Here is a 55,555-nt window from a genome sequence, read left to right on the forward strand (position 1 = left end):
ACTACTTTTTACAGGTCGATTCTCATGGCAGCAACCCCACTTTAATGCCACCCGGTGAATATGTGGGCTACACCGGGCGAACGTCTAGCGAATGTCGGCGAATATCTAACCTCGGCATTCTGTTTTTTCGGCGTTGCCCCATATGTCCCATGGCTCAGAATCTCTATGGGACGCCTGAGGACCGCTTAATTCGGGGCTTTGCCCCATTGTCCTATCTATTTCTTCCTTTTCTCGCGTAAAAGAAGAAAATCTAAAAACACGCATGCGCGCGATAGCGCGTACAGGTATGCGCTCCGCTCATGCGGGCGAGCGGCGCTTCTGATGGGACAATGGGACACGCCAATAAATATAAGGCCTGCGCTCAGTCCCATAATGTAAAAATACAATGGGACAGTGCGGGACAATGGGACAGCAACAACCAAGGTCATTGGGATCACGCAGCCTTTCCCATCAGCATGCCGCCGATCAGCACATGCGCTTCGTGCAACCGGCGGTAGTAGGTTGGAGCACTGCACCCGCAATACAACATCTTCTGTGACAAGAAGCTGTCGTGGTTGCAGTAATGCTCCCGGACAAGAACCGACAGTTGCGCAGGCAGATGCTTGTTCACGATTAGTTCGATATCCGCTGACTCGTCCAGTAGCACCCGACTGCCACGAGTCCCCCGTATCAGCTCGCCTTTGCACTCCATCAGCATGGCGATCATGTTGCCGCCCCCCAGCTCCGAACCACCCTCGTGCGGGCTGTGCAGATCCTCAGCCCACAGTTTGAGCATTTCGTCGATTCGCTTAATCAAAGCAAGGCTCCTCGAACGCTTCCCGTTGCAACGCCGACGCAACGCCCCAGCCGACCGGTTTCTTATAAGCCCAAGGCCGCTGGCCGCTTTTGACCAACGGAGGCAAGCGCACCCGCCGCCAACCCAGCCGGTGCATGATTGCCCCGACCCGTATCTGCTCCGGCTTGCTCCAGTGCCCGTAGTCCAGTTTCAACGCGCTGGTTAAGACCTCGCTGCCGGTGGTGGTCTCACCGATCTGCGACTCCTCAAGCCATTTCAGAATTGGCCCCTCCCACTCGTCGACCACGAACCGCTCTTCCTGGGCCTCTGCGAACAGTGGAGATTCATCACGGTTGACCCACCAGACGTCGCCGGCCATGTAGCAATACATCGCCTCTGCCCATAACTGATCGCGGACCTCCCGCAACTGATCCAGATCGACTTTGGTACAAGCCACGGGCCAATAGCGCCGGTTGCCGGTGGCGTCCTTCAGATATTCATCCTGGTTCGTGGTGCCGACGAAAACACACTGACGTGGCACGTCCATCGTTCTGCGGCCGTAGCTCTCGCGGTAGGTGTCGGTCGACGCCGAGAAAAACTGCTTGGCTTTCGTCGACTCGGCCTTGTTGAAGCTGTCCAGCTCACCCAGCTCGACGATCCACTTGCCCCGGATCGCCTGGAAGCCGTCCTTGTCACCCAGGGCGAAAGGGGTATCCATGAACCACTCGCCGCCAAGCACCGACATCGCGGTCGACTTACCCGCGCCCTGGGCGCCTTCGAGGATCATCACGGAGTCGGCCTTGCAGCCGGGCTTCATGACGCGGCCGACCGCCGAGATCATCCAGCGTTTGCCGACCTTGGAGCTGTAGTCCGTCGGCGTTACACCCATAATGTCGGTCAACCAGGTGCTGAGACGTGGCACACGGTCCCATTCCAGTTTGTTCAGGTAGTCACGGACAGGGTGAAACTTGTGGTCATGGGCAACGACGCTGACCGCCTCAATCACGCTGCTGGCTTTTACGCGCAGGTTGTACTGCTGTGCGAGCCACTTCATCACCAGCATGTCGTCGATGTCAGCCCAGTCGCCGGTACCACCACCGTAAGGAGCCGCCCGCAGCTTCACGATCTTCGAACTGAACGAGCTGAAGCCGATCACGCCGGCCCAGCGCTCGTCGTTGCCGAGGATTAGTTCGACGTTCTGCATATGAGGGATCAGCATGCCGTTTTCGGTCCGGGCCAGTTGGTCCTTCCAGCCACCAGCTGCTGGTGGACGAACGACCGCAAGCACCTGGCGGCGGACAGCGTCCAGCCCCTCGGCGCAATGTAGGTCGTTGAAGTCGGTCCATTTGTCCTCGCGATCGCCGGAGAACACCGGAGGCACAACCTGGCCACCGACAACCGTGGCGGCGTTGGTGGCCTTCTCCTCGCCGGGGTTCCAGGGCTCGCCGTTGGGGCGCTTGGTCTTCCAGTCGTCATCGCGACAAATGATGATTGGGCGGCCTGGCCTGCGCTCACGCATAGCCTTGCAAACAGCCACTAGGTTACCCGCATCAAAGGCAATGGCGACTGTCAATGAAGTCGCCATGTAAAGTGAGGCGCCGGTCGCATAGCCCTCACACACCAGTATCGGCTCGCCGGGATCAGGATCTGGACCGATGAGGTGGAAGGCCCCCTCTTTCGCCATGCCCGCCGGCCAGTAAGTTTTATCCCGGCCTGTGCTTTCCTGCTTCTCGGGGTAGATCACCTGCAGACCGACAACCTGGTCACGGGCATTACACATAGGTACGAGAACCGCGCCTGACCGGGGGGCATAGCGAACCCGAAAACCCACAATCTGCTTGCGATCGAGGTACGCGCTGCGTCCTTTCTCCGGCATGCGATTGAACATGCCCGCAGCCCGGCGAGCAGCACTACGAGCCCGGTTTTCTGCAACCTCAGCAGCCCTACGCTTGGCATCCTCCTGCCGCGCACGCAGGACTTCCCGGTCCTCGGCGCTCATCTTGCCGGCCTTGACCTTGATCTTCTGCGTCTCACCCGAGCGCCAGTCACCAAAGCTGCCGAAGATCAGCGTCTCGCCCTTCTCCGTGCGATGCTCATGCACCACGTACCAGCCATTCTTTTCCGTGCCCTTGTCAGCACCAGACTTGCAGCGGGTCAGCTTGCCGAACACCAGAGGCAACTTGGGGTCCAGACCGTAGTCGGAAAACTGGTTCAGAACCTCATCGAGCATGGCGGGCCTCATTCAGCTCGTTAATGCCCTGGCAAGTCACGCAGAGGGTGCAGCCGCGAATAGCAAGGCGGCGAGCCTCCGGGATCGGGTCGTCGCAGCTTTCACAGAACATGAACGAGTGCACCGCAACAGCAGACGCATTTGCACGGCGAGAGGCAAGCGCGCGATCGAGGCGCTCCTGCACCAGGTCGTTGGCGAAATCAGCTTCATCAGCCACGGTCCGCACCTCGCGTGGTCTGATTGACGTAGCTGGCTCGGTTGAACATGCCCAAAAGCCCCTGAATACCGCGAAACACCAGCTTCCGAATCTCGGCCAGCTCGCCGTCGTCAACCTGACCGTCTCCAATGTGCTTGGCCCAGGTCTCGGACAAGTCAGCGACATGCCGGAAAAACGCCGCGATACCAGTTGTCAACGTTTCAGGCATATCGGAGGTGTAGGTTTCGGCAAGGTCCTGCCAGATGGTGTCCCCGACCAGGGCGTGCACCGCATCGAGAATGCGGTGGTCCTTGGTCAGTTCCAGGATCTCAGCGAACTCCTGAACATTGACCGTGTGACTCGGATGGGTCGGTGACAGCTTGTGCTGCAGAGTGGTGGCGTTTCGGCCGGTGGTAGCAGCAATTGCAGCAGCGCCGCCGGGGTAGTCCCTTGCGGCATGGTAGAGCGCGAGGTCGAGCGGCAGGACTTCCCGCTTCGCCCGATCAACGCTGTGCAGAGCAATACGGCTCATGGCATTAATCCTTGTAAGTTGCCAGTGCCACGCGACATGTAGTGGTGATACATTTGCCGCGTGGCTTGAAAGGGCCCAAAAGCCGGCCAGATCCGCAAGATCAAAACCGGCACCGTGCCGAGGCAAGCGATCCGTCGCTCACCCCTGGCGCAACAGTTGCCAATCTGTGGTGGAGAGGCAACAACCCAAGGCATCCGTGCCTTGGCATACGCGGTAAAGATCGGCGGCTTTTTGCATGTGGTGTGCATGCCGACCTTCATCGCGGCCCGACAACGCTGTGGTGGCGCGAGTCGGGGGAAACTGGGCGACCCTTGGGTCGCCTTTTTTCTAGGCAGCTTTCGAAGAAACAACTGCCGATGAACGCAAGTACTGCCAATCAATATCTGGCCGCAAATCCTCGCAGGTCACCTGAGCGTCAGTACCACGATCGATGGCGATAGCGAGCCCAGCGCTGGCCCGGCGATTGCCATAGGCCACTTGCTTCAGTTGTCCAGTGGATGTGGCGCAACTGGCCGCGAGCGCCTCAAGACGGGATGGATCTAAGCTTTTGATGTAGTCAAGAAAGTTCATAAACACCTCCAATTGCAGCCGAAGATTAGCAACTGCTAATTGGATTCGCAATAGCTGTTTGTAATTTACATTTTGCTAATTCAAAAGACATGATTCGCAGATGAATATCTATGAGAAACGCCTCACCATCCTCAGAGCCCTCATCGGTGAAAACTCCCTGAAGGAATTTGCGGCATGCCATGACGACATCGATCCCTCATACCTCTCACAGATTCTGAACGGCCATCGAACCCTGGGAGACCGAGCCGCGATCAACCTAGCTAAGAAGCTTCAGCTTCCGGTCGAATTGCTCACTACCGGAAACTACAGCACTCAAGACCAGGCACTGATTGCACGCAGGTGGCTTACCTTGGGCCTCAAACCCCCCGCCCTCCCTCACCCAGCCTTTTTTAATTCATCTATCAACGAGACCGCAGAACGGAGCGCGGAGGAACGCGAAAAGGCCAAGCATCAGCGCCCTGCCCCCGTACCTGTGGTAGGAAAAGCTATGCTCGGCACGGACGGCTATTTTGACGCATTGGATTACCCTGACGGGCATGGGGATGGCTACATAGACATTGTTAGCTCAGATCCATACGCATACGGCTTGAAGGTAGTGGGGAACAGCATGCACCCCCGGATCAAGAATGGGGAATTTGTGCTAATTGAGCCAAGTCACCCCTACCGCACAGGGGATGAGGTCCTGATCAAGACAACCGACGGCAGGGCCATGGTGAAGGAGTTCATCTACCTGCGAGACGGCCAGTACAGACTCGACAGCATTAGCGACGGCTATCCGCCAATCTTTATCGATGAGCATTCCGTCGAAAAAATTCACTACGTAGCAGCAATTTTGAAGCCGTCTAAGTACCTCGACCTATAAAATTAGCAAATGCTATTGCAAATAAATTTAGCTGTTGCTAATTTTGCCTCACCTCTCCACCACAGAGCCGAGGCAATACCATGCACACCACAGCTACCTTGCACGCCCACCCGGCGTGCAAACCCATCCGCGTATTCGAGGTTCGCTTTCTAGCCCGCGAGTACGGCTGCACCTTCATCGCTAGCAAACACAAGCGCCCGACTCGCTCGGCGCCTGCTCCGTTCGATCCCAACGACGGAGGCCGGGCAGCATGAAATTCAAACTGAACAACCGAACGCTGTCCCTGCTGAAAGCCCAGTCATGCCTGACCGAGACCTTCACTCATACGCTAAGGTCTGAGCCGAAACGCCAGGTGGTGTCATTCCGCCTCGCCGTTGAACACAACGAGGCCAACACCACCTTCAGCATCTTGCTCGGCAGCGAACACCACACGCTGACCCTGCCCAACAGCCCGAAGATGCACCTCAAGCTGGCCGACTTCATTGAAGAGATCGTCAACGGGCCGGCCGACACTGTAACGCCAGCCGAGCTGCCCCACTCTGAACGCGAGTACGGCAATTTTGAGATCGAACACAAGCAACAGGTGTTCGAACTGATCAGCCGTGGCGGATCGGCGAGCCTCGACCTCGGCTTCGCACTGCCGATCAACGTCGCCGTACACCGCAATCAGACCCGTACCGGCGTCACGACGATCATGAGCATCGGCAACTCGCGCCCACGCACCAAGTGCTTCACGGTGTGCGGTAGCGACATCGAGATCTACAAGCGCCTGATCCAATCCCTCGACCACCTCGCCGCCGCCGCTACGCCGGCCGCGCATGCAGCGTAAGGGGGCGACATGGACCGCGACCTCCAAAAAACAGCCAAGTACTTCAGCATCACCCGCCCAAAGCTCATCGCGCTGATGCGCGAGAAAGGCCTGCTGAACGAGAAGAACCTGCCGGCATTCCCCGTCCGCGACCGCGAGTACCTGCGAATCAAAGACGGCAGTTGGTTCCACCACGAACTCGGCACGCAGTACTGCCAGTCGACCCGAGTGCGGCGAGCCGGCATCCCGTGGCTGGCCAAGCAGCTTGGCCTCGACCTTCCTGCCATCCCGGCAGATCGCCGTGACGTGGCCTAGGGAATACGCCCGCCAGATCGTAGCCCTTCCGACACGCGAGCAGCGCAACGCCGCACTGCTCGACGTGCCGGAACATCTGCGCGAGCTGACAAAAAAGCACTGCCTCCTCTACTGGAATCACCCGAAAAGGAAGAAGGACCATGGACCACAACCTGATTGACCAGCAGATTTTGGCGCTACTGCGCACTCCCGTTGAGCAACGCACCGTCGAGAACCTGGCTGCAGCCCTGCATAGCATTGCCACAGCAGCCTCGCTTGTTGAAGCGCCGTTCACCGCCCCTCATGCCGACCTTCAGCGCCTGATCAACTTGCACCGCGAGCAGGTCAAGCTCAGTTACTACAGCGAGCTGCTGCTGCCAGTACTCGGATACACGAGCTACGACGTTTGCCTCTACGCAAACACGGGCGATTACGGCAGCAACGTAACCCTCTCGACCATCCTTAGCCCTAAAACCGATTTCTCAGCCTCGGCCAACGAACTTCCCACACTGTTCGGCAGCGGAAAAACAGCCCAAGACGCACTGCGTGACCTGCACCCCATTGCCAAGCGAGAACAGGCCGCATGAAGGAATCCAACCAATCCCCACTCCGGCTCATGCCGGCACCGGAGACGGCCACTGTCGAGTTGCTCTACCGCACCTTCGGCGACGTGCTGATCCCACTTGAAAAGCTGCGCGTGCAGTACTTCCGCAACCTGAACGAGCAGACCTTCGCGACCGAGATCCAGAACGGCCGCATTCAGTTGCCCGTCACCACCCTGGACAACAGCCGCAAGGCACCGAAGTTCGTGCACATCAAGCACGTCGCCGCACTGATCGACATTCGCGCCTACAAGGCCGACGAGGACCAGGCACAACAGAGAACCGAAGCACCCGAGCAAGACCTGTAACCCAACTGCGGCCACCACCCGCCAGCAAACCACCAGGAGTACACCACATGACAACTATGCAGATCTGCGCACTGATCATCGCCATCCTCTTCATCGGCCTGACCTACTGGGGCGGCTACCGAGGTGGCCTGTCCGACGGCCGTGCCGAGGGCCATCTTGAGGGTATCAAGGAAGGCAAGGCCATTCAGAGTTCGGACGACCACGGGACACTGATGGACTTGCAGTTGCTGCTCGATCAGGCCCGGGAGAACCACAACAAGCTGTACACCCACTACAAAAGGGCCTTGGCCGCGTCGAAGCTAGGTGAACCAGCCCGTCAAACTCTCCTGGATATTGCCGAAAAGCTGCGAATTGCGGCCGAAACATTCAGCGCATTCCGTACCGGCAAAAAGCTCGAACGTGACTCGCTAGCTCTCCGCGACCAAGCACTGGCCATGGCGGTGCTACTAGACCCACTTGCATCAGAACCGGTCTTGGCCGAAGCAGACAGCTCAGTCATCCAGCCCTCAGGGAAACTGATAGTAGAGCGCGCACCTACCGAAAAAATGTGTCGCAAAGATTCTCAAAAGGCACAGCAGTTCTTCCGAAACGCCACCTCGGAATTCGATCCCCAAAACCCAAAAGCATCCGGCGGTGACGTATGAGCCGATCCATTCCGATGCTTCGTTTGACACCACAAGCCGCCGGCCAACTGCAACAGCAGCACGATAAGGCCACCACCGAGCTGGCTAAGCTGCTCCGCCACAACAAGGAGTTCGACCGCCAACTCAGTGAGCTGATCGGTCCCGACGCCCTGCGCCGACTGCACAAGGCCACCGACAACGCCCTGCTGCTGGTCGACCTAAAGAAGGAGGCCGCGTGATGTCGCGAATCCTCACTCACACCGGCAAGAGCTTTGACGTCCTCGCGCCACAGGTCGACATGATCGATCCGCGAGACATCAGCCATGCGCTCGCACACCTGTGCCGCTGGAATGGCTACACCCGTGTGTTCTATAGCGTGGCCCAGCACAGTTGCATGGTCGCTGACCTGGTGCCGCCTGAGTTCAAGCTCGCTGCCCTGCTCCACGACGCCACCAAGGCCTACATTGGCGACCTGCCGCGCCCGATCAAGCGTGCAATGCCCGAGTACCAGCGCATGGAGCATGTGCTGTGGCTTCGCATCTGCCAGCGCTTCGACCTCCCGCTTGCCGTGACCACTGTCCTGCCCGATCCAATCAAACACGCCGACCAAGTAGCACTGGCAACCGAACATCGCGACCTGCTCCCACCGGACACGGCCATCAGCGATGCCTTGAGCAACATCGAGCCCCAGGTCGAGCGGATCCGCCCGTGGTCGGCCACCGAAGCCCGGCTCACGTTTCACCAGCGCCTGATGGATCAACTCGCTATCGAACACCGGAGGAAAGCGGCATGACGCACGCACAGGACACAATACAAGCACAGGCCGCTTTGCTCCGCAACGACAGCGGGATCGCCACGCCTGTAACAGACTGCGGCTGCGAAGCAGCCAGCATTATTGCCCCTTTCAGCGCCACTACCGAGGGTCTTGTACCCCACGAAAAGCTGCGCGAGGCAGCCACACCCAAAGCCTCGCTGATAGCTCTGGATCGCCCGCCCGCGCAGCCTGCCAAGGGGTATAAGCACCCTACATCAACAGCGGGAAGCCGGGCTGGAGGCCCACACTACTGCCCTGCCGACTTGACCAACGTACGACCCGAGGAATGGGAACAGATGCTGTCCAGGCGCGTCACCGACGTCATTTGCACAAGCAATGCCTTGCTGCAGCGGGAGGCCGCTCAATTGGAATTCCTCAAGCAGCGCCAGGCGGCAAAGGCTGCGTCTGACTTTCTTCTGGTTTCACACCCTGACGGAGACTCATGGGTGGTCAAGAACGGCGACAAGCACCATCAAATGGCTACGCGCCTCGACCATTTAAAGATTGAGCAACTCCATATCTTTCCCGACGACGACCAGGTCAACCGGCTGCGCGAGGAACTGTATCGAAAGTCCGAAGCAGTCGACATAGCCAAAGAGTTACTCCACGGGAGTACCGAGCAGTGCAAACACCTTCGCGCCAAACTGGACGAGCGTGATGAGCTGTTGCGCGATTGCTTTACCGCCATGATCAAAGGCGGCTATTCAAAGCCCCTTCGTGAACGGATAAAAAGCACCCTGTCCATTAACACAGAGAAGAGTGAGCAAGCCTCATCCACCAGGCACCAACAGTCCGACTGCCTTCAGGCCTCATCCTTGCGAGAAGCAATGGAGCGAGAGGCAGCGAGCGGCAGACCGTGCGCGCTGATAGTCGGCGATACACGCGTCCAGGTGACCTACCACGGACTCAAGTGGTATCACGACCTTCAAAAGACAGGCGAACGGAGCCAGTCGCTGGCAATCGAAGAGTTCGACCAGGTCCTGACCGAGGCCCTGAACATAGATGCGTCCGAGCGCGCCGCCCAGGCCAAGGCGGTGACACCATGACTACTGGAGCCATGTTTGCCCCCAAGGACGAGGCTAGTTTTATCTATCGGGAAAAGTACCGCTGCCAAGGCACCGTGCTTAGTACAAACCCTCAAGGCTTCGCGATCCTCAAGTGCACCAGCGGCTATGCCAAAGGCAGGACAATAGCCGTCAACTTCCCAGCCCTCACGAAACTTGAGCCTAAACCTGTGCCTGTGCCCGTGCCTGAACGCTCTCCCGCCGGCATCAACAGCCCACGGCAGAGTGACATCTTCGCCGGCGGGGCAAAGCGCCTGCAGATGACCGAGAGCATCGAACTCACGATTCAAAGCCTACGGGCCTATGGCGCTGACCATGAACACTGGGGTGTCGCGTGGTCTGGCGGGAAGGACAGCAGCGCCACGCTGACCCTGATCATCTACCTGATCGACACCGGCAAGATCCCTAAACCGAAGACTCTCACGGTTTTCTACGCCGACACCCGGCAGGAACTGCTGCCCCTGGCCAACGCGGCCGCCCAGATCATGGATGAGCTTCAGGAGCGCGGCATCCACGTCGAAGTCGTCACGGCCCCAATGGACAAGCGCTTCATGGTCTACATCCTAGGACGCGGCGTCCCGCCACCGAACAACAACACGCTGCGCTGGTGCACCCGCCAGATCAAGATAGACCCGATGATCGCTGCAGTTGAAAAGCGTATCGCCGAGTTGGATGGCAACTTCCTAATGATTACGGGCGTTCGCCAAGGCGAGAGCGCGATCCGTGACAAGCGCATTGAAATGAGTTGCGGAAAGGACGGCGCAGAATGTGGCCAGGGCTGGTACCAGAAGGTTTTGCCCGAGGCGAAAGGCATCAAGGGCCGGATCGCAACGCTGGCACCGCTGCTGCACTGGCGGGTTTGCCACGTCTGGGAATGGCTCAAGCACTGGGCGCCCTTGGCTGAATTCGGCGACTGGTCAACAGCGACCATCGCCGATGCATACGGCGGCGAAGAGGCGGAGGAGATCAACGCCAGGACGGGCTGCACGGGCTGCCCGCTGGCCAGCGAGGACAAGGCGCTCGACACGATCCTACTCAACCCAGCTTGGGCGTACATGGCTCCACTCAAGCGCATCAGGGTCCTGTGGCGAGAGCTGCGGGAGCCGAAAAACAGGCTGCGCAAGGCCGGGGCCGAGATCCTCAAGAGCGGAAACATCGCCTCGAACCCGCAGCGCATGGGGCCGATCCTTCTGGAATCGCGGTTGATGGCCCTGAACATCCTGATCGGCATACAGGCCGAGATCAACGAATCGGCCAAGCGCCTCGGGCGCCCCATGGTCGACATGATCAACCCCGAGGAAGAGGCCAGGATCCGCGAGTTGATCGCCGCTGAGACCTGGCCGCATGGCTGGGATGGTGAAGAACCAATCGCAACCACCCCGCTCGACAAGGTGTTTGCCGACGGCGCTGTGCAACCCTTGTTGTTTTGCTGAGCCCACCCCGAAAGCAATCGCACAGCAGTAAAAACTATTGAGCGCTACCAGCTACGACTGGCGGCACGGAGAGAGAAACATGGAAATTCAAAGCGAAACGCTCGCCGAGGAAGAGATCGCTGCAATCACCGGGTATCAACTGCCTGGAAAACAAATTGCCTGGCTTTCGAGCAACGGATGGCAGTACGTACTGACCGGTGCCAGACGCCCTGTGGTGGGTCGAGTATACGCCCGCCTGAAACTGGCCGGGGTCCGGCCCACCACCTCCAACGCCGTCGCGGAAACCTGGGCCCTCGACCTTTCGCGCGTGGGCTAGTAGATGCGTCCTAGAAAACCTCAAAACCGGGACCTTCCGCCGCGCATGCTGCGGAGGATCCGTAAACGCAAGAATGGCCCCGACTACGTCTGCTATTTCTATGCTGCAAAAGGTCCAGATGGCAAACGACTGGAGATCCCCTTGGGAACCGATCTGGATATCGCGAAAATCGAATGGGCAAAACTGGACCGCAAGGCCGTCCCGAGAGTCATGAAGCTGCTTGGACCAATATTCGATCGCTACGACAGGGATATCATTCCAACTAAAAAAGCCAGCACCCAACGCGAGAATCGCCTGTCATTGAAGCAATTGCGGGCCGCTTTTGCTGACGCCCCACCAGAGGCGGTTACCCCGCACGTCTGCGCACAGTACCGCGATGCGCGAACAGCGAAAGTCAGGGCCAACCGAGAGCTGGCCTTGCTCTCGCACATTTACAACATCGGCCGGGAGTGGGGAGTGATCACCTGCGACAACCCAGTTACAGGCGTTCGCAAGAACAAAGAAACCCCCAGAGAGTTTTATGCTACCGACGAAATATGGTCGGCTGTATATAAAAAGGGAGCTTCCGAACTGCGCGACGCAATGGACCTGGCCTACCTGAGCGCACAGCGCCCTGCTGATGTCCTATCGATGCGCGAAACGGACGCCACCTCCGATTATCTGCAGGTCAGCCAAGGGAAAACCACCAAGAAGCTGCGGATCAAGCTGACCAACACCAACGGGCCGAATCAGCTTGGCGCTTTGGTTGAGCGCCTGCGCCGGCAGCGCAAGGAACGCGGATCGAGAAATCCATATCTAATCGTGACTGAAGACGGTCGCAACGTCACAAAAGCCATGTTGCGCCTGCGATTTGACGAGGCACGCAGGCAGGCAGCTGCGGCTGCCCTAGAAGCGCTCGACCACCAGCTGGCCAACGACATCAAGTCATTCCAGTTCCGCGATATTCGACCCAAAGCAGCAAGCGAGATCGAGGACCTGGCCGTGGCCAGCAAGCTGCTTGGGCACTCAGACAAGCGCATTACAGAGACTGTTTACAGGCGCGTCGGGGAGATTGTTTCACCGACAAAATAGCCTTCAAAAACCCGATAGTTTCGGAACGCCTGTGAAAGTTGCGGAACGTTTCCTTGAATCCACCGTCAGAGCGAGCGACACCCAGAAACGAAAAAGCCCCGAAAAATCGGGGCTTTGACAGTGTGCAATATGGCGGAGGCGCAGAGATTCGAACTCTGGGACCTGTTACAGTCGGCAGTTTTCAAGACTGCTGCCTTAAACCACTCGGCCACACCTCCCATGCATTGCGGGCGCCATGATACCGGAATGAAACACACTGTCAAACTCTCGTGATAGCTTGTTACAGAGCCTCTGTTATGATCTTTGCGACTGAACATTTCAAAACCGAAGGAGAGTTTCGCCATGCGCGAACAGGATTACGCCGTTAACAACAGCGTGCAGGCTGAGCAGCTAGAGGTTAGCCGCGTCCTGCGCAACACTTACAGCCTTCTCGCCCTCACCCTGGCCTTCAGCGGTGTGATGGCTTTCGTCGCCCAGCAGATGAACGTGCGCTACCCGAACGTCTTCGTGGTACTGATCGGCTTCTATGGGCTGTTCTTCCTCACCAACAAGCTGCGCGATTCCGTCTGGGGCCTGGTGTCGACCTTCGCCCTCACCGGCTTCATGGGCTTCCTGCTCGGCCCGATCCTCAACCGCTACCTGGGCATGCAGGGCGGCGCCGAAGTCGTCAGCTCGGCTTTCGCCATGACCGCCCTGGTGTTCGGCGGCCTGTCGGCCTACGTGCTGGTGACCCGCAAGGACATGAGCTTCCTCAGCGGCTTCATCACCGCCGGCTTCTTCGTCCTGCTGGGTGCCACGCTGGCCAGCCTCTTCTTCAACATCAGCGGCCTGCAACTGGCGATCAGCGCCGGCTTCGTGCTGTTCTCGTCGGTGTGCATCCTGTTCCAGACCAGCGCCATCATCCATGGCGGCGAGCGTAACTACATCATGGCGACCATCAGCCTGTATGTATCGATCTACAACCTGTTCGTCAGCCTGTTGCAGATCTTCGGCATCATGAGCCGCGACGACTGATCACCTGCATGAGCAAAAAGCCCGCTTCGGCGGGCTTTTTGTTGACCGCGATTTAGCTTCTTGGGGAGTCTGGCCTTATCATGGCGACAGATTCGCTGACAGAGCCTTCCATGAAGTTTGCCATTGCGCTGTTTTCCCCGCCCCACGCGCCCTCTTCCCGACGGGCCCTGCTGTTCGCCCAGGCCCTGCTCGCCGGCGGCCATGACATCGTGCGGCTGTTCTTTTACCAGGATGGCGTGCACAGTGCCTCGGGCAACGTGGTCACCCCGCAGGACGAACAGGACCTGCCACGGGAATGGGCCAGTTTCGTCAGCGACAACCAGCTCGACGGCGTGGTCTGCATTGCCGCGGCCCTGCGCCGGGGCGTGCTGAATGACGAGGAAGCCCAGCGCTACGCGCGCTCGGCGGTGAACCTGGGCGCCGGCTGGGAACTCTCGGGCCTGGGGCAATTGCATGATGCGGTGCAGGCCGCCGACCGCCTGATCTGCTTCGGAGGGCCTTGAGATGTCCAAGTCTCTGTTGATTATCAGCCGCCAGGCACCGTGGTCCGGGCCGAGCGCCCGCGAAGCCCTGGATATCGTCCTGGCCGGCGGCGCCTTCGATCTGCCCGTGGGCCTGTTGTTCATGGATGACGGGGTGTTCCAGCTCATGCCGGGGCAGACGGCCAAGGCCGTGCAGCAGAAGGACCTGACGGCCAACCTGAAGGCATTGTCGCTGTTCGGCGTCGAGGACCTGTTTGCCTGCCGCGACAGCCTGGCCGATCGTGGCATCCTCGCCGACCAGGTGGCCAGCGCAGACCTGAACCTGCTGGCGACCGAAGAAATCGTCGCGCTCGTCAATCGTTATGACCAGGTGATCACGCTCTGATGTCGACCTTGCACGTATTGTCCCACTCCCCTTTCACCGACAGCCGCCTGGGCAGTTGCCTGCGCCTGCTGGGTGCCGAGGACGCCCTGCTGCTTTGCGGCGACGCGGTATACGCCCTGCAACCGCGCAGCCTACCGCTGGAAGCCCTGGAAGAGCGCGCCGCCACGCTGCGCCTGTTCGCCCTCGACGAGGACCTGCAGGCCCGCGGCCTGGAGTGCCCGAGCTGGGCCACACGCGTGGACTACCCGGGCTTCGTCGAATTGTCGGTCCGGCACGACAAGGTCAATACCTGGCTATGAATACCCTGACGGTGAACGGGCGGGACATCGCCCTGGACAAGGACGGTTACCTGGTTGAACTGAGTGACTGGTCGCCCGAGGTCGCCGGCGCCCTCGCCGCCCGTGAAAGCATCGAGCTGAGCCCCGAGCACTGGGAGATCCTCGAACTGCTGCGCGGGTTCTACCGGGAATTCGAGTTGTCACCGGCCACTCGCCCGCTGATCAAGTACACCGCCTCGAAACTGGGCGTGGAAAAGGGCAACAGCCTGCACCTCAACCGCCTGTTCAATGGCACTCCCGCCAAACTGGCCGCCAAGCTGGCGGGCCTGCCCAAGCCGACGAACTGTCTATGACCGAATACGTGCCGCTGATCACCGAAACACCCGAGGAACATCCTTTCGCCCCATTCGTACGCATCCTCGGCAAGGGCAAGCGTGGCGCCCGCGGCCTGAGCCGCGAGGAAGCCCGTGAGGCCATGGGTATGCTGCTCGACGGGAAAGTCGAAGAGACCCAGCTCGGCGCCTTCCTGATGCTGTTGCGGCACAAGGAGGAAAGCCCGGAGGAACTGGCCGGCTTCACCGAGGCCCTGCGCGAACGGCTCGATGCCCCATCCCTGCAGGTCGACCTGGACTGGCCGAGCTACGCCGGCAAGAAACGCCACCTGCCCTGGTACCTGCTGGCCGCCAAATGCCTGGCCCAGAACGGCGTGAAGATTCTGATGCACGGCGGCGGCGCCCACACCGCGGGCCGGCTGTACACCGAACAGTTGCTGGAAACCCTGCAGATTCCGCTGTGCCGCAACTGGCAGGCCGTCGGGCAGGCCCTGGCCGCCGGCAACATTGCCTTTGCGCCCCTGGTCGACTGGGCCCCCCAGCTGCAACGGATGATCGACCTGCGCAATACCCTCGGCCTGCGCTCGCCGATCCATTCGCTGGCCCGCGTCCTCAACCCGCTGGGGGCGCGCTGTGGCCTGCAGAGCATCTTCCACCCCGGCTACCAGGCCGTGCATCGCGAAGCCAGCCGCCTGCTGGGTGATACCGCCATCGTGATCAAGGGCGATGGCGGCGAGATCGAGGTCAATCCCGACAGCACCAGCCACCTGTACGGCACGGCCAACGGCGAAAACTGGGATGAGGAATGGCCGGCGTTATCCGAGCAGCGCCATGTGAAGCCGGCGTCGCTGGAACCCGAACACCTCAAGGCGATCTGGCGCGGCGAGGTCGAGGACAGTTACCCGCAACTGGCGCTGCTGTCGACCATGGCACTGGCCTTGCGCGGGCTCGGCCTGCCTCGTGAAGAGGCGTTCGAACAGGCCCGGATTTACTGGGCCGCACGAGACAAATCGATTTAATCGATCATTCAACCCCAGGTTTTGCGCTATTTATTCGAACGATTCTCTTTAGACTGGGCTCCAACGCATCACTGCCAAGGAGTTTTTCTAGATGGGTCTCTTGATCGAAGGCCGCTGGCACGACCAGTGGTATGAAAGCAGCAAAGACGGTGCCTTCCAGCGCGAGCAGGCGCAGCGTCGTCACTGGGTGACCGCCGATGGCCAGCCGGGCCCCAGCGGCGAAGGCGGCTTCGTCGCCGAGGCCGGTCGCTACCACCTGTATGTTTCCCTGGCCTGCCCCTGGGCCCACCGTACGCTGATCCTGCGCAAGCTCAAGGGCCTGGAAAGCCTGATCGACGTCTCGGTGGTCAGTTGGCTGATGCTGGAAAACGGCTGGACCTTCGACAAGAGCCATGGCTCCACGGGCGATCACCTCGATGGCCTGGCATTCATGCACCAGCGTTATACCGCCGACACCGCCGACTACACCGGCCGGGTGACTGTGCCGGTGCTGTGGGACAAGAAGCTCAAGCGCATCGTCAGCAACGAGTCGGCCGAAATCATCCGCATGTTCAACAGCGCGTTCAACGGGCTGACCGGCAACACCCTGGACTTCTACCCGCCAGCCTTGCGCCCGGTCGTCGATGAGTGGAACGAACGGATCTATCCGGCGGTGAACAACGGCGTCTACCGGGCCGGCTTCGCCACCTCGCAATCAGCTTATGAAACGGCTTTCGACGCGCTGTTCGTCGAGCTGGATCAGCTGGAGCGGCACCTGTCGCAACATCGCTACCTGGCCGGCGAGTACCTGACCGAGGCGGATGTACGGCTGTTCACCACGATGATTCGTTTCGACGCGGTGTATCACGGTCACTTCAAGTGCAACCTGCGGCGCATTGCCGACTATCCGAACCTGTCGAACTGGCTGCGGGAGATGTATCAGTGGCCGGGTGTGGCCGAGACGGTGGATTTCACCCATATCAAGGGGCATTACTACGCCAGCCACCGGACCATCAACCCGACAGGTGTCGTGCCCAAGGGGCCGGAGCAGGATTTCACTGGCAGCCATGACCGCGAGCGGTTGGTGGGGCGTGGGGTCTGGAAGAGCTGAGAGAGGTACTGCAGGAGCCGAAGACCCGCTCCTGCAGGTTTGTGTTGCTGGATCAGACCTGACCCTGGGCGCCTTCGAACCAGGCCAGTTTCTCGCGAAGCTGCACCACTTCGCCGACGATCACCAGGGTCGGCGCATGCACTTCATGCTCCGCCACCAGTTGCGGCAGGTTGGCCAGGGTGCCGGTGAACACCCGCTGGTTCGCCGTGGTGCCCTGCTGGATCAGTGCCGCCGGGGTGTCCGCCGAACGACCGTGCCGGATCAGTTGTTCGCAGATCACCGGCAAGCCGACCAGCCCCATGTAGAACACCACGGTCTGCGCCGGCGCCACCAGGTCGACCCACGGCAGGTCGGTGCTGCCATCCTTCAGGTGACCGGTGACGAAGCGCACGGACTGCGCATGGTCACGATGAGTCAGCGGAATCCCGGCGTAGGCCGAGCAACCGCTGGCCGCGGTGATACCCGGCACCACCTGGAATGGAATGCCCTGGGCCGCCAGTTCCTCGATCTCCTCACCACCTCGACCGAAAATGAACGGATCGCCGCCCTTCAGGCGCAGCACCCGCTTGCCCTGTTTGGCCAGCTCGACCAATTGCCGGTTGATCTGGTCCTGGGGCACGGCGTGATCGGCGCGGCGCTTGCCGACGTAGATACGGTCGGCATCCCGACGGCACAGTTCGAGGATCGCCGGCGCCACCAGGCGGTCGTAGAGCACCACGTCCGCCTGCTGCATCAGGCGCAGGGCACGGAAGGTCAGCAGGTCGGGGTCACCCGGACCTGCGCCCACCAGATACACCTCACCCGACGCATTCGGGGGCGTACCGTTGATCTTCTCCACCAGCAGCCGCTCGGCCTCGGCGCCCTGCCCGGCCAGTTGCCGGTCGGCGATCGGCCCCTGGAACACCTCTTCCCAGAAGGCGCGACGCTGCTGCACAGCCGGGAACAGTGCCTTGACCTGATGACGGAAACGCGCCGCCAACCCGGCCAACTGGCCATAGGTCGACGGAATCCAGGTTTCCATCTTGGCCCGGATCAACCGCGCCAGCACCGGTGCGTCACCGCCGCTGGACACCGCGATCACCAGCGGCGAGCGATCGACGATGGCCGGGAAGATCACGCTGCACAGGGCTGGCGCATCCACCACGTTGACCGGTACGCAACGCCGCCGGGCATCGGCGGAAACCTGGGCATTGAGCGCTTCGTCATCGGTGGCGGCGATGATCAGCACGCAACCATCCAGGTCGGATTCGACATAACCGCGCAACAGCATTTCGCCGCCGCTGCCGTCGATCAGCTCGCGCAGCTGGCTTTCAATCTCGGGAGCAACCACCCGCAACAGCGCACCGGCGTCGGCCAGCAGGCGAGACTTGCGCAAGGCAATCTCGCCGCCACCGACCACCAGGACACGGCTGCCGCGCAGGTTGTGAAACAGCGGCAGAAATTCCATTTAGCCGATGACCTCGATGCCGCCCATGTAGGGCTTGAGCACTTCCGGTACACGGATCGAACCGTCGGCCTGCTGGTAGTTCTCCAGCACCGCCACCAGGGTACGACCCACCGCCAGGCCGGAGCCGTTCAGGGTGTGGACCAGTTCCGGCTTGCCGGTTTCGGCGTTGCGGAAACGCGCCTGCATGCGGCGGGCCTGGAAGTCGCCACAGTTGGAGCACGAGGAAATCTCGCGGTACTTGTCCTGGCTCGGCACCCAGACTTCCAGGTCGTAGGTCTTCACGGCGCTGAAGCCCATATCGCCGGTGCACAGGGCCAGGACGCGATACGGCAATTGCAGCAGTTGCAGGACCTTCTCGGCGTTGGCAGTCAGGCCTTCCAGCGCTTCCATCGACTTCGACGGCTCGACCACCTGGACCATCTCGACCTTGTCGAACTGGTGCTGGCGGATCATGCCGCGGGTATCGCGACCCGAGGCACCGGCTTCACTGCGAAAGCACGGGGTGTGGGCGACGAATTTCAACGGCAGTTGCTTGGGATCGAGGATCTCGCCGGCGACGATGTTGGTCAGCGACACTTCGGCGGTCGGGATCAGGTACAGATCGGCTTCGCCGTCGCGCTTGATCTTGAACAGGTCTTCCTCGAACTTCGGCAACTGGCTGGTGCCCATCAGCGCCGGCGCCTGCACCAGGTAAGGTGTGTAGGCTTCTTCGTAACCGTGCTCGCTGGTGTGCAGGTTGATCATGAACTGCGCCAGGGCGCGGTGCAGGCGGGCAATCGGGCCGCGCAGCAGGGCGAAACGGGCGCCGGACAGCTTGGCGGCGGTTTCGAAGTCCAGCCAGCCGAACTTCTCGCCCAGGGCGACGTGGTCCTGGATCGGGAAGTCGAAGGCGGTCGGCGTACCCCAGCGGCGCACTTCGACGTTGCCGTCCTCGTCGGCACCCACCGGTACCGATTCGTGGGGCAGGTTAGGGATACCCAGCAGGATCTGGTCCAGCTCGGACTGGATGGCGTCCAGCGCGGCCTTGCCTTCCGTCAGCTCGGTGCCCATGTTTTCGACGCTGGCCATCAGCGGCGCGATGTCTTCGCCGCGCTGCTTGGCCTGGCCGATACTCTTGGAAACCGCATTGCGCTCGGCCTGCAATTGTTCGGTGCGGGTCTGCACCACCTTGCGCTGGCTTTCCAGCTCTTCGATGCGGGCGACATCGAGGCTGAAGCCACGGGAGGCCAGACGATCCGCTACGTCCTGGAGGTTGCTACGTAACAGTTTGGAATCGAGCATGTCGGTTTCTCGTTATTCAGAGTTTGGTCAAGGACAGGCCAGCCCAGGTTGCGAGCAGCCCGCCGAATACGCTCAGGGCCGCATAGCCCAGGGCCACCAGCCCCTGCCCGCTTTCCAGCAGGCGAATCGTATCCAGTGAAAAGGATGAAAAGGTGGTCAGGCCGCCAACGAACCCCACGATCAGGCCGGCGCGGATTTCCACCGGGACCTCGGGGCGCAGCAAAAACAGGCCGTAGAGCACGCCAATCACCAGGCAGCCCACGATATTAACGGCCAACGTCGCGGTATAGAAGTGCCTGGGCCAATTGGCATTGATCAGATTGCCTGCGGCAAAACGTACCAGGGTGCCGATGATGCCGGCGACGGACACCGCGATTACGGTGCGGATCACGGTTTTCTCCGTTGTCTCGGGCTCTGCCGATCCAGCGCGGCGAGGTGGTTGAGCTTCTCGCCGATCTTAAGCTCCAGCCCGCGCGGAACCGGCTGGTAGAAGGCCTGCGGCTGCAGTTCCTCGGGGAAATAGTCCTCGCCGGCGGCGTAGGCGTCGGGCTCGTCGTGGGCATAGCGATACTCCTCGCCATAGCCCAACTGCTTCATCAGCTTGGTCGGGGCGTTGCGCAGGTGCAGCGGAACTTCCAATGAGCCATGTTCGGCCGCACTGACCATGGCGGCCTTGAAGCCCATGTACACCGCGTTGCTCTTCGGCGCGCAGGCCAGGTAGGTGATGGCCTGGGCCACCGCCAGCTCGCCCTCGGGGCTGCCGAGGCGCTCCTGCACGTCCCAGGCCGCCAGGCACAGGCTCAGGGCCCGGGGGTCGGCGTTGCCGATGTCCTCGCTGGCCATGCGCACCACCCGCCGCGCCAGGTACAGCGGATCGCAGCCGCCGTCGAGCATGCGCGCGAACCAGTACAGCGCGGCATCCGGGTTGGAACCGCGAATCGACTTGTGCAGCGCGGAAATCTGGTCGTAGAAGGCTTCGCCGCCCTTGTCGAAACGCCGACGGGTATCGCCCAGCAGGCTCTGCAGCAGGTCGACGCCGATCTCGCCACCGTCTTCGGCCAGGTCCGAGGCGTTCTCCAGCAGGTTGAGCAGACGCCGTCCATCCCCATCCGCCGCCGCCAGCAGCATCTGGAAACCCTCGTCGCCCAGGCTCAACCGGCGCTTGCCCAGGCCGCGCTCTTCAGTGAGGGCACGCCGCACCAGCTTGCGCAGGGCCGCCTCGTCGAGGCTCTTGAGCACATAGACCCGCGCCCGAGACAGCAGGGCGTTGTTCAATTCGAATGAGGGGTTCTCGGTAGTGGCGCCGATAAAGATCAGCGTGCCGTCCTCGACATAGGGCAGGAACGCATCCTGCTGGGACTTGTTGAAGCGATGGACTTCGTCGACGAACAGGATCGTGCGCCGACCGTATTGCCCGGCCTGCTGCTTGGCGACTTCCACCGCCTGCCGGATCTCCTTGACCCCGGCGAGCACCGCCGACACGGTTTCGAAGTGCGCGTCCGAGACTTCCGCCAGCAGCCGCGCCAGGGTGGTCTTGCCGACCCCGGGCGGGCCCCAGAAGATCATTGAATGCAGTGCGCCCTGCTCCAGGGCTTCGCGCAACGGCTTGCCCCGGGCCAGCAGGTGCTCCTGGCCGACGTACTCATCCAGGTTGGTCGCCCGCAGACGGGCGGCCAGTGGCTGGGCGATCGGGGCACGGCTGAACAGATCCATGGGCTGCGTTTGAAACCTCTTATTCCTGGATGACGTCAGCACCCTTGGGGATGTCGAACTTGAAGCGGGCCGCATCGATCGGCTCGTTGGCCTTGACCCCGGTGAACAGCAGATTGGTGCGCTGGCCGACGCTGTCGATCAGTTGCATGTCGTTGACCAGGCCGTTGCGGAACGACAGGCGCAGGCTGTCGAACAGGGTGTCCTTGGTTTTCGGCTTGAGCACGAAGTCGATCACGCCACCGGCTTCCTTGGCAGTGATATCGAAGCTCTCGCTGATCTTCGACACGTCACCGGACAGCAGCAGCGCCGGGGTCTGGGTCAGGCGCAGGTCGAGCTTCTTGATGGTCACCTGCTCCAGGTCCGGGTCCCACAGGGTGACCTTCTGGCCATCGGAGATCATGGTCTGCTCCTGCGGCGCATCGGTGTGCCAGTAGAACAGCCCCGGGCGCTTGAGGGACATCTCGCCAGCGGTTTCCTGCAACTGGGTTCCGCTGCCATCCAGGGTCAGTTGCGAGAAACGCGCGGTGAGGGTCTGGGATTTTTCGAGCAACTGCGTCAGGCGCGCCACATCCTTCTGGTCGGCATGGGCCGACAAGGTGGTCAACGCCAGAACCGGCAACAACAGCATGCGAATGACACGCATGGGAGTCCTCATGGAATTCGTTTGAAGGATATGCCGCATGATCGCATGCGGCACGGAATCAGTCGCGCATCGGCCCGGGCGCAATCACTTCGCGCGAACCGTTGGTATTCATGGCCGTCACCACGCCGGCCATCTCCATGGCCTCGATCATCCGGGCGGCCCGGTTGTAACCGATCTTCAGCTTGCGCTGCACTGCGGAAATCGAAGCCCGGCGGCTTTCCAGGACAAACTGTACCGCTTCGTCATAGAGCGCGTCGGTTTCGGCATCCTCTTCGCCGCCACCGCCACCGCCGCCCTCGAAGCCGCTGCCGGCCTCTTCGACGCCGTTGAGGATGTCGTCGTTGTACTCCGGGGCGCCACGCAGTTTCCACGCCTCCACCACGCGGTGCACTTCATCGTCGGAAACGAAGGCGCCGTGAACACGGATCGGCAGGCTGGTACCCGGCGGCATGTAGAGCATGTCACCATGGCCCAGCAACTGCTCGGCACCGCCCTGGTCGATGATGGTCCGCGAGTCGATCTTGCTGGACACCTGGAACGCCATGCGGGTCGGGATGTTGGCCTTGATCAGGCCGGTGATCACGTCCACCGACGGCCGCTGGGTCGCCAGGATCAGGTGGATGCCGGCCGCCCGCGCCTTCTGGGCGATACGGGCAATCAGTTCCTCGACCTTCTTGCCGACGATCATCATCATGTCGGCGAATTCGTCGACCACCACCACGATGGTCGGCAACTTGGTCAGCAGCGGCGCTTCGTCGTGGATGCTTTCGCGGTTGTACAGCGGGTCCGGAATCGGTTCGCCGCGTTCCTGGGCTTCCTTGATCTTGGCGTTGAAGCCCGACAGGTTGCGCACGCCCATCTTCGCCATCAGCTTGTAGCGCCGTTCCATCTCGGCGACGCTCCAGCGCAGGGCGTTGGCGGCGTCCTTCATGTCGGTGACCACCGGGCACAGCAGGTGCGGAATGCCTTCGTAGATCGACAGTTCGAGCATCTTCGGGTCGATCATGATCAGCTTGGCGTCTTCCGGGCCGGACTTGAACAGGATCGACAGGATCATCGCGTTGACCCCTACCGACTTACCGGAACCGGTGGTACCGGCCACCAGCAGGTGCGGCATCTTCGCCAGGTCAGTGATCACCGGCTTGCCGCCGATGTCGTGGCCCAGGGCCAGGGTGACCGGCGACTTGGCGTCGTCGTATTCCGGGGTCGACAGCACCTCGCGGAAACGCACGATCTGCCGATCCTCGTTGGGAATCTCGATACCCACCGTGGTCTTGCCGGGGATGACTTCCACCACCCGCACGCTGGTCACCGCCAGCGAGCGCGCCAGGTCCTTGGCCAGGTTGGCGATACGGCTGACCTTCACCCCGGCCGCCGGCTGGATTTCGTAACGGGTAATGACCGGGCCCGGATGGATCGAGTCCACCGACACTTCGACGCCGAACTCCTTGAGCTTGATTTCCAGCAGGTGGCCGACGGCAGCCAGGGATTCGGGAGAATGGTTGAGCTGCTTTTTCGCCGCCTCGTCGAGAATGGAGATCGGCGGCAGGGTGCCTTCGACTGCGCTGTCGACGAACAGCGGCGCCTGCTTCTCCTTTTCCACCCGCTTGCTCGGCTGTGGCGGCTTGGCCGGTGCCGGCATGATCACCGGCGGGATCTGCTTCTCGCGCTCGGACATGTGCTTGCTCAGCGCCTGTTCGCGCTCGATCAGGCGTTCCTTGGCCTTGGCCTGCTCGCGCTTGTCGGGAACGGCCGGAGCCACCACTTCGTGGACGCGGTCGTCCACCTCACGCAGTTGCGCCACCAGTTGCTTGCGCTCGGTACGGGCCGCCCACCAGCGGTTCAATGCCCCCTGGAACAGCTCGAACAGGTCGAGGGTGATCTTGCCGGTGACATCCATCACCTTGAACCACGACAGGTCGGTAAACACCGTGAGGCCGAACAGGAACAGGGCGATGAACAACAAGGTGCTGCCCTGGATATTCAGGGCGTTGCGCGCCAGGTCACCCAGGCTCTCGCCCAGGGCACCGCCGGCACCGGCTGGCAGGCCGGTCGGCGAATGGAAATGGATATGCGCCAGGGCCGCGCCCGACAGCACCAGGAATACCAGGCCGATCAGGCGCCAGGAGAACAGCCAGCCACTCCACTGCCAGGGTTCGTGACGCTGGCGAAAGATCTGGTAGGTCTTGATCGCCAACAACAATGGAAATACGTAGGCGAAGTAACCCAGCACCATGAACAGGATATCGGCGCTGTAGGAGCCGGCAGGGCCGCCGAAGTTCTGCACGTCATCGATCTTGCTGTTATGACTCCAGCCCGGATCGTCCTTGCCGTAAGTCAGCAAGGCCATCATCAGGAACAGGCACAAGGCGCCGATGGCAATCAGCGCGCCTTCCTTGAGGCGATAATGCAGTTGCTGGCGCCAGAGTGGCACCACTGCTTTAGGCGGTGTTGCGGTGGATTTCTTCAAAACGCGTCTTTTCCTGCGCCCGAGGCGCGCCCAGCTGTTGATTGACGACAAAATACTGCCCACTCGGGGCCAGTAACAGTTATCCGGCAAAACCGCGGCTATTTTAAATATCAGCCCCTTATTATCGGTATTTGCCACTCCGGAAACTATCATCCTTACATGATGAACATTGTACGGGTTTGCGCGCCCGATGCCACGCCGCTGCCTCCTGGGTGTAGCATAGCCAACAGCGCTGTTCATGCCGCTCAATTTGAGCATGCATTCTCTTTTGTGACAAAGGCTTATGAGGTGTTTTTATGAACGAAGCCAAGCATTCGCGCCTGATCATTCTCGGCTCCGGGCCCGCCGGTTACAGCGCCGCCGTCTATGCCGCCCGTGCCAACCTCAAGCCTGTCGTCATCACCGGCCTGCAAGCCGGCGGTCAGTTGACCACCACCACCGAAGTCGACAACTGGCCAGGCGATGTCGAGGGCCTGACCGGGCCGGTCCTGATGGAACGCATGCAGAAACACGCCGAACGCTTCGACACCCAGATTGTCTACGACCACATTCATACCGCGGAGTTGCAACAGCGGCCGTTCATTCTCAAGGGTGACAACGGTACCTACAGTTGCGATGCACTGATCATCGCCACCGGCGCCTCCGCCCAGTACCTGGGCCTGCCCTCCGAAGAGGCGTTTGCCGGCAAGGGTGTTTCGGCCTGTGCCACCTGCGATGGCTTTTTCTATCGCAACCAGGTGGTTGCGGTGGTCGGCGGCGGCAATACGGCGGTCGAGGAAGCCCTGTACCTGGCCAATATCGCCAGGGAGGTACACCTGGTGCACCGTCGCGACAAACTGCGCGCGGAGAAGATTCTCCAGGACAAGCTCTTCGAAAAGGCTGCCAACGGCAATATCCGCCTGCATTGGAACCAGCATCTGGACGAAGTGCTCGGCGATGCCAGCGGCGTCACCGGCGCCCGCCTGCGCGACAGCAGCACCGGCGAAACCCGGGAGTTGCCGCTGGCCGGCGTGTTCATCGCCATCGGCCACAAGCCCAACACCGATCTGTTCCAAGGGCAATTGCCGATGCGCGATGGCTACCTGCTGGTGCAGGGCGGCAGCGAGGGCAATGCCACGGCAACGCAGATCCCCGGCGTGTTCGCTGCCGGCGATGTGGCCGACCACGTCTATCGCCAGGCCATCACCTCGGCGGGCGCAGGCTGCATGGCGGCGCTGGATGCCGAGAAGTACCTGGACGACAACTGACACCGAAAGGCACCGCGATCCTTGCAGGAGCGTGGCTTGCCCGCGAAGCCTTAGGCAATCTTGAGGGCGCTTTCGCGGGCAAGCCCTGTTCCCACAAGGACTGCGATGCCTGCAACAGTGTGTTTACCCGCCCTCCCCTCTTCCTTTTCAAGCCAAGAACGCCATGCTGACCTGGTTACAACGCGACAACCTGAACTTCCCACCGCTGGCCAAGGCCATGCGCGAACCCAATGGCCTGCTGGCAGCCGGCGGCGATCTGTCCGCCGAACGGCTGGTCCAGGCCTACCGCCATGGCTGCTTCCCTTGGTTTTCCGAAGGCCAGCCGATCCTCTGGTGGTCGCCGGACCCGCGCACCGTGCTGTTTCCTGACGAACTGCACGTTTCCCGCAGCCTGGCCAAGCTGTTGCGCCAGCGGCGCTACCAGGTCACCTTCGATCGCGACTTCGCCGCAGTCATCCGCGCCTGCGCGGCACCCCGCGCCTACGCCGACGGCACCTGGATCACCGAAGCGATGCAGAACGCCTACCTGCAACTGCACGAACGCGGGTTTGCCCATTCGGTCGAGGTCTGGGACCAGGGTGAGCTGGTCGGCGGCCTCTATGGCCTGGCGATGGGCCAGCTGTTTTTCGGCGAGTCCATGTTCAGCCGTGCCGACAATGCCTCCAAAGTCGGCTTCGCCACCCTGGTCAGCCACCTCAAGGAGGCGGGTTTCGTGCTGATCGACTGCCAGATGCCGACCCACCATCTGCACAGCTTCGGCGCCCGGGCGATTGCACGTAGCGAATTCGCCCGTTATCTGCAGGAACACCTCGACCAACCCAACAGCGCGTCCTGGCAAGCGCCGCTGTAGAGCCGGCAAACCGGAAAATCACACGACAATCAAGTAACCTTCATACAGCGCCTAGGCGTGTTTTCCCAGGCTGGCTTACACTTGATTCAATGCAATTCAAAGCTTAATCCCGAGGGTTGATCATGACCGAGCTGGCGCGTTTGAAGTTTTATGCCACTCAACCCCACTCTTGCAGCTATCTGCCCGAGGAGCAGGCGACTACGCTGTTCCTCGATCCTAGCCAGCCCATGGACGTGCATGTCTACGCAGACCTGTCAGAAATGGGTTTCCGTCGTAGCGGCGACCACCTCTACCGGCCCCACTGCCAGAACTGCAACGCCTGCGTACCGGCACGCATTCCTGCGGCGCAGTTCCTGCCCAACCGCCAGCAGAAACGCATTCTCAAGCGCAACATGGACCTGGAAGTACGTGCCGCCAAGCCGCAGTTCAGCGAAGAGTACTTCGACCTGTACCGCCGCTACATCGAGCAACGCCATGCCGATGGCGACATGTACCCGCCCAGCCGGGACCAGTTCTCGACCTTCCTGGTGCGCGACCTGCCCTTCTCCCGGTTCTACGAGTTTCGCCTGCAGGGGCGGCTGGTCGGCGTGGCGGTGACCGACCTGCTGCCCAACGGCCTGTCGGCGGTGTACACTTTCTACGAACCGGAGGAAGAACGTCGCAGCCTGGGGCGCTACGCCATTCTCTGGCAGATCGGCGAAACCCTGCGCCTGGGCCTGGATGCGGTCTATCTCGGGTACTGGATCAAGAACTGCAAGAAGATGAACTACAAGACCCAGTACCGGCCAATCGAACTGCTGATCAATCAGCGCTGGGTCACACTCAACTGAGTACATCCCCGGCCAAAGCCCCTTCCATTCCAGTGGTAAAGCCCGCTGGAATCGGCCGGTTATTTTCGCTCGAAAGCACTAACCTCTTGGCGTGCAGGTGCTTTTTCGGGCACAATGCACGCCGCTTTTGCCTGGCGCAGTTGCACCGGGCCATTCACTGGACACCGAGGGCTTTACTGCATGTCGAAAGAAGACAGCTTCGAAATGGAAGGCACTGTCGTCGACACCCTGCCAAACACCATGTTTCGCGTGGAATTGGAAAATGGGCACGTCGTAACCGCGCATATCTCCGGCAAGATGCGCAAGAACTACATTCGTATTCTTACCGGTGACAAAGTGCGCGTCGAGCTGACGCCCTACGACTTGAGCAAAGGGCGCATCACCTACCGCGCTCGTTAATCAGGTCGATACAAGACGCCCGGCATTGCCGGGCGTTTTTGTTTGCGCGGGTTGGGATAGTGGCCAGCCTTTGAAGGCAATGTCGATGCCACTGACGTCTTCGCGGGCAAGCCCGGCTCCTACAGGAATGTGTCGTACGCGAGCGCGGGCACGACGATGAACCGTAGGAGCCGGGCTTGCCCGCGAAAAGGCCGGCGCAAGCAACACCCGATACAAACAAAAACGCCCGGCTAAGCCGGGCGTTTTTGCATGACAGCCTTGCATCAAGCCATTTCAGCGGTGGTCTCGAAGTCGAAGGTCAGCTCGCCATCCTTGATGTCGATGTGCACCACACCGCCATGCTCGGACAACTCGCCAAACAGGATCTCCTCGGCCAACGGACGCTTGATCTTGTCCTGGATCAGGCGCGCCATCGGACGTGCCCCCATGGCCGAATCGTAACCGCCCTCGGCCAGCCAGCTGCGGGCCGCATCGGTGACTTCCAGCTGTACGCGCTTGTCTTCCAGCTGCGCCTGCAGTTCGGTAAGGAACTTGTCCACCACGCTCTTGATGACCTCGTGACTGAGGCGACCAAACTGGATGATGGTGTCCAGACGGTTGCGGAACTCCGGCGTGAAGCTCTTCTTGATCACTTCCATGGCATCGGACGAATGATCCTGGTGAGTGAAGCCGATCGACGCCCGGGCCGCGGTTTCGGCACCGGCGTTGGTGGTCATGATCAGGATCACGTTGCGGAAGTCGGCCTTGCGCCCGTTGTTATCGGTCAGGGTACCGTGGTCCATGACCTGCAGCAGCAGGTTGAAGACTTCCGGGTGAGCCTTCTCGATCTCGTCGAGCAGCAGCACGCAATGCGGCTGCTTGGTGATGGCCTCGGTCAGCAGGCCACCCTGGTCGAAACCGACATAACCCGGAGGCGCACCGATCAGGCGCGACACGGTATGACGCTCCATGTACTCGGACATGTCGAAACGCACCAGCTCGATGCCCATCGCCTTGGCCAGCTGCCGTGCCGCCTCGGTCTTGCCGACGCCGGTAGGGCCGGCGAACAGGAACGAACCGACCGGCTTGTCCGGCGACTTCAGCCCGGCACGGGACAGCTTGATGGCGGTCGACAGCGAGTCGATGGCCGCATCCTGGCCGAACACGGTGAGCTTGAGGTCGCGCTCGAGGTTGCGCAGCAGTTCCTTATCGGAACTGGTGACGTGCTTCGGCGGAATCCGCGCGATTTTCGCGACGATATCCTCGACCTGCGGCACATCGATGCGCTTGACGCGCTTGTCCGCCGGCTGCAGACGCTGGAAGGCGCCCGCCTCGTCGATGACGTCGATGGCCTTGTCCGGCATATGCCGGTCATTGATGTAGCGCGATGCCAGCTCGGCCGCCGCACGCAGCGCCTCTTCGCTGTATTCGATATTGTGGTGCTGCTCGAAACGCCCTTTCAGGCCGCGCAGGATACCGATGGTGTCCTCGACCGAGGGCTCGGTCACATCGACCTTCTGGAAACGCCGTGCCAGCGCACGGTCCTTCTCGAAGATGCCGCGGAATTCCTGGAAGGTGGTCGAGCCGATGCAACGGATATCACCCGAGGACAGCAGCGGCTTGAGCAGGTTCGAGGCATCCATGACGCCGCCGGAAGCGGCACCGGCACCGATGATGGTGTGGATTTCGTCGATGAACAGGATCGCCTGCGGACGCTTTTTCAGCTCGCCGAGCAGCGCCTTGAAGCGCTTCTCGAAGTCGCCGCGGTACTTGGTACCGGCCAGCAGGGCGCCCAGGTCGAGGGAGTAGACCACACTGCTCGCCAGCAGGTCGGGCACCTGGTTGTCGACGATGCGCTTGGCCAGGCCTTCGGCGATCGCGGTCTTGCCGACGCCCGCCTCACCGACCAGCAACGGGTTGTTCTTGCGCCGCCGGGCGAGGATCTGCGCCACGCGCTCGACCTCGTGCTCGCGCCCGACCAGTGGATCGATACGCCCCTGGCGCGCCAGCTCGTTGAGGTTGCTGGCATACGCATCCAGTGGGTTGCCTGAAGATGAAGACTCACCGCCCTCTTCGTCCTGCATATCCTGCTCGCTTTCGGAGTGATCGCCATGCCCTGGCACCTTGGAGATGCCATGGGCGATGTAGTTGACGACATCGATACGCGCAACGCTTTGCTGCTTGAGCAGGAACACCGCCTGGCTTTCCTGCTCGCTGAAGATCGCGACGAGCACGTTGGCACCCGTCACCTCACGCTTACCGGAGCTCTGCACATGGAACACGGCCCGCTGCAGGACACGCTGGAAACCCAGGGTCGGCTGGGTCTCGCGATCTTCGTCATGCACGGGGATCAACGGCGTGGTGGAGTCGATGAACTCCTGCAGGTCGTGCTTGAGTTTGTCGAGGTTCGCACCGCAGGCCCGTAGGACGGTAGCGGCTGCCTCGTTATCCAAAAGGGCCAGCAAAAGGTGCTCGACCGTCATGAATTCATGACGCTTCGAACGAGCCTCCTTGAAGGCAAGATTGAGGGTGACTTCGAGCTCGCGGTTTAACATAGTTCACCTCATACCCAACTGGTCGGCGTTAACCGTCCTTCTCGATTTCACAGAGTAGCGGATGCTGGCTTTCCCTGGCGTACTGGTTGACCTGCATGGCCTTTGTCTCGGCGATGTCGCGGGTAAACACTCCACATACTGCCCGTCCTTCCGTGTGAACCGCCAGCATGACCTTGGTGGCCAGCTCGCGATTCAAGTTAAAAAACACCTCGAGCACTTCGACGACGAAATCCATCGGTGTGTAGTCATCATTGAACAACACCACCTTGTACATCGGTGGCGCCTGCAACGCAGGTTTCGCCTCCTGCATGGCAACGCCCGAGCCGTCGTCGTGGAAATCCGGGCGATCCTGATTGAATGTTAGTCGAATCTGGCTGATTGCATGCATGGAAAGAAAGGTTCGTCAGTTGAGCAAATACAGTGATGGGGACAATCCGGCCCATTTCAAGACTGACCGAATGGTCACCTTGACTATCGGCAAATCGGTGTTACAACCAATAGAGACCAGATTGGGTAATAAAGGTCCATATCGTCAACCATTTTTCTGGTTCACGCAGTGAAGGATGAACTGGATGATACTCCAGTGATGGGGTCGTTTGCAGAGGGATATGAGCATGCCGAGCGGTAAGGTCAAGTGGTTCAACAACGCCAAGGGCTATGGTTTCGTCCTGGAAGAAGGCAAGGATGAAGACTTGTTTGCCCACTATTCAGCCATCCAGATGGACGGCTACAAAACCCTCAAGGCTGGCCAGGCCGTAAGCTTTGAGATCATCCAGGGCCCCAAAGGTCTGCATGCGGTCAACATACAGAGCGCTGCCGTAGTGACCCCAACCGATGACAAAGCATTGGTTTCCAAGAGCAAGGCGAACAACGTCAGCGCCTGAGTCATCTCACAGAAACATCCAGCTATAAAAAAAGCCCGATTCAAGGATTTGAACCGGGCTTTTTTTATCGCCAATCCGTCTTACATGTGCGCGATCAGCGCGTCACCGAAACCGGACGACGAAACGAGCTTGGCCCCCTCCATCAGACGCTCGAAGTCATAGGTCACGGTCTTGGCCCCGATGGCGCCATTGGTACCCTTAATGATCAGGTCGGCAGCCTCGGTCCAGCCCAGGTGACGCAGCATCATTTCCGCCGAGAGGATCAGCGAGCCGGGGTTGACCTGGTCCTTGCCGGCATACTTCGGCGCTGTACCATGGGTGGCCTCGAACATGGCCACGGTGTCGGACAGGTTGGCACCCGGCGCAATGCCGATACCGCCCACCTCGGCCGCCAGGGCGTCGGACAGGTAGTCACCGTTCAGGTTGAGGGTCGCGATCACGTCATATTCGGCCGGACGCAGCAGGATCTGCTGGAGCATGGCATCGGCGATGGCATCCTTGACCACCACGTTGCGCCCGGTCTTGGGGTTCTTGAACTGCATCCACGGGCCACCGTCGAGCAGGGTCGCGCCGAACTCCTCTGCCGCCACCTCATAGGCCCATTCCTTGAAGGCACCTTCGGTGAACTTCATGATGTTGCCCTTGTGGACGATGGTCAGCGACTTGCGATCGTTGTCGACCACATATTGCAGGGCCTTGCGCGCCAGGCGCTTGGTGCCTTCCTTCGACACCGGCTTGACGCCGATACCGCAGTCCTGGTCGAAACGGATCTTGGTCACGCCCATTTCTTCCTTGAGGAACTTGATGACCTTGTTCGCTTCCGGCGAACCGGCCTTCCACTCGATCCCGGCATAGATGTCCTCGGAGTTCTCGCGGAAGATCGTCATGTCGACATCGCCGGGCTTTTTCACCGGGCTCGGCACGCCCTCGAACCAGCGCACCGGGCGCAGGCAGACATACAGGTCGAGTTGCTGGCGCAGGGCCACGTTGAGCGAACGGATACCGCCACCCACCGGCGTGGTCAGCGGCCCCTTGATGGAAACCACATAGTCCTTGACCGCGTCCAGGGTTTCCTGGGGCAGCCAGGTGTCCTGGTCATAGACCTGGGTGGCCTTTTCGCCGGCATAGACTTCCATCCATGAGATCTTGCGCTTGCCACCGTAAGCCTTTTCGACAGCCGCATCGACGACCTTGATCATCACCGGGCTGATGTCGACGCCAATACCGTCACCTTCGATGAAAGGGATGATCGGGTGATCAGGAACATTGAGAGAGTGGTCTGCGTTGACGGTGATTTTGTCACCGACGGCTGGAACCTGAATCTTCTTGTATCCCATGTTGTACTCCATCTATGGATTGAACATCTGGCTGCGTTCGAGCGTACCCCAGTTAAATGTAGACGGAAACCTCGCCCCCACCCATTTCCCCTGAAAAGCGGCAAGTTCGCGGCGTACAAGCTTGAAATCAAAGGGAAAAGCGCCAATCTCCAGCACCAGACACTCATCGGCGGGGCAACTGCGGGTGCGACCTTTAGACCAATGGACGAAAAGAGTTGGGCATGAACGCTCGGCGTTTTGCCAGCAACCTATGTATACTCGCGCCGCTGACCACAGGGTCACGATGGCCGACGCCTCTGTTACAGGAAATGTAGCCAGGAACTGCCGCCCAGAGCCGGGCTGTTACCGCAGCCCGACCGCTTGACGCTCGACTGATGCACCCAACATCACCGCGAAGAAACTTCGATTTTCGACTCATGGACGACTTTGAACGAACGCGCTTATCCGGCGCACCTCGAGTTAGTTTCTGCGCATGCTTTAGCAAAGAAGAGAGTTAATCCGAATATGCCCACCCGCTCGAAGATCATCTACACCTTTACCGACGAAGCTCCCGCCCTCGCCACCTATTCACTGTTGCCTATCGTAGAGGCCTTCACCGCTTCGGCTGATATCGCCGTGGAAACCCGCGACATCTCCCTGGCCGGACGCATTCTCGCCAGCTTCCCCGAGCAGCTGGGCGCCAAAGCAGTGCCGGACCACCTCGCCGAACTCGGCGAACTGGCCATCACCCCTGAAGCCAACATCATCAAGCTGCCGAACATCAGCGCCTCGGTACCGCAGCTGCAGGCCGCGATCAAGGAATTGCAGGCCCAGGGCTTCAACGTTCCGGACTACCCGGAAACCGTGACCAACGATGCCGAGAAAGACGCTCGCGCCCGTTACGACAAGGTCAAGGGCAGCGCCGTGAACCCGGTTCTGCGCGAAGGCAACTCCGACCGCCGCGCACCGCTGTCGGTCAAGAACTACGCCCGCAAGCACCCGCACAAGATGGGCGCCTGGGCTGCCGACTCCAAGTCCCACGTTGCCCACATGAACAGCGGTGACTTCTACGGCAGCGAGAAGGCTGCACTGATCGAAGCCGCAGGCAGCGTCAAGATCGAGCTGATCGCCCAGGACGGCAGCACCAGCGTCCTGAAAGAGAAGACCAGCGTCCAGGCCGGCGAGATCCTCGACTGCGCCGTGATGAGCAAGAACGCCCTGCGCAGCTTCATCGCCGCTGAAATCGAAGCCGCCAAGAACGAAGGCGTGCTGCTGTCGGTTCACCTGAAGGCGACCATGATGAAGGTCTCCGACCCGATCATGTTCGGCCAGATCGTTGCCGAGTACTACAAGGACGCCCTGGCCAAGAACGCCGAAGTCCTGGAGCAGATCGGCTTCAACCTGAACAACGGTATCGGCGACCTGTACGCCCGTATCAAGACCCTGCCAGCCGAGCAGCAGGCCCAGATCGAAGCGGACATCCAGGCGGTCTACGCCGTTCGCCCAGCCCTGGCCATGGTCAACTCCGACAAGGGCATCACCAACCTGCACGTGCCGAGCGACGTCATCGTCGACGCCTCGATGCCAGCCATGATCCGTGACTCCGGCAAGATGTGGGGCACCGACGGCCAGTTGCACGACACCAAGGCCGTGATCCCGGATCGCTGCTACGCCACCATCTACCAGGCGGTGATCGAGGACTGCAAGGCCAACGGCGCCTTCGACCCGACCACCATGGGCAGCGTGCCGAACGTCGGCCTGATGGCGAAGAAAGCCGAAGAATACGGCTCCCACGACAAGACCTTCCAGATCAAGGCCAACGGCGTGGTCCGCGTGACCGACAGCACCGGTCGCACCCTGCTGGAACAGAACGTCGAAGCCGGCGACATCTTCCGCATGTGCCAGACCAAAGACGCGCCGATCCAGGACTGGGTCAAACTGGCCGTCAACCGTGCCCGCGCCAGCAGCACCCCGGCGATCTTCTGGCTCGACCCGCTGCGTGCCCACGACGGCGTGGTGATCGAGAAGGTCCAGGCCTACCTGAAAGACCACGACACCACTGGCCTGGACATCCAGATCATGTCGCCGGTCGACGCGATGAAGGCCACCCTGGCCCGCACCCGCGCCGGCAAGGACACCATCTCGGTGACCGGCAACGTGCTGCGTGACTACCTGACCGACCTGTTCCCGATCATGGAGCTGGGCACCAGCGCCAAGATGCTGTCGATCGTCCCGCTGATGAATGGCGGCGGCCTGTTCGAAACCGGCGCCGGCGGTTCGGCGCCGAAGCACGTGCAGCAACTGCTGGAAGAAAACTTCCTGCGCTGGGACTCCCTGGGTGAGTTCCTGGCCCTGGCCGCTTCCCTGGAGCACCTGGGCGTGAACTACAACAACCCGAAAGCGCTGGTGCTGTCCAAGACCCTGGACCAGGCCACCGGCCAGTTCCTCGACAACAACAAGTCGCCATCGCGTAAAGTCGGCAACATCGACAACCGCGGCAGCCACTTCTACCTGGCGCTGTACTGGGCTCAGGCCCTGGCTGCCCAGACCGAGGACGCTGCCCTGCAGGCCCAGTTCGCGCCTCTGGCGAAAACCCTGAGCGAGAACGAGGCAAAAATCGTTGCCGAGCTCAACGCCGTACAGGGCAAGCCAGTCGACATCGGCGGTTACTACCACGCCAGCGCCGAGCTGATCAGCCAGGCCATGCGCCCGAGCGCCACCCTGAACGCGGCGATCGCGGCACTGGTGTAAGCTCTCCGGCAAGACCACAAGCCCCGGCCCCGTGCCGGGGTTTGTGTTTACCGCCCTGTAGGAGCGTGGCTTGCCCGCGAAGGCGGTCTCAAGGCCGCTAAAAGCTTCGCGGGCAAGCCACGCTCCTACAGGGGGCCGCGCAGCCCTTGTAGATAGGCGAGAAGGAACCGATCTTATGGAATGGCAACCCCACATCACCGTCGCCACCGTCATCGAGGACCAGGGCCGTTTCCTGTTCGTCGAAGAACGGCAGGACGACCAGGTCGTCTTCAATCAGCCGGCCGGCCACCTCGATCCGAACGAAAGCCTGATCGAAGCCGCCCTGCGCGAAACCCTGGAGGAAACCGGCTGGGACGTCGAGCTCAGCGGCGTGATCGGCCTCTATCTGTACACCGCGCCGAGCAACGGCGTGACCTACCAGCGCGTATGCTTCGCCGGCAAACCACTGCGCCAGCGGCCCGACTATCAGTTGGACCACGGCATCATCGGTCCGCGCTGGCTGACTCGCGACGAGTTGCTGGCCCTGCGCCCGCAGTGGCGCAGCGAGCTGATCATCCGTTGTGTCGACGATTATCTCGCCGGCCCATTGCACAGTCTCGAACTGATCCGCCCTTCCCTTTAGCCTTGAAGGCCAGGGCCTGTTAGAATCGCGTCCTTTTTCGAAGACACTCATTGAATCCCTATGCGTGATCCTGCTGCCACCGCCCCAGAAAACCTGCGCGTCATCGTCGGCATGTCCGGCGGCGTGGACTCTTCCGTTTCCGCCGTACTGCTCATGGAGCAGGGTTACCAGGTGGAAGGCCTGTTCATGAAGAACTGGGAGGAGGACGACGGTACGGAGTACTGCACCGCCATGGACGATCTGGCGGACGCCCAGGCCGTGTGCGACAAGATCGGCATCAAGCTGCACACCGCCAACTTTGCCGCCGAATACTGGGACAACGTGTTCGAACATTTCCTGGCCGAGTACAAGGCCGGGCGTACGCCGAACCCGGACATCCTCTGCAACCGCGAAATCAAGTTCAAGGCGTTCCTCGACTACGCCCTGAGCCTGGGCGCCGACCTGATCGCCACCGGCCACTACGTGCGCCGCCGCGATATCGACGGCCGCACCGAGCTGCTCAAGGGCCTGGACCCGAACAAGGACCAGAGCTACTTCCTGCACGCCGTCGGCGGCGAACAGATCGCCAAGACCCTGTTCCCGGTCGGCGAGCTGGAAAAACCGGCGGTGCGCGCCATCGCCGAAAAACACGGCCTGGCCACCGCGAAGAAAAAGGACTCCACCGGTATCTGCTTCATCGGCGAACGGCGCTTCAGCGACTTCCTCAAGCAGTACCTGCCGGCCCAACCCGGCGAGATCAAGACCACCGACGGTGAAGTGATCGGCCGCCACCACGGCCTGATGTACCACACCATCGGCCAGCGCCAGGGCCTGGGCATCGGCGGCCTGAAGGACGCAGGCGACGAGCCGTGGTACGTGCTGCGCAAGGACCTGGAACACAACGAACTGATCGTCGGCCAGGGCAACGAACACCCGTGGCTGTTCTCCGGCGCCCTGCTCGCCTCGGAAATCTACTGGGTCAACCCGATCGACCTGAGCAGCCCGCGCAAGCTGACGGCGAAAGTCCGCTATCGCCAGGGCGACCAGCATTGCACCCTGCAAAAGACTGCCGACGGCTATCGTGCGGTGTTCGACGAACCTCAGCGCGCGGTCACTCCCGGCCAGTCCGTGGTGTTCTACGATGGCGAAGTCTGCCTCGGCGGCGGCGTCATCGAAGTGGCCGAACCGTCGGCTGACGGAGCACGCCCATGAGCCCGATCCAGGAGCAGTTGACCGCCCTGGGCGGCGTGTTTCTCGCGGCGGTGCTGGTGGACCGGATCGCCAAGACCGGCCAGTCCAGCGAAGCCGGCGTCAGTTGCATGCTCGGCAGCCTGCTGATTCGCGACCCCAAGGACACCCTGGAGGTCTACGGCGGCGACGACATCAACCTGCGCGACGGCTATCGCGCCCTGATCGGCGCCCTCGAACGCGACCCGAGCGCCCTGCAACGCGAGCCGCTGCGCTACGCCCTGTCGATGCTCGGCCTGGAGCGCCAGCTGGCCAAGCGCGAGGACATGCTGGAAACCATCGGCAAGCGTCTGCCGCAGATCCAGTCCCAGGTCGAACACTTCGGCCCGGCCCACGAAAACGTGGTGGCGGCCTGCGGCGCACTGTACCAGGACACCCTCAGCACACTGCGCCAACGCATCCAGGTGCATGGCGACATGCGCAACCTGCAACAGCCGAGCAATGCCTCGAAAATCCGTGCCCTGCTGCTGGCCGGTATCCGTTCGGCCCGCCTCTGGCGCCAACTGGGCGGCCATCGCTGGCAGCTGGTGATCAGCCGCCGCAAGCTGCTCAAGGAACTCTATCCGTTGATGCGTAGCGCCTGAGGCCATCGACGGAGCTTAAAAGCGCGATACGCCGGTCAGTTCGCAACGGACCGGCGGATTTTTTCATGTATGATACGCGCCCCATTTCGTTGCCTGACTGTCCGAGAACACCCCATGCAGCTCTCTTCGCTCACTGCGGTTTCCCCTGTTGACGGCCGCTACGCCGGCAAAACCCAGGCCCTGCGCCCTATTTTCAGTGAGTACGGCCTGATCCGTGCCCGCGCCCTGGTGGAAGTCCGCTGGCTCCAGCGCCTGGCCGCCCACCCGGCCATCACCGAAGTCCCGGCGTTCTCCGCCGAAGCCAACGCCGTGCTCAACACCCTGGCCGAAAACTTCGCCCTGGAGCACGCCGAGCGCGTCAAAGAGATCGAGCGCACCACCAACCACGACGTCAAGGCCATCGAGTACCTGCTCAAGGAGCAGGCCGCCAAGCTGCCTGAACTGGCCGCCGTCAGCGAATTCATCCACTTCGCCTGCACCAGCGAGGACATCAACAACCTGTCCCACGCCCTGATGCTGCGCGAAGGCCGCGACGACGTGCTGCTGCCGCTGATGCGCCAGATCGCCGAAGCCATCCGTGAGCTGGCCCGCCGCTTCGCCGCCGTGCCGATGCTGTCGCGCACCCACGGCCAGCCCGCTTCGCCGACCACCCTGGGCAAGGAACTGGCGAACGTCGTCTACCGCCTGGAGCGCCAGATCGCCCAGGTGGCCGCCGTGCCACTGCTGGGCAAGATCAACGGCGCCGTGGGCAACTACAACGCCCACCTGTCGGCCTACCCACAAGTCGACTGGGAAGCCAACGCCCGCGCCTTCATCGAGGACGAACTGGGCCTGGTGTTCAACCCCTACACCACACAGATCGAACCGCACGACTACATCGCCGAGCTGTTCGACGCGATCGCCCGCTTCAACACCATCCTGATCGACTTCGACCGCGACATCTGGGGCTACATCTCCCTGGGTTACTTCAAGCAGAAGACCATCGCCGGCGAAATCGGCTCCTCGACCATGCCGCACAAGGTCAACCCGATCGACTTCGAAAACTCCGAAGGCAACCTGGGTATCGCTAACGCACTGTTCCAGCACCTGGCCAGCAAGCTGCCGATCTCCCGCTGGCAGCGGGACCTGACCGACTCCACCGTACTGCGCAACCTCGGTGTCGGCTTTGCCCACAGCGTGATCGCCTACGAAGCCAGCCTCAAGGGCATCGGCAAGCTGGAGATCAACGAGCAGAAGATCGCCGCCGACCTGGACGCCTGCTGGGAAGTCCTGGCCGAGCCGATCCAGACCGTGATGCGTCGCTACAACATCGAAAACCCGTACGAAAAGCTGAAAGAACTGACCCGTGGCAAAGGCATCAGCCCTGAAGCCCTGCAGACTTTCATCGACGGCCTCGACATGCCTGCCGACGCCAAGGCCGAGCTGAAACAACTGACCCCGGCCAACTACATCGGCAACGCCGTGGCCCAGGCCCAGCGTATCTGATCGTACGGCACCCGCTCTGAACGCCCGGCTGAGCCGGGCGTTTTTATTCCAGTCTGAAAAATACGATTTTTCAATAGGTTACACATGAATCCTGATACTCCTCTGCAACTTCTGGGCGGGCTCACCGCCCGGGAATTCCTGCGCGACTACTGGCAAAAGAAACCGCTGCTGATCCGCCAGGCGATTCCCGACTTCGAAAGCCCGATCGACGCTGACGAACTGGCCGGCCTGGCCCTGGAAGAAGAAGTCGAATCGCGCGTGATCATCGAGCATGGCGAACGTCCGTGGGAACTGCGCCGCGGTCCGTTTTCCGAGGACGCCTTCAGCCAGTTGCCGGAACGTGAGTGGACCCTGCTGGTGCAGGCGGTCGACCAGTTCGTCCCGGAAGTCGCCGAGCTGCTGGAGCATTTCCGCTTCCTGCCGAGCTGGCGGATCGACGATGTGATGATCAGCTTCGCCACCCCGGGTGGCAGCGTCGGCCCGCACTTCGACAACTACGACGTGTTCCTGCTGCAGGGCAAGGGCAAGCGCCACTGGAAGATCGGCCAGATGTGCGATTCCGAAAGCACCCTGCTGGAGCACGCCGACCTGCGCATCCTCGCCGACTTCGAGGAAACCGAGGGTTGGGTGCTGGAACCGGGCGACATGCTCTATCTGCCACCACGCCTGGCCCACTGCGGCGTCGCCGTGGACGACTGCATGACCTACTCGGTGGGTTTCCGCGCCCCAAGCGCCGCTGAAGTGCTGACCCACTTCACCGACTTCCTCAGCCAGTTCCTGCCGGACGAAGAGCGCTACACCGATGCCGACGCCCAGCCGGCGGTCGACCCGCACCAGATTCAGCACGACGCCCTCGACCGCCTCAAGAGCCTGCTGGCCGAGCACATGAGCGACGAGCGCCTGCTGCTGACCTGGTTCGGCCAGTTCATGACCGAGCCACGCTACCCGGAACTGGTGGTCGGCCCGGAACTGGAAGAAGAAGACCTGCTCGCCGGCCTGGAGCACGGTGCCATACTGATTCGTAACCCGAGTGCACGCCTGGCCTGGTCGGAAGTCGACGACGACCTGCTGCTGTTCGCCAGCGGCCAGAGCCGTTACCTGCCAGGCAAGCTGCGCGAGCTGCTGAAGATGATCTGTGCAGCCGAAGCCCTGCACATCGACAACCTCGGCCCATGGCTGGCGGACGAGGATGGACGCAGCCTGCTGTGCGAGCTGGTCAAACAAGGAAGCGTGGGATTTGCCGATGAATAGAATTCACGTACGTGTCGCGGACTGGCAAAAGGATAACGCCGAGATTCGGCGCATTCGTGAGTCGGTGTTCATTGCCGAACAAGCTGTACCCCCGGAGCTGGAGTGGGACGCGGAGGACGCCGCAGCGGTGCATTTCCTCGCCTACGAAGGCGACTTCCCGATCGGCACCGCCCGCCTGCTCCCAGACGGGCAGATCGGCCGCGTCTCGGTGCTGCGCGACTGGCGCGGCCTGAAGGTCGGCGACGCGCTGCTGCAGGCAGTGATCGGCGAAGCGGAGAAGCGTGGCCTCAAGCAGCAGATGCTCAGCGCCCAGGTGCAGGCCACGGCGTTCTACGAACGCCATGGCTTCAGCATCGTCAGCGAGGAGTTTCTCGAAGCCGGGATCCCCCACGTCGACATGGTTCGCGGCGCGGCCTGACGCCCCGCAGTTGCGGAACCGGTAAAAACGCCCCGTCATCGGGGCGTTTTGCTGTGCGCCATTCAATTTGCCGCCTGCCGCGCCGAGAAACTGTCAAACTCAATGCATCACACTCATGTGCATTGCCCAGTCAAACGCGGAGATAACGGACATGTCCCTACGCACCCTCTTCACCGGCCTGCTGCTGGCCTGCACCTTCAGCGCCCAGGCGGCCACCGAGCTGATCCCCCTGAACTACCGCACCAGCAGTGACCTGCTGCCGGTCGCACAGAACTTCCTCGGCCAGGACGGCAAGGTCAGCGCCTACCAGAACCAGCTGATCGTCAACGCCGAACCGCGCAAGATCGGCGAACTGCGCGAATTCATCGGGCAACTGGACAAACCGGCCCGGCGCCTGCTGATCAGCGTCGACACCAGTGAAAACAACGACCAGGGCACCCAGGGCTACTCGATCAACGGCCAGGGCCAGACCCGCATCATCAGCCGCAGCACCGACAGCCGCGACGGTGGCATCCAGCAGATCCAGGCCAGCGAAGGCACCCCGGCACTGATCCAGGTCGGCCAGAGCGTGCCGCTGACCAGCAGCACCGGCCAACTCGACATCTACGGCCGCCCGCAAACCCAGACCCAGTATCGCAACGTCACCCAGGGGTTCTACGTCACCGCCAGCGTCACCGGAAACATCGTTCACCTGGCCATCAGTACCAATCGTGACCGGATGAGCCAGGAGCGTCAGGATGTAGTGAACGTACAAAGTACCGACACAACGGTCAGCGGACCGCTCGGCGAATGGATCACCCTGGCCGGCGTCAACGGCCAGAGCCAGGCCGACCGCCAGGCTCTAACCCGCAGCTACTCTACCTCGAACCGTAACGACATGACTTTGCGGGTGAAAGTCGACAGCCTGGACTGAAGCACCGAAAACTGACTGTCCAGTCGTATTAGACCAAAGATGTAGTGCTTTGAAAAAAGCACTACAAAACGTTTGACGCGCCCAGAAACCGAAGGCATGATGGCCTCGCTCCCGCTAATCAGGGGCCCTGGCAAGGGCCTTCGGATCGCCGCTCTAACTCACCCACCTGAGCCGATTCGTGTCTGTACCGCCCACAAGGCGCGTTTGACGAGATTGCGACTGGAACGAAGTTGTCCCGAGGGACGGAAGCGTAATCAGGTAGAACGGCAATACCCGCAAAGCCAGCATGAGGCCCACGACGCCCCGCTGCGCCCCAAGGATCGCCCTCGCCCGCTCGTCTCCCCCTTGAGCCCATCGTTCACCCGTCGCATTTCCCGCCAGACCCGACTCGACCGCCTGAGCTTCTGGTCGGCGCGCAGCCTCTGCTCAAGCCTTTTCAGGTGCGGGCACGCGGTGGAGCAAGGAACTTTCCACAAAAGATCGACTTTTGATAGAAGACGCGACGAGGTTTATGTCCATGGCACTGACACGCGAACAGCAAATTGCAGCCCTTGAAAAAGACTGGGCTGAAAACCCGCGCTGGAAAGGCGTGACTCGCACCTACACCGCCGCTGACGTGGTTCGTCTGCGTGGCTCGATCCAGCCTGAGCACACCCTGGCCCGCCTGGGTGCCGAGAAGCTCTGGAAGCTGGTCACCCAGGGTGCCAAGCCATCCTTCCGTCCGGATAAGGATTTCGTCAACTGCATGGGTGCCCTGACCGGCGGCCAGGCCGTGCAACAGGTCAAGGCCGGTATCCAGGCGATCTACCTGTCGGGCTGGCAAGTGGCTGCGGACAACAACTCCGCCGAATCCATGTACCCCGACCAGTCGCTGTACCCGGTCGACTCGGTACCGACCGTGGTCAAGCGCATCAACAACTCGTTCCGCCGTGCCGACCAGATCCAGTGGAAATCCGGCAAGAACCCGGGTGACGAAGGCTACATCGACTACTTCGCCCCGATCGTGGCCGACGCCGAAGCCGGTTTCGGCGGCGTACTGAACGCCTACGAGCTGATGAAGAGCATGATCGAGGCGGGCGCCGCCGGCGTGCACTTCGAAGACCAGCTGGCTTCGGTGAAAAAATGCGGCCACATGGGTGGCAAGGTGCTGGTACCGACCCAGGAAGCCGTACAGAAGCTGGTCGCTGCGCGCCTGGCAGCCGACGTCGCCGGCGTACCGACCATCATCCTGGCCCGTACCGACGCGAACGCCGCTGACCTGCTGACCTCCGACTGCGACCCTTACGACCAGCCGTTCGTCACCGGTACCCGCACCCAGGAAGGTTTCTACAAGGTCCGCGCCGGCCTCGACCAGGCCATCGCCCGCGGCCTGGCCTACGCACCGTATGCCGACCTGATCTGGTGCGAAACCGCCAAGCCGGACCTGGACGAAGCGCGCCGCTTCGCCGAAGCGATCAAGAAGGAATACCCGGACCAGATCCTGTCCTACAACTGCTCGCCTTCCTTCAACTGGAAGAAGAACCTGGACGACGCGACCATCGCCAAGTTCCAGCGCGAGCTGTCGGCCATGGGCTACAAGCACCAGTTCATCACCCTGGCCGGCATCCACAACATGTGGCACGGCATGTTCAACCTGGCGCACGACTACGCCCGCAACGACATGACCGCCTACGTGAAGCTGCAGGAGCAGGAATTCGCCGATGCCGCCAAGGGCTACACCTTCGTGGCGCACCAGCAGGAAGTCGGCACCGGCTACTTCGACGACATGACCACCGTGATCCAGGGCGGCACCTCCTCGGTGACCGCGCTGACCGGCTCGACCGAAGAAGAGCAGTTCCACTGAGTCGACCGAGCAAGCGGCCATTCCAGACCGTGTAAGACCTAACTGGAATGCCTGACAGACTGATGCCCCGACTGGTTCGGGGCATTTTTTTGCCTGGATCCTGCGCAGGGCCGGCGCCCCCCCCTTCGCGGGCAAGCCCGGCTCCTACAGAAGCAGGATCGGCGCACACAAACCTGCAGGAGCAGGGCCTGCCCGCGAAGGGGCCGGCCCGACCGCCACAACGCCCAAACATTGACCTGGCGCAGCCTTCGACCACGACAAATCGATTAAAACGTCCCCCCTTCCCGCAACTTTCAACTAGTCTCCCTATATGGCAACTAGAAACAGCCGCACTCACGAGAGCTGTTACAGCCAAAGATAAATAATATTGATTATCATTTAGAAATAGCTTTATTCGTTGCAGCCTGGATAAAACATAATTAACAAAAACCCGGCTAATGCCCGCAGTACAGGCCCTGCAGGCCTTCCAGAGGTCCCTATGTCCTTATTCCACTAAATAATTTCGCTATAGAAAATTTACTTGCCAGGTGTTTACCCATAAAATCACCCGGATTGATGGCGCTGCGACATATCGTCACTGCCTTGTTACTTTTTCAAGCTCAGAGAACCTTGCTCTCTGTTAAGGATTACCCGCATGACCGAAGCGACCGGACTCATGGCCCACAACTGGGGCTTTGCCATTTTCCTGCTCGGCGTCGTCGGCCTCTGTGCCTTCATGCTCGGTCTTTCCAGCCTCCTCGGGTCAAAAGCCTGGGGACGCAGCAAGAACGAACCGTTCGAATCCGGCATGCTGCCCACCGGCAGCGCCCGCCTGCGGCTCTCCGCCAAATTCTATCTGGTCGCGATGCTGTTCGTGATCTTCGATATCGAAGCCCTCTTTCTCTTTGCATGGTCTGTGTCGGTACGCGAAAGCGGCTGGACCGGATTCGTCGAAGCACTCGTTTTCATAGCAATTCTGTTGGCAGGTCTTGTTTACCTTTACCGAGTGGGGGCGCTGGATTGGGCTCCACAAGCTCGTCATAAGAGGCAAGCGAAGCTGAAACAATGAGGCTTTGGCAATGCAATACAATCTCACCAGAATCGACCCGGACGCTCCTAACGAGCAATATCCGATCGGCCAACGGGAAACCGTTGCCGATCCGTTAGAGGATCAAGTCCACAAGAACATTTTCATGGGCAAGCTGGAAGACGTGCTGAGTGGCGCGGTCAACTGGGGGCGCAAGAACTCCCTGTGGCCGTACAACTTCGGTCTGTCCTGCTGCTACGTGGAGATGACCACCGCCTTCACGGCACCCCACGACATCGCACGCTTCGGCGCCGAAGTTATCCGGGCATCACCGCGCCAGGCCGACTTCATGGTTGTGGCCGGCACCTGCTTCGTCAAGATGGCGCCGATCATCCAGCGCCTGTACGAACAGATGCTCGAACCGAAATGGGTGATTTCCATGGGTTCGTGTGCCAACTCCGGCGGCATGTACGACATCTACTCCGTCGTTCAGGGGGTGGACAAGTTCCTGCCCGTGGACGTCTACGTGCCAGGCTGCCCGCCCCGCCCCGAGGCTTTCCTGCAAGGCTTGATGCTCTTGCAAGAGTCGATTGGCCAGGAGCGTCGCCCACTTTCCTGGGTCGTCGGTGATCAAGGCATTTACCGTGCCGAGATGCCGTCGCAAAAGGAACAGCGCCGCGAACAGCGTATCCAGGTGACCAACCTGCGCAGCCCCGACGAAGTCTGATCCAGTTCTGCTTCTTCCAAAGAAACGTGTACCTGGCTTCATTCTTTACGTTGACCGATAGCGATAAAAAACCATGACTACAGGCAGTGCTCTGTACATCCCGCCTTACAAGGCTGACGACCAGGATGTGGTCGTCGAACTGAACAACCGTTTTGGCGCCGAGGCCTTCACCGCCCAGGCCACCCGCACCGGCATGCCGGTGCTGTGGGTGAGCCGCGCCCAACTCGTCGAAGTCCTGACCTTCCTGCGCAACCTGCCCAAGCCGTACGTCATGCTCTATGACCTGCACGGCGTGGACGAGCGTCTGCGCACCAAGCGCCAGGGCCTGCCGGCCGCCGATTTCAGCGTCTTCTATCATCTGCTCTCGATCGAGCGTAATAGTGACGTAATGATCAAGGTCGCCCTGTCCGAAAGCGACCTCAGCCTGCCCAGCGTCACCAGCATCTGGCCGAACGCCAACTGGAACGAACGCGAAGTCTGGGACATGTTCGGCATCGACTTCAAAGGCCACCCGCACCTGTCGCGCATCATGATGCCGCCGACCTGGGAAGGCCACCCGCTGCGCAAGGACTACCCTGCCCGCGCCACCGAGTTCGATCCCTACAGCCTGACCCTGGCCAAGCAACAACTGGAAGAGGAAGCCGCGCGCTTCAATCCGGAAGACTGGGGCATGAAGCGGTCCGGCCCGAACGAGGACTACATGTTCCTCAACCTCGGCCCGAACCACCCTTCGGCCCACGGTGCCTTCCGTATCGTCCTGCAACTGGACGGTGAAGAGATCGTCGACTGCGTACCGGACATCGGCTACCACCACCGTGGTGCCGAGAAGATGGCCGAGCGTCAGTCCTGGCACAGCTTCATCCCCTACACCGACCGTATCGACTACCTCGGCGGGGTGATGAACAACCTGCCGTACGTGCTCTCGGTGGAAAAACTGGCCGGCATCAAGGTGCCGGACCGGGTCGACACCATCCGCATCATGATGGCCGAGTTCTTCCGGATCACCAGCCACCTGCTGTTCCTGGGTACCTACATCCAGGACGTCGGTGCGATGACTCCGGTGTTCTTCACCTTCACCGACCGCCAGCGCGCCTACAAGGTGATCGAGGCCATCACCGGCTTCCGTCTGCACCCGGCCTGGTACCGCATCGGTGGCGTCGCCCACGACCTGCCTCGGGGCTGGGACAAGCTGGTCAAGGAGTTCGTCGAATGGCTGCCCAAGCGCCTGGACGAGTACACCAAGGCCGCCCTGCAGAACAGTATTCTCAAGGGTCGTACCATCGGCGTGGCCCAGTACAACACCAAGGAAGCCCTGGAGTGGGGCGTCACCGGTGCCGGCCTGCGTTCCACCGGTTGCGATTTCGACCTGCGCAAGGCGCGTCCGTACTCCGGCTACCAGAACTTCGACTTCGAAGTACCGCTGGCGGCCAACGGTGATGCCTACGACCGCTGCATGGTCCGCGTCGAGGAGATGCGCCAGAGCGTGCGGATCATCGACCAGTGCCTGCGCAACATGCCGGAAGGCCCGTACAAGGCGGATCACCCGCTGACCACGCCGCCGCCGAAAGAGCGCACGCTGCAGCACATCGAAACCCTGATCACGCACTTCCTGCAGGTTTCGTGGGGCCCGGTCATGCCGGCCAACGAATCCTTCCAGATGATCGAGGCGACCAAGGGCATCAACAGTTATTACCTGACGAGCGATGGCGGCACCATGAGCTACCGCACCCGGATTCGTACGCCAAGCTATCCGCACCTGCAGCAGATCCCATCGGTGATCCGCGGCAGCATGGTCGCGGACCTGATCGCGTACCTGGGTAGTATCGACTTCGTTATGGCCGACGTGGACCGCTAAGCATGAACAGCACGCTCATCCAGACAGACCGTTTCGCCCTCAGCGAAACCGAGCGCTCGGCCATCGAGCACGAGATGCATCACTACGAGGACCCGCGCGCGGCGTCCATCGAAGCCCTGAAGATCGTCCAGAAGGAACGTGGCTGGGTGCCTGACGGCGCGGTCTACGCCATCGGCGAGATCCTCGGCATTCCGGCCAGCGACGTCGAAGGTGTCGCGACCTTCTACAGCCAGATCTTCCGCCAGCCGGTCGGTCGCCACGTCATTCGCGTCTGCGACAGCATGGTCTGCTATATCGGCGGCCACGAGTCGGTGGTCAGCGAAATCCAGAACAAGCTGGGCATCGGCCTCGGCCAGACCACCGCCGACGGCCGCTTCACCCTGCTGCCGGTGTGCTGCCTGGGCAACTGCGACAAGGCCCCGGCCCTGATGATCGACGACGACACCTTCGGCGACGTGACCGCCGCCGGCGTCGACAAACTGCTGGAGGGCTACGTATGACCCTGACTTCCTTCGGCCCTGCCAACCGCATCGCGCGCACGGCAGAAACCCACCCGCTGACCTGGCGCCTGCGTGACGATGCCGAGCCGGTATGGCTCGACGAGTACCAGGCCAAGAACGGCTACGCCGCCGCGCGCAAGGCCTTCGCCGACATGGCCGCCGACGATATCGTCCAGACCGTGAAGGATTCCGGCCTCAAGGGCCGCGGCGGTGCGGGCTTCCCCACCGGGGTCAAGTGGGGCCTGATGCCCAAAGACGAATCCATGAACATCCGCTACCTGCTGTGCAACGCGGATGAAATGGAGCCCAACACCTGGAAGGACCGCATGCTGATGGAGCAACTGCCCCATCAACTGATCGAAGGCATGCTGATCAGCGCCCGTGCGCTGAAGACCTACCGTGGCTACATCTTCCTGCGCGGCGAGTACGTCACCGCCGCCCGGCACCTCAACCGTGCCGTGGAAGAAGCCAAGGCTGCGGGCCTGCTGGGCAAGAACATCCTCGGCAGCGGCTTCGACTTCGAGCTGTTCGTCCACACCGGTGCCGGGCGCTACATCTGCGGTGAAGAAACCGCACTGATCAACTCCCTCGAAGGCCGCCGTGCCAACCCGCGCTCCAAGCCGCCCTTCCCTGCCGCCGTTGGCGTCTGGGGCAAGCCGACCTGCGTGAACAACGTCGAGACGCTGTGCAACGTGCCGGCGATCATCGGCAACGGCGTCGACTGGTACAAGTCCCTCGCCCGCGAAGGCAGCGAGGACCACGGCACCAAGCTGATGGGCTTCTCCGGCAAGGTGAAGAACCCGGGCCTGTGGGAATTGCCGTTCGGCGTGACCGCCCGCGAGCTGTTCGAAGACTACGCCGGCGGCATGCGCGACGGCTTCAAGCTCAAGTGCTGGCAGCCTGGCGGCGCCGGTACCGGCTTCCTGCTGCCCGAGCATCTGGATGCCCAGATGTACGCCGGCGGCATCGCCAAGGTCGGCACCCGGATGGGTACCGGCCTGGCCATGGCGGTCGACGACAGCATCAACATGGTTTCGCTGCTGCGCAACATGGAAGAGTTCTTCGCCCGTGAGTCGTGCGGTTTCTGTACCCCTTGCCGCGATGGCCTGCCGTGGAGCGTCAAGCTGCTGCGCGCCCTGGAGAAAGGCCAGGGCCAGGCCGGCGACATCGAGACCCTGCTGGGTCTGGTCGGCTTCCTCGGCCCGGGCAAGACCTTCTGTGCCCACGCACCGGGCGCCGTGGAGCCATTGGGCAGCGCAATCAAGTATTTCCGTCCGGAGTTCGAGGCCGGCATCGCCCCCGCTGGGGCTGCCGTCCCGCCTTTGGCACGGCCGATCGTAGTCGGCGCATAACACGTATCGAAGGGGGGCGGTGCATGCCGCCCTCTTCCTCGTCTGCAGCCGCGCCTAGACGCGCCAGGCGAGTATAGGATTCCATTAGCCACGCCCGCAGACGCGGGCCAACGAAGAACTTTGAACCATGGCCACTATCCACGTAGACGGCAAGGCACTCGAAGTCAACGGGGCAGACAACCTGTTACAGGCATGTCTGTCGCTGGGCCTCGACATTCCTTATTTCTGCTGGCACCCCGCTCTTGGCAGCGTCGGTGCCTGTCGCCAGTGCGCGGTCAAGCAGTACAACGACGAGAACGACACCCGTGGTCGTATCGTCATGTCCTGCATGACCCCGGCTACCGACAACACCTGGATTTCCATCGACGACGAAGAGTCCAAGGCGTTCCGCGCCAGCGTCGTCGAATGGCTGATGACCAACCACCCGCACGACTGCCCGGTCTGCGAGGAAGGCGGTCACTGCCACCTGCAAGACATGACCGTGATGACCGGCCACAACGAGCGCCGTTATCGCTTCACCAAGCGCACCCACCAGAACCAGGAACTCGGTCCGTTCATCGCCCACGAGATGAACCGCTGCATCGCCTGCTACCGCTGCGTGCGCTTCTACAAGGACTACGCCGGCGGTACCGACCTGGGCGTATTCGGCGCCCACGACAACGTGTACTTCGGTCGCGTCGAAGACGGCACCCTGGAAAGCGAGTTCTCCGGCAACCTCACCGAGGTCTGCCCGACCGGTGTGTTCACCGACAAGACCCACTCCGAGCGCTACAACCGCAAGTGGGACATGCAGTTCGCCCCGAGCATCTGCCATGGCTGCTCCAGCGGTTGCAACATCAGCCCCGGTGAGCGCTACGGCGAACTGCGGCGCATCGAAAACCGTTTCAACGGTTCGGTGAACCAGTACTTCCTGTGCGACCGTGGCCGCTTCGGTTACGGCTACGTCAACCGCGCCGACCGTCCACGCCAGCCACTGCTGGCCGACGGCACCAGGCTGAGCCTGGACAACGCCCTGGACAAGGCCGCCGACCTGCTGCGCGGTCGCAACATCGTCGGTATCGGTTCGCCGCGTGCCAGCCTGGAAAGCAACTACGCGCTGCAGGAACTGGTCGGTGCCGAGCACTTCTACTCGGGTATCGAAGCGTCCGAGCTGGAGCGCATCCGCCTGGTGCTGCAAGTCCTCAAGGACAGCCCGCTGCCCGTGCCGAACCTGCGTGACATCGAAGACCACGACGCCGTGTTCGTCCTCGGTGAAGACCTGACCCAGACCGCCGCCCGCCTGGCCCTGGCCCTGCGCCAGTCGGTCAAGGGCAAGGCCGAGGACATGGCCGACGCGATGCGCGTACAGCCGTGGCTCAACGCCGCGGTGAAAAACATCGGCCAGAACGCGCTGAACCCGCTGTTCATCGCCAGCCTCGCGGAAACCAAGCTCGACGACGTCGCCGAGGAGTGCGTGCACGCCGCACCGGATGACCTGGCCCGCCTCGGCTTCGCCGTGGCCCACGCCCTGGACGCCAGCGCACCGGCCGTCGAAGGCCTGGACAGCGAAGCCCGCGAACTGGCCCAGCGTATCGCCGACGCCCTGCTCGCGGCCAAGCGCCCACTGATCATCGCCGGTACCTCCCTGGGTTCCAAGGCACTGATCGAAGCCGCGGCGAACATCGCCAAGGCCCTGAAGCTGCGCGAGAAGGCAGGCTCCATCAGCCTGGTCGTGCCTGAGGCCAACAGCCTCGGCCTGGCCATGTTCGGTGGCGAGTCCGTCGATGCCGCCCTGGACGCGGTGATTTCCGGCCGTGCCGATGCCATCGTGGTGCTGGAGAACGACCTGTTCACCCGTACCGACGCCGCCAAGGTCGACGCCGCCCTCAAGGCCGCCAAGGTGGTGATCGTTGCCGACCACCAGAAGACCGCCACCACCGACCGCGCCCACCTGGTGCTGCCGGCGGCGACCTTCGCCGAAGGCGACGGCACCCTGGTCAGCCAGGAAGGCCGCGCCCAGCGCTTCTTCCAGGTCTTCGACCCGCAATACATGGACGCCAGCATCCTGGTTCACGAAGGCTGGCGCTGGCTGCACGCCCTGCGTGCGACCCTGCTGAACAAGCCGGTGGACTGGACCCAGCTGGACCACGTCACCGCCGCCTGCGCCGCCAGCGCGCCGCAACTGGCCGCTATCGTCGACGCCGCACCGTCGGCTGCGTTCCGCATCAAGGGGCTGAAACTGGCCCGCGAACCGCTGCGCTACTCCGGTCGTACCGCCATGCGCGCCAACATCAGCGTGCACGAGCCACGCACCCCGCAGGATCAGGACACCGCGTTCGCCTTCTCCATGGAAGGCTACTCGGGCTCCGCCGAACCGCGCCAGCAGGTGCCGTTCGCCTGGTCGCCGGGCTGGAACTCGCCACAGGCCTGGAACAAGTTCCAGGACGAAGTCGGCGGCCACATTCGTGCCGGTGACCCGGGCATCCGCCTGATCGAAAGCCGTGGCGACAACCTGGGCTGGTTCACCAGCGTACCGGCTGCCTTCTCGCCATCGCGCGGCACCTGGCAGGCGGTACCGTTCTATCATCTGTTCGGCAGCGAGGAGAACTCCTCGAAGGCCGCGCCGGTGCAGGAGCGCATCCCGGCCGCCTACGTCGCACTGGCCAAGTCCGAAGCGGACCGCCTGGGCGTCAACGACGGTGCCCTGCTGAGCCTCAACGTGGCCGGCACCACCCTGCGTCTGCCGCTGCGCGTCAATGAACAACTGGGCGCTGGCCTGGTAGCCCTGCCGGCTGGCCTGGCCGGTATCCCGCCGGCGATTTTCGGCAAATCCGTTGACGGTCTGCAGGAGGCGGCTCAATGACCTGGTTCACCCCTGAAGTGATTGACGTGATCCTCACGGTCATCAAGGCCATCGTGGTCCTGCTGGCCGTGGTGGTCTGCGGCGCACTGCTGAGCTTCGTCGAACGTCGCCTGCTGGGCTGGTGGCAGGACCGCTACGGTCCGAACCGCGTCGGCCCGTTCGGCATGTTCCAGATCGCCGCCGACATGCTGAAGATGTTCTTCAAGGAAGACTGGACCCCACCGTTCGCCGACAAGGTGATCTTCACCCTGGCACCGGTGGTCGCCATGAGCGCCCTGCTGATCGCCTTCGCGATCATCCCGATCACCCCGACCTGGGGTGTGGCGGACCTGAACATCGGCCTGCTGTTCTTCTTCGCCATGGCCGGCCTGTCGGTGTACGCCGTACTGTTCGCCGGCTGGTCGAGCAGCAACAAGTACGCCCTGCTCGGCAGTCTGCGGGCCTCGGCCCAGACCGTTTCGTACGAAGTGTTCATGGGCCTGTCGCTGATGGGCATCGTGGTCCAGGTCGGCTCGTTCAACATGCGCGACATCGTTGAATACCAGGCCCAGCACCTGTGGTTCATCATCCCGCAGATCTTCGGTTTCCTGACCTTCTTCATCGCCGGCGTGGCCGTGACTCACCGTCACCCCTTCGACCAGCCGGAAGCGGAACAGGAACTGGCCGACGGCTACCATATTGAATACGCCGGCATGAAATGGGGCATGTTCTTCGTTGGCGAGTACATCGGCATCATCCTGATCTCGGCACTGCTGGTCACCCTGTTCTTCGGTGGCTGGCACGGTCCGTTCGGCATCCTGCCGCAACTGTCGTTCGTCTGGTTCGCCCTGAAGACCGCGTTTTTCATCATGATGTTCATCCTGCTGCGCGCCTCGATCCCGCGCCCACGGTATGACCAGGTGATGGACTTCAGCTGGAAATTCTGCCTGCCACTGACCCTGATCAATATGCTGGTGACCGCTGCGCTCGTGTTGTTGAACACGCCCGCCGGCGCGGTTCAGTGAGGATTTGACCCATGTTCAAATATATTGGTGACATCGTTAAGGGTACCGGTACCCAGCTGCGAAGCCTGGTGATGATTTTCGGCCATGGCTTTCGCAAGCGCGACACCCTGCAATACCCGGAAGAGCCGGTCTACCTGCCACCGCGCTACCGCGGCCGCATCGTCCTGACCCGCGACCCCGATGGCGAAGAGCGCTGCGTGGCGTGCAACCTGTGTGCCGTGGCCTGCCCGGTCGGTTGCATCTCGCTGCAGAAGGCCGAGACCGACGACGGTCGTTGGTACCCGGAGTTCTTCCGCATCAACTTCTCGCGCTGCATTTTCTGTGGTCTCTGCGAGGAAGCCTGCCCGACCACCGCGATCCAGCTGACGCCGGATTTCGAAATGGCCGAGTTCAAACGTCAGGATCTGGTTTACGAAAAGGAAGATCTGCTGATCTCCGGCCCCGGCAAGAACCCTGACTACAACTTCTATCGTGTTGCAGGTATGGCCGTTGCCGGCAAGCCGAAAGGCGCCGCCCAGAACGAAGCCGAACCGATCAACGTGAAGAGCTTGCTGCCTTAAGGAAGAACGATGGAATTCGCTTTCTATTTCGCATCGGGTATCGCAGTGGTGTCCACGCTTCGCGTGATCACCAACACCAACCCCGTGCACGCCCTGCTCTACCTGATCATTTCGCTGATCGCCGTGGCGATGACCTTCTTCAGCCTCGGCGCCCCGTTCGCCGGCGCCCTGGAAGTGATCGCCTACGCCGGCGCCATCATGGTGCTGTTCGTCTTCGTGGTGATGATGCTCAACCTCGGGCCCGCCTCGGTGCTGCAGGAACGCACCTGGCTCAAGCCCGGGATCTGGATCGGGCCGGTGATCCTCGCCGCCCTGCTGCTGGCCGAACTGCTGTACGTGCTGTTCAGCCACAGCAGCGGTGTCGGCATCGGTCAAACCACCGTAGGCGCCAAGGCCGTGGGCATCAGCCTGTTCGGTCCATACCTGCTGGTCGTCGAACTGGCCTCGATGCTGCTGCTCGCCGCAGCCATCACGGCTTTCCACCTGGGCCGCAACGAGGCGAAGGAGTAATACGATGCCTGCTATCCCTCTGGAACATGGTCTGGCCGTCGCCGGCATCCTGTTCTGCCTCGGCCTGGTCGGCCTGATGGTCCGCCGCAACATTCTCTTCGTGCTGATGAGCCTGGAAGTGATGATGAACGCCGCCGCATTGGCCTTCATCGTCGCGGGCGCACGCTGGGCGCAACCGGATGGACAGATCATGTTCATCCTGGTGATCAGCCTGGCAGCCGCCGAGGCCAGTATCGGCCTGGCGATCCTGCTGCAACTGTATCGCCGCTTCCACACGCTCGATATCGACGCTGCCAGTGAGATGCGCGGATGAACATGATCTTTCTGACTTTCGTATTCCCCCTGATCGGTTTCCTGCTGCTGTCGTTCTCCCGTGGACGTCTCTCGGAAAACCTCTCGGCCCTGATCGGCGTCGGCTCCATCGGCCTGTCGGCGATCGTCGCCGCCTACGTGATCTGGCAGTTCAACGTTGCGCCTCCTGAAGGCGGCCACTACACCCTGGTGCTGTGGCAGTGGATGTCGGTGGAGGGCTTCGCCCCCAACTTCGCCCTGTACATCGACGGCCTGTCGATCACCATGCTCGGTGTGGTGGTCGGGGTGGGTTTCCTGATCCACCTGTTCGCCTCCTGGTACATGCGCGGTGAAGACGGCTACTCGCGCTTCTTCTCCTACACCAACCTGTTCATCGCCAGCATGCTGTTCCTGGTGCTCGGCGATAACCTGCTGTTCGTGTACTTCGGCTGGGAAGGCGTGGGCCTGTGCTCCTACCTGTTGATCGGTTTCTACTACAGCAACCGCAACAACGGTAACGCGGCACTGAAGGCCTTCATCGTCACCCGCATCGGCGACGTGTTCATGGCTATCGGCCTGTTCATCCTGTTCCAGCAGTTGGGCACGCTGAATATCCAGGAACTGCTGGTCAAGGCGCCTGAGCACTTCAAGGTCGGCGACTTCTGGATCGTGCTGGCGACCCTGCTGCTGCTCGGTGGTGCGGTCGGTAAATCGGCCCAACTGCCCCTGCAGACCTGGCTGGCCGACGCGATGGCCGGTCCTACCCCGGTTTCGGCACTGATCCACGCTGCGACCATGGTGACCGCCGGTGTCTACCTGATCGCCCGTACCCACGGCCTGTTCGCCCTGGCGCCGGATATCCTGCATCTGGTGGGAATCGTCGGTGGCGTGACCCTGGTTCTCGCCGGCTTCGCCGCGCTGGTTCAGACCGACATCAAGCGTATCCTCGCCTACTCGACCATGAGCCAGATCGGCTACATGTTCCTGGCCCTGGGCGTCGGCGCCTGGGAAGGCGCGATCTTCCACCTGATGACCCACGCCTTCTTCAAGGCCCTGCTGTTCCTTGCCTCCGGTGCGGTGATCGTCGCCTGCCACCACGAGC

58 protein-coding genes and 1 tRNA gene (1 of these 59 cut by a window edge) are annotated in these 55,555 nt (G+C 61.6%); 44 read left to right on the plus strand and 15 right to left on the minus strand.

All coding sequences use genetic code 11. The features are described 5' to 3' along the window. Positions 1–433: 433 nt before the first annotated feature. From PF66_RS11630 to PF66_RS31985, 5 genes are all read right to left on the minus strand, one after another. Complete coding sequence (locus PF66_RS11630) at positions 434–796, minus strand: hypothetical protein (protein ID WP_054062790.1); 363 nt, start codon at positions 794–796, stop codon at positions 434–436. Then, positions 789–3,005, minus strand: a complete 2,217-nt coding sequence (locus PF66_RS11635; RefSeq protein WP_054062791.1) for a VapE domain-containing protein — start codon at positions 3,003–3,005, stop codon at positions 789–791. Before PF66_RS11635 ends, PF66_RS11630 begins: the two co-directional genes overlap by 8 nt. Further along, positions 2,995–3,222: a TraR/DksA C4-type zinc finger protein gene (locus PF66_RS33160; protein WP_081009836.1), complete on the minus strand. Its 228-nt coding sequence runs from the start codon at positions 3,220–3,222 to the stop codon at positions 2,995–2,997. Before PF66_RS33160 ends, PF66_RS11635 begins: the two co-directional genes overlap by 11 nt. Further along, complete coding sequence (locus tag PF66_RS33165; protein ID WP_054062793.1) at positions 3,215–3,733, minus strand: phage regulatory CII family protein; 519 nt, start codon at positions 3,731–3,733, stop codon at positions 3,215–3,217. The genes PF66_RS33160 and PF66_RS33165 overlap by 8 nt, the downstream gene beginning before the upstream one ends. A gap of 327 nt (positions 3,734–4,060) precedes the next feature. After that, positions 4,061–4,303 carry a transcriptional regulator gene (locus tag PF66_RS31985; RefSeq protein WP_081009837.1) on the minus strand — a complete coding sequence of 81 codons (243 nt, stop codon included), beginning with the start codon at positions 4,301–4,303 and terminating at the stop codon, positions 4,061–4,063. 100 nt (positions 4,304–4,403) lie between these two features. Here PF66_RS31985 and PF66_RS11650 point away from each other — a divergent pair, with 100 nt between their 5' ends. From PF66_RS11650 to PF66_RS11705, 12 genes are all read left to right on the plus strand, one after another. After that, positions 4,404–5,165 (plus strand): LexA family transcriptional regulator, encoded by a 762-nt coding sequence (locus tag PF66_RS11650; protein WP_054062794.1) that lies wholly within the window; start codon positions 4,404–4,406, stop codon positions 5,163–5,165. Positions 5,166–5,415: 250 nt separating this feature from the next. Beyond that, positions 5,416–5,994, plus strand: a complete 579-nt coding sequence (locus PF66_RS11655) for a hypothetical protein (protein WP_054062795.1) — start codon at positions 5,416–5,418, stop codon at positions 5,992–5,994. 9 nt (positions 5,995–6,003) lie between these two features. Beyond that, positions 6,004–6,288 (plus strand): phage antirepressor KilAC domain-containing protein, encoded by a 285-nt coding sequence (locus tag PF66_RS11660; protein WP_054062796.1) that lies wholly within the window; start codon positions 6,004–6,006, stop codon positions 6,286–6,288. Between the two features lie 140 nt (positions 6,289–6,428). Next, positions 6,429–6,854 (plus strand): hypothetical protein, encoded by a 426-nt coding sequence (locus tag PF66_RS11665; protein WP_054062797.1) that lies wholly within the window; start codon positions 6,429–6,431, stop codon positions 6,852–6,854. Next, the gene (locus PF66_RS11670) at positions 6,851–7,177 is read left to right on the plus strand and encodes a pyocin activator PrtN family protein (protein ID WP_054062798.1); all 327 of its coding nucleotides are present in this window, start codon (positions 6,851–6,853) and stop codon (positions 7,175–7,177) included. The genes PF66_RS11665 and PF66_RS11670 overlap by 4 nt, the downstream gene beginning before the upstream one ends. A gap of 47 nt (positions 7,178–7,224) precedes the next feature. Further along, on the plus strand, positions 7,225–7,821 hold the full coding sequence (locus tag PF66_RS11675; protein WP_241494336.1) for a hypothetical protein: 597 nt from the start codon (positions 7,225–7,227) through the stop codon (positions 7,819–7,821). After that, complete coding sequence (locus PF66_RS11680; RefSeq protein WP_054062799.1) at positions 7,818–8,039, plus strand: hypothetical protein; 222 nt, start codon at positions 7,818–7,820, stop codon at positions 8,037–8,039. Before PF66_RS11675 ends, PF66_RS11680 begins: the two co-directional genes overlap by 4 nt. After that, complete coding sequence (locus PF66_RS11685) at positions 8,039–8,593, plus strand: phosphohydrolase (RefSeq protein WP_054062800.1); 555 nt, start codon at positions 8,039–8,041, stop codon at positions 8,591–8,593. Before PF66_RS11680 ends, PF66_RS11685 begins: the two co-directional genes overlap by 1 nt. Beyond that, entirely contained in the window at positions 8,590–9,660 is a 1,071-nt protein-coding gene (locus PF66_RS33170; RefSeq protein ID WP_193394201.1) for a hypothetical protein, read from the plus strand. The genes PF66_RS11685 and PF66_RS33170 overlap by 4 nt, the downstream gene beginning before the upstream one ends. After that, positions 9,657–11,111, plus strand: a complete 1,455-nt coding sequence (locus PF66_RS11695) for a phosphoadenosine phosphosulfate reductase family protein (RefSeq protein WP_241494338.1) — start codon at positions 9,657–9,659, stop codon at positions 11,109–11,111. Before PF66_RS33170 ends, PF66_RS11695 begins: the two co-directional genes overlap by 4 nt. Before the next feature lie 79 nt (positions 11,112–11,190). Further along, positions 11,191–11,427 carry a DUF4224 domain-containing protein gene (locus tag PF66_RS11700; protein ID WP_054062801.1) on the plus strand — a complete coding sequence of 79 codons (237 nt, stop codon included), beginning with the start codon at positions 11,191–11,193 and terminating at the stop codon, positions 11,425–11,427. A gap of 3 nt (positions 11,428–11,430) precedes the next feature. Continuing rightward, a complete protein-coding gene (locus PF66_RS11705) occupies positions 11,431–12,498 on the plus strand; it encodes a tyrosine-type recombinase/integrase (RefSeq protein ID WP_054062802.1) in 1,068 nt (355 codons plus the stop codon). A gap of 130 nt (positions 12,499–12,628) precedes the next feature. Here the strand turns inward: PF66_RS11705 and PF66_RS11710 are convergent. Beyond that, positions 12,629–12,716 (minus strand) — tRNA-Ser (locus PF66_RS11710). 124 nt (positions 12,717–12,840) lie between these two features. Between PF66_RS11710 and PF66_RS11715 the strand changes: the two genes are divergently transcribed. The 7 genes from PF66_RS11715 to PF66_RS11745 all read left to right on the plus strand — a co-directional run bounded on the left by PF66_RS11715 (position 12,841) and on the right by PF66_RS11745 (position 17,098). Continuing rightward, complete coding sequence (locus PF66_RS11715) at positions 12,841–13,512, plus strand: Bax inhibitor-1/YccA family protein (RefSeq protein WP_054057252.1); 672 nt, start codon at positions 12,841–12,843, stop codon at positions 13,510–13,512. Positions 13,513–13,622: 110 nt separating this feature from the next. Beyond that, complete coding sequence (gene tusD, locus PF66_RS11720; protein WP_054057251.1) at positions 13,623–14,015, plus strand: sulfurtransferase complex subunit TusD; 393 nt, start codon at positions 13,623–13,625, stop codon at positions 14,013–14,015. Between the two features lies 1 nt (position 14,016). Continuing rightward, positions 14,017–14,379, plus strand: coding sequence for a sulfurtransferase complex subunit TusC (gene tusC / locus PF66_RS11725; RefSeq protein WP_054057250.1), 363 nt, complete (start codon positions 14,017–14,019; stop codon positions 14,377–14,379). Continuing rightward, positions 14,379–14,678: a sulfurtransferase complex subunit TusB gene (gene tusB, locus PF66_RS11730; protein WP_054057249.1), complete on the plus strand. Its 300-nt coding sequence runs from the start codon at positions 14,379–14,381 to the stop codon at positions 14,676–14,678. Before tusC ends, tusB begins: the two co-directional genes overlap by 1 nt. Further along, entirely contained in the window at positions 14,675–15,010 is a 336-nt protein-coding gene (locus tag PF66_RS11735) for a TusE/DsrC/DsvC family sulfur relay protein (protein WP_054057248.1), read from the plus strand. Before tusB ends, PF66_RS11735 begins: the two co-directional genes overlap by 4 nt. Further along, a complete protein-coding gene (locus PF66_RS11740; RefSeq protein WP_054062803.1) occupies positions 15,007–16,008 on the plus strand; it encodes a glycosyl transferase family protein in 1,002 nt (333 codons plus the stop codon). Before PF66_RS11735 ends, PF66_RS11740 begins: the two co-directional genes overlap by 4 nt. 91 nt (positions 16,009–16,099) lie before the next feature. Further along, positions 16,100–17,098 (plus strand): glutathione S-transferase family protein, encoded by a 999-nt coding sequence (locus tag PF66_RS11745; RefSeq protein WP_054057246.1) that lies wholly within the window; start codon positions 16,100–16,102, stop codon positions 17,096–17,098. 52 nt (positions 17,099–17,150) lie between these two features. Here the strand turns inward: PF66_RS11745 and cysG are convergent, their stop codons facing one another. The 6 genes from cysG to PF66_RS11775 are packed head-to-tail and all read right to left on the minus strand — an operon-like array spanning position 17,151 to position 24,652. After that, positions 17,151–18,545: a siroheme synthase CysG gene (gene cysG / locus PF66_RS11750; RefSeq protein ID WP_054057245.1), complete on the minus strand. Its 1,395-nt coding sequence runs from the start codon at positions 18,543–18,545 to the stop codon at positions 17,151–17,153. Then, on the minus strand, positions 18,546–19,826 hold the full coding sequence (gene serS, locus PF66_RS11755; RefSeq protein ID WP_054062804.1) for a serine--tRNA ligase: 1,281 nt from the start codon (positions 19,824–19,826) through the stop codon (positions 18,546–18,548). It abuts the gene before it with no gap. 16 nt (positions 19,827–19,842) lie between these two features. Then, positions 19,843–20,217 carry a fluoride efflux transporter CrcB gene (gene crcB, locus PF66_RS11760; RefSeq protein ID WP_054057243.1) on the minus strand — a complete coding sequence of 125 codons (375 nt, stop codon included), beginning with the start codon at positions 20,215–20,217 and terminating at the stop codon, positions 19,843–19,845. Continuing rightward, positions 20,214–21,539: a replication-associated recombination protein A gene (locus PF66_RS11765; RefSeq protein ID WP_054057242.1), complete on the minus strand. Its 1,326-nt coding sequence runs from the start codon at positions 21,537–21,539 to the stop codon at positions 20,214–20,216. The genes crcB and PF66_RS11765 overlap by 4 nt, the downstream gene beginning before the upstream one ends. Positions 21,540–21,558: 19 nt before the next feature. Beyond that, on the minus strand, positions 21,559–22,182 hold the full coding sequence (gene lolA / locus PF66_RS11770) for an outer membrane lipoprotein chaperone LolA (RefSeq protein WP_017903657.1): 624 nt from the start codon (positions 22,180–22,182) through the stop codon (positions 21,559–21,561). Positions 22,183–22,240: 58 nt separating this feature from the next. Next, positions 22,241–24,652 (minus strand): DNA translocase FtsK, encoded by a 2,412-nt coding sequence (locus PF66_RS11775; RefSeq protein WP_054057241.1) that lies wholly within the window; start codon positions 24,650–24,652, stop codon positions 22,241–22,243. A gap of 296 nt (positions 24,653–24,948) precedes the next feature. Between PF66_RS11775 and trxB the strand changes: the two genes are divergently transcribed. The 4 genes from trxB to infA all read left to right on the plus strand — a co-directional run bounded on the left by trxB (position 24,949) and on the right by infA (position 27,978). After that, entirely contained in the window at positions 24,949–25,899 is a 951-nt protein-coding gene (gene trxB, locus PF66_RS11780; RefSeq protein ID WP_054062805.1) for a thioredoxin-disulfide reductase, read from the plus strand. A gap of 163 nt (positions 25,900–26,062) precedes the next feature. Next, positions 26,063–26,749: a leucyl/phenylalanyl-tRNA--protein transferase gene (gene aat, locus PF66_RS11785; RefSeq protein WP_054057239.1), complete on the plus strand. Its 687-nt coding sequence runs from the start codon at positions 26,063–26,065 to the stop codon at positions 26,747–26,749. A 122-nt stretch (positions 26,750–26,871) separates the two neighbouring features. After that, on the plus strand, positions 26,872–27,579 hold the full coding sequence (locus PF66_RS11790; RefSeq protein ID WP_054057258.1) for an arginyltransferase: 708 nt from the start codon (positions 26,872–26,874) through the stop codon (positions 27,577–27,579). A gap of 180 nt (positions 27,580–27,759) precedes the next feature. Further along, positions 27,760–27,978 carry a translation initiation factor IF-1 gene (gene infA / locus PF66_RS11795; protein ID WP_002553999.1) on the plus strand — a complete coding sequence of 73 codons (219 nt, stop codon included), beginning with the start codon at positions 27,760–27,762 and terminating at the stop codon, positions 27,976–27,978. A gap of 263 nt (positions 27,979–28,241) precedes the next feature. Here infA and clpA read toward each other — a convergent pair whose 3' ends face one another. Further along, on the minus strand, positions 28,242–30,512 hold the full coding sequence (gene clpA, locus PF66_RS11800) for an ATP-dependent Clp protease ATP-binding subunit ClpA (protein WP_017903652.1): 2,271 nt from the start codon (positions 30,510–30,512) through the stop codon (positions 28,242–28,244). Positions 30,513–30,540: 28 nt separating this feature from the next. Then, positions 30,541–30,900 (minus strand): ATP-dependent Clp protease adapter ClpS, encoded by a 360-nt coding sequence (clpS, locus tag PF66_RS11805; protein ID WP_017903651.1) that lies wholly within the window; start codon positions 30,898–30,900, stop codon positions 30,541–30,543. Positions 30,901–31,126: 226 nt separating this feature from the next. On the opposite strand from clpS, the gene cspD reads away from it, so the two are divergent. Then, positions 31,127–31,396, plus strand: coding sequence for a cold shock domain-containing protein CspD (gene cspD, locus PF66_RS11810; protein ID WP_054057257.1), 270 nt, complete (start codon positions 31,127–31,129; stop codon positions 31,394–31,396). Between the two features lie 80 nt (positions 31,397–31,476). Here the strand turns inward: cspD and icd are convergent, their stop codons facing one another. Further along, complete coding sequence (gene icd, locus PF66_RS11815) at positions 31,477–32,733, minus strand: NADP-dependent isocitrate dehydrogenase (RefSeq protein ID WP_054062806.1); 1,257 nt, start codon at positions 32,731–32,733, stop codon at positions 31,477–31,479. A 504-nt stretch (positions 32,734–33,237) separates the two neighbouring features. Between icd and PF66_RS11820 the strand changes: the two genes are divergently transcribed. The 20 genes from PF66_RS11820 to nuoL form a co-directional block, all read left to right on the plus strand. Beyond that, positions 33,238–35,463, plus strand: a complete 2,226-nt coding sequence (locus PF66_RS11820) for an NADP-dependent isocitrate dehydrogenase (protein WP_054057237.1) — start codon at positions 33,238–33,240, stop codon at positions 35,461–35,463. Positions 35,464–35,638: 175 nt separating this feature from the next. Further along, entirely contained in the window at positions 35,639–36,085 is a 447-nt protein-coding gene (locus PF66_RS11825) for an NUDIX hydrolase (protein ID WP_054057236.1), read from the plus strand. A 60-nt stretch (positions 36,086–36,145) separates the two neighbouring features. After that, complete coding sequence (mnmA, locus tag PF66_RS11830; RefSeq protein WP_054057235.1) at positions 36,146–37,276, plus strand: tRNA 2-thiouridine(34) synthase MnmA; 1,131 nt, start codon at positions 36,146–36,148, stop codon at positions 37,274–37,276. Continuing rightward, entirely contained in the window at positions 37,273–37,896 is a 624-nt protein-coding gene (hflD, locus tag PF66_RS11835) for a high frequency lysogenization protein HflD (RefSeq protein ID WP_017903645.1), read from the plus strand. The genes mnmA and hflD overlap by 4 nt, the downstream gene beginning before the upstream one ends. Before the next feature lie 114 nt (positions 37,897–38,010). Then, positions 38,011–39,381 carry an adenylosuccinate lyase gene (gene purB / locus PF66_RS11840; protein ID WP_054057234.1) on the plus strand — a complete coding sequence of 457 codons (1,371 nt, stop codon included), beginning with the start codon at positions 38,011–38,013 and terminating at the stop codon, positions 39,379–39,381. 84 nt (positions 39,382–39,465) lie between these two features. Continuing rightward, positions 39,466–40,632 (plus strand): cupin domain-containing protein, encoded by a 1,167-nt coding sequence (locus PF66_RS11845; RefSeq protein WP_054057233.1) that lies wholly within the window; start codon positions 39,466–39,468, stop codon positions 40,630–40,632. After that, the gene (locus PF66_RS11850; RefSeq protein ID WP_054057232.1) at positions 40,625–41,050 is read left to right on the plus strand and encodes a GNAT family N-acetyltransferase; all 426 of its coding nucleotides are present in this window, start codon (positions 40,625–40,627) and stop codon (positions 41,048–41,050) included. Before PF66_RS11845 ends, PF66_RS11850 begins: the two co-directional genes overlap by 8 nt. Before the next feature lie 151 nt (positions 41,051–41,201). Beyond that, complete coding sequence (locus PF66_RS11855) at positions 41,202–41,963, plus strand: secretin N-terminal domain-containing protein (RefSeq protein ID WP_054057231.1); 762 nt, start codon at positions 41,202–41,204, stop codon at positions 41,961–41,963. A 517-nt stretch (positions 41,964–42,480) separates the two neighbouring features. Then, the gene (gene aceA / locus PF66_RS11860; RefSeq protein ID WP_054057256.1) at positions 42,481–43,806 is read left to right on the plus strand and encodes an isocitrate lyase; all 1,326 of its coding nucleotides are present in this window, start codon (positions 42,481–42,483) and stop codon (positions 43,804–43,806) included. Positions 43,807–44,440: 634 nt separating this feature from the next. Further along, positions 44,441–44,854, plus strand: coding sequence for an NADH-quinone oxidoreductase subunit A (locus tag PF66_RS11865; RefSeq protein ID WP_017903639.1), 414 nt, complete (start codon positions 44,441–44,443; stop codon positions 44,852–44,854). Between the two features lie 10 nt (positions 44,855–44,864). Then, positions 44,865–45,539 carry a NuoB/complex I 20 kDa subunit family protein gene (locus PF66_RS11870; protein ID WP_026145108.1) on the plus strand — a complete coding sequence of 225 codons (675 nt, stop codon included), beginning with the start codon at positions 44,865–44,867 and terminating at the stop codon, positions 45,537–45,539. A 73-nt stretch (positions 45,540–45,612) separates the two neighbouring features. Then, positions 45,613–47,394 (plus strand): NADH-quinone oxidoreductase subunit C/D, encoded by a 1,782-nt coding sequence (nuoC, locus tag PF66_RS11875; protein WP_054057230.1) that lies wholly within the window; start codon positions 45,613–45,615, stop codon positions 47,392–47,394. A 2-nt stretch (positions 47,395–47,396) separates the two neighbouring features. Next, positions 47,397–47,894 carry an NADH-quinone oxidoreductase subunit NuoE gene (nuoE, locus tag PF66_RS11880; RefSeq protein WP_054057229.1) on the plus strand — a complete coding sequence of 166 codons (498 nt, stop codon included), beginning with the start codon at positions 47,397–47,399 and terminating at the stop codon, positions 47,892–47,894. Then, positions 47,891–49,246, plus strand: coding sequence for an NADH-quinone oxidoreductase subunit NuoF (nuoF, locus tag PF66_RS11885; RefSeq protein WP_010444603.1), 1,356 nt, complete (start codon positions 47,891–47,893; stop codon positions 49,244–49,246). The genes nuoE and nuoF overlap by 4 nt, the downstream gene beginning before the upstream one ends. 127 nt (positions 49,247–49,373) lie before the next feature. After that, positions 49,374–52,088 carry an NADH-quinone oxidoreductase subunit NuoG gene (gene nuoG / locus PF66_RS11890; RefSeq protein WP_054057228.1) on the plus strand — a complete coding sequence of 905 codons (2,715 nt, stop codon included), beginning with the start codon at positions 49,374–49,376 and terminating at the stop codon, positions 52,086–52,088. Then, positions 52,085–53,092: an NADH-quinone oxidoreductase subunit NuoH gene (nuoH, locus tag PF66_RS11895; protein ID WP_054057227.1), complete on the plus strand. Its 1,008-nt coding sequence runs from the start codon at positions 52,085–52,087 to the stop codon at positions 53,090–53,092. The genes nuoG and nuoH overlap by 4 nt, the downstream gene beginning before the upstream one ends. An 11-nt stretch (positions 53,093–53,103) precedes the next feature. Beyond that, positions 53,104–53,652 (plus strand): NADH-quinone oxidoreductase subunit NuoI, encoded by a 549-nt coding sequence (gene nuoI, locus PF66_RS11900; protein WP_017903633.1) that lies wholly within the window; start codon positions 53,104–53,106, stop codon positions 53,650–53,652. A 9-nt stretch (positions 53,653–53,661) separates the two neighbouring features. Then, positions 53,662–54,162 carry an NADH-quinone oxidoreductase subunit J gene (gene nuoJ / locus PF66_RS11905; RefSeq protein ID WP_054057226.1) on the plus strand — a complete coding sequence of 167 codons (501 nt, stop codon included), beginning with the start codon at positions 53,662–53,664 and terminating at the stop codon, positions 54,160–54,162. Positions 54,163–54,166: 4 nt separating this feature from the next. Beyond that, positions 54,167–54,475, plus strand: coding sequence for an NADH-quinone oxidoreductase subunit NuoK (gene nuoK / locus PF66_RS11910; protein WP_017131317.1), 309 nt, complete (start codon positions 54,167–54,169; stop codon positions 54,473–54,475). Then, positions 54,472–55,555, plus strand: partial view of an NADH-quinone oxidoreductase subunit L gene (gene nuoL / locus PF66_RS11915; protein ID WP_054057225.1) — the 5' portion only. It continues 770 nt past the right edge of the window; the window shows 1,084 of its 1,854 coding nt (coding positions 1–1,084); its start codon is at positions 54,472–54,474; its stop codon lies off the right edge, out of view. The genes nuoK and nuoL overlap by 4 nt, the downstream gene beginning before the upstream one ends.

The sequence above is a fragment of the Pseudomonas asplenii genome (genome assembly GCF_001293465.1).
In the GTDB taxonomy this organism is placed as follows: domain Bacteria; phylum Pseudomonadota; class Gammaproteobacteria; order Pseudomonadales; family Pseudomonadaceae; genus Aquipseudomonas; species Aquipseudomonas fuscovaginae_B.

Excerpts from the sequence above, each read along its gene's own strand:
- PF66_RS11635 (WP_054062791.1), bottom strand. The coding sequence starts at position 3,005 with ATGCTCGATGAGGTTCTGAACCAGTTTTCCGACTACGGTCTGGACCCC.
- PF66_RS33165 (WP_054062793.1), bottom strand. The coding sequence starts at position 3,733 with ATGAGCCGTATTGCTCTGCACAGCGTTGATCGGGCGAAGCGGGAAGTC.
- PF66_RS31985 (WP_081009837.1), bottom strand. The coding sequence starts at position 4,303 with ATGAACTTTCTTGACTACATCAAAAGCTTAGATCCATCCCGTCTTGAG.
- PF66_RS11650 (WP_054062794.1), top strand. The coding sequence starts at position 4,404 with ATGAATATCTATGAGAAACGCCTCACCATCCTCAGAGCCCTCATCGGT.
- PF66_RS11655 (WP_054062795.1), top strand. The coding sequence starts at position 5,416 with ATGAAATTCAAACTGAACAACCGAACGCTGTCCCTGCTGAAAGCCCAG.
- PF66_RS11660 (WP_054062796.1), top strand. The coding sequence starts at position 6,004 with ATGGACCGCGACCTCCAAAAAACAGCCAAGTACTTCAGCATCACCCGC.
- PF66_RS11665 (WP_054062797.1), top strand. The coding sequence starts at position 6,429 with ATGGACCACAACCTGATTGACCAGCAGATTTTGGCGCTACTGCGCACT.
- PF66_RS11670 (WP_054062798.1), top strand. The coding sequence starts at position 6,851 with ATGAAGGAATCCAACCAATCCCCACTCCGGCTCATGCCGGCACCGGAG.
- PF66_RS11675 (WP_241494336.1), top strand. The coding sequence starts at position 7,225 with ATGACAACTATGCAGATCTGCGCACTGATCATCGCCATCCTCTTCATC.
- PF66_RS11680 (WP_054062799.1), top strand. The coding sequence starts at position 7,818 with ATGAGCCGATCCATTCCGATGCTTCGTTTGACACCACAAGCCGCCGGC.
- PF66_RS11685 (WP_054062800.1), top strand. The coding sequence starts at position 8,039 with ATGTCGCGAATCCTCACTCACACCGGCAAGAGCTTTGACGTCCTCGCG.
- PF66_RS33170 (WP_193394201.1), top strand. The coding sequence starts at position 8,590 with ATGACGCACGCACAGGACACAATACAAGCACAGGCCGCTTTGCTCCGC.
- PF66_RS11695 (WP_241494338.1), top strand. The coding sequence starts at position 9,657 with ATGACTACTGGAGCCATGTTTGCCCCCAAGGACGAGGCTAGTTTTATC.
- PF66_RS11700 (WP_054062801.1), top strand. The coding sequence starts at position 11,191 with ATGGAAATTCAAAGCGAAACGCTCGCCGAGGAAGAGATCGCTGCAATC.
- PF66_RS11705 (WP_054062802.1), top strand. The coding sequence starts at position 11,431 with ATGCGTCCTAGAAAACCTCAAAACCGGGACCTTCCGCCGCGCATGCTG.
- PF66_RS11715 (WP_054057252.1), top strand. The coding sequence starts at position 12,841 with ATGCGCGAACAGGATTACGCCGTTAACAACAGCGTGCAGGCTGAGCAG.
- tusD (WP_054057251.1), top strand. The coding sequence starts at position 13,623 with ATGAAGTTTGCCATTGCGCTGTTTTCCCCGCCCCACGCGCCCTCTTCC.
- tusC (WP_054057250.1), top strand. The coding sequence starts at position 14,017 with ATGTCCAAGTCTCTGTTGATTATCAGCCGCCAGGCACCGTGGTCCGGG.
- tusB (WP_054057249.1), top strand. The coding sequence starts at position 14,379 with ATGTCGACCTTGCACGTATTGTCCCACTCCCCTTTCACCGACAGCCGC.
- PF66_RS11735 (WP_054057248.1), top strand. The coding sequence starts at position 14,675 with ATGAATACCCTGACGGTGAACGGGCGGGACATCGCCCTGGACAAGGAC.
- PF66_RS11740 (WP_054062803.1), top strand. The coding sequence starts at position 15,007 with ATGACCGAATACGTGCCGCTGATCACCGAAACACCCGAGGAACATCCT.
- PF66_RS11745 (WP_054057246.1), top strand. The coding sequence starts at position 16,100 with ATGGGTCTCTTGATCGAAGGCCGCTGGCACGACCAGTGGTATGAAAGC.
- cysG (WP_054057245.1), bottom strand. The coding sequence starts at position 18,545 with ATGGAATTTCTGCCGCTGTTTCACAACCTGCGCGGCAGCCGTGTCCTG.
- serS (WP_054062804.1), bottom strand. The coding sequence starts at position 19,826 with ATGCTCGATTCCAAACTGTTACGTAGCAACCTCCAGGACGTAGCGGAT.
- PF66_RS11765 (WP_054057242.1), bottom strand. The coding sequence starts at position 21,539 with ATGGATCTGTTCAGCCGTGCCCCGATCGCCCAGCCACTGGCCGCCCGT.
- lolA (WP_017903657.1), bottom strand. The coding sequence starts at position 22,182 with ATGCGTGTCATTCGCATGCTGTTGTTGCCGGTTCTGGCGTTGACCACC.
- trxB (WP_054062805.1), top strand. The coding sequence starts at position 24,949 with ATGAACGAAGCCAAGCATTCGCGCCTGATCATTCTCGGCTCCGGGCCC.
- aat (WP_054057239.1), top strand. The coding sequence starts at position 26,063 with ATGCTGACCTGGTTACAACGCGACAACCTGAACTTCCCACCGCTGGCC.
- PF66_RS11790 (WP_054057258.1), top strand. The coding sequence starts at position 26,872 with ATGACCGAGCTGGCGCGTTTGAAGTTTTATGCCACTCAACCCCACTCT.
- infA (WP_002553999.1), top strand. The coding sequence starts at position 27,760 with ATGTCGAAAGAAGACAGCTTCGAAATGGAAGGCACTGTCGTCGACACC.
- clpA (WP_017903652.1), bottom strand. The coding sequence starts at position 30,512 with ATGTTAAACCGCGAGCTCGAAGTCACCCTCAATCTTGCCTTCAAGGAG.
- clpS (WP_017903651.1), bottom strand. The coding sequence starts at position 30,900 with ATGCATGCAATCAGCCAGATTCGACTAACATTCAATCAGGATCGCCCG.
- cspD (WP_054057257.1), top strand. The coding sequence starts at position 31,127 with ATGCCGAGCGGTAAGGTCAAGTGGTTCAACAACGCCAAGGGCTATGGT.
- icd (WP_054062806.1), bottom strand. The coding sequence starts at position 32,733 with ATGGGATACAAGAAGATTCAGGTTCCAGCCGTCGGTGACAAAATCACC.
- PF66_RS11820 (WP_054057237.1), top strand. The coding sequence starts at position 33,238 with ATGCCCACCCGCTCGAAGATCATCTACACCTTTACCGACGAAGCTCCC.
- PF66_RS11825 (WP_054057236.1), top strand. The coding sequence starts at position 35,639 with ATGGAATGGCAACCCCACATCACCGTCGCCACCGTCATCGAGGACCAG.
- mnmA (WP_054057235.1), top strand. The coding sequence starts at position 36,146 with ATGCGTGATCCTGCTGCCACCGCCCCAGAAAACCTGCGCGTCATCGTC.
- hflD (WP_017903645.1), top strand. The coding sequence starts at position 37,273 with ATGAGCCCGATCCAGGAGCAGTTGACCGCCCTGGGCGGCGTGTTTCTC.
- purB (WP_054057234.1), top strand. The coding sequence starts at position 38,011 with ATGCAGCTCTCTTCGCTCACTGCGGTTTCCCCTGTTGACGGCCGCTAC.
- PF66_RS11845 (WP_054057233.1), top strand. The coding sequence starts at position 39,466 with ATGAATCCTGATACTCCTCTGCAACTTCTGGGCGGGCTCACCGCCCGG.
- PF66_RS11850 (WP_054057232.1), top strand. The coding sequence starts at position 40,625 with ATGAATAGAATTCACGTACGTGTCGCGGACTGGCAAAAGGATAACGCC.
- PF66_RS11855 (WP_054057231.1), top strand. The coding sequence starts at position 41,202 with ATGTCCCTACGCACCCTCTTCACCGGCCTGCTGCTGGCCTGCACCTTC.
- aceA (WP_054057256.1), top strand. The coding sequence starts at position 42,481 with ATGGCACTGACACGCGAACAGCAAATTGCAGCCCTTGAAAAAGACTGG.
- PF66_RS11865 (WP_017903639.1), top strand. The coding sequence starts at position 44,441 with ATGACCGAAGCGACCGGACTCATGGCCCACAACTGGGGCTTTGCCATT.
- PF66_RS11870 (WP_026145108.1), top strand. The coding sequence starts at position 44,865 with ATGCAATACAATCTCACCAGAATCGACCCGGACGCTCCTAACGAGCAA.
- nuoC (WP_054057230.1), top strand. The coding sequence starts at position 45,613 with ATGACTACAGGCAGTGCTCTGTACATCCCGCCTTACAAGGCTGACGAC.
- nuoE (WP_054057229.1), top strand. The coding sequence starts at position 47,397 with ATGAACAGCACGCTCATCCAGACAGACCGTTTCGCCCTCAGCGAAACC.
- nuoF (WP_010444603.1), top strand. The coding sequence starts at position 47,891 with ATGACCCTGACTTCCTTCGGCCCTGCCAACCGCATCGCGCGCACGGCA.
- nuoG (WP_054057228.1), top strand. The coding sequence starts at position 49,374 with ATGGCCACTATCCACGTAGACGGCAAGGCACTCGAAGTCAACGGGGCA.
- nuoH (WP_054057227.1), top strand. The coding sequence starts at position 52,085 with ATGACCTGGTTCACCCCTGAAGTGATTGACGTGATCCTCACGGTCATC.
- nuoI (WP_017903633.1), top strand. The coding sequence starts at position 53,104 with ATGTTCAAATATATTGGTGACATCGTTAAGGGTACCGGTACCCAGCTG.
- nuoJ (WP_054057226.1), top strand. The coding sequence starts at position 53,662 with ATGGAATTCGCTTTCTATTTCGCATCGGGTATCGCAGTGGTGTCCACG.
- nuoK (WP_017131317.1), top strand. The coding sequence starts at position 54,167 with ATGCCTGCTATCCCTCTGGAACATGGTCTGGCCGTCGCCGGCATCCTG.